At 64.6% G+C, this 43,013-nt stretch carries 42 protein-coding genes and 1 pseudogene (1 of these 43 cut by a window edge); 12 read left to right on the top strand and 31 right to left on the bottom strand.

The window, feature by feature from the left end:
• The 4 genes from B047_RS16990 to rpsL all read right to left on the bottom strand — a co-directional run.
• A partial coding sequence (locus B047_RS16990; protein WP_018467166.1) for a GTP-binding protein occupies positions 1–416 on the bottom strand: 416 nt, incomplete at its 3' end.
• 68 nt (positions 417–484) lie between these two features.
• A complete protein-coding gene (gene fusA, locus B047_RS0115130; protein WP_018467820.1) occupies positions 485–2,578 on the bottom strand; it encodes an elongation factor G in 2,094 nt (697 codons plus the stop codon).
• A gap of 2 nt (positions 2,579–2,580) precedes the next feature.
• Positions 2,581–3,051, bottom strand: coding sequence for a 30S ribosomal protein S7 (gene rpsG, locus B047_RS0115125; protein WP_018467819.1), 471 nt, complete (start codon positions 3,049–3,051; stop codon positions 2,581–2,583).
• A gap of 13 nt (positions 3,052–3,064) precedes the next feature.
• Positions 3,065–3,472, bottom strand: a complete 408-nt coding sequence (gene rpsL, locus B047_RS0115120) for a 30S ribosomal protein S12 (RefSeq protein ID WP_018467818.1) — start codon at positions 3,470–3,472, stop codon at positions 3,065–3,067.
• A 446-nt stretch (positions 3,473–3,918) separates the two neighbouring features.
• On the opposite strand from rpsL, the gene B047_RS0115115 reads away from it, so the two are divergent.
• The 6 genes from B047_RS0115115 to B047_RS0115085 all read left to right on the top strand — a co-directional run bounded on the left by B047_RS0115115 (position 3,919) and on the right by B047_RS0115085 (position 7,966).
• Entirely contained in the window at positions 3,919–4,158 is a 240-nt protein-coding gene (locus B047_RS0115115; RefSeq protein ID WP_026234953.1) for an FmdB family zinc ribbon protein, read from the top strand.
• Positions 4,159–4,232: 74 nt separating this feature from the next.
• Positions 4,233–4,853: an MBL fold metallo-hydrolase gene (locus B047_RS0115110; protein WP_018467816.1), complete on the top strand. Its 621-nt coding sequence runs from the start codon at positions 4,233–4,235 to the stop codon at positions 4,851–4,853.
• Positions 4,854–4,858: 5 nt separating this feature from the next.
• The gene (locus B047_RS0115105; RefSeq protein ID WP_018467815.1) at positions 4,859–5,701 is read left to right on the top strand and encodes a metallophosphoesterase family protein; all 843 of its coding nucleotides are present in this window, start codon (positions 4,859–4,861) and stop codon (positions 5,699–5,701) included.
• Between the two features lie 311 nt (positions 5,702–6,012).
• Positions 6,013–6,579 carry an ankyrin repeat domain-containing protein gene (locus B047_RS0115095; RefSeq protein ID WP_018467813.1) on the top strand — a complete coding sequence of 189 codons (567 nt, stop codon included), beginning with the start codon at positions 6,013–6,015 and terminating at the stop codon, positions 6,577–6,579.
• A complete protein-coding gene (locus tag B047_RS0115090; RefSeq protein WP_018467812.1) occupies positions 6,576–6,986 on the top strand; it encodes a CoA-binding protein in 411 nt (136 codons plus the stop codon). Before B047_RS0115095 ends, B047_RS0115090 begins: the two co-directional genes overlap by 4 nt.
• Complete coding sequence (locus B047_RS0115085; RefSeq protein ID WP_018467811.1) at positions 6,983–7,966, top strand: A/G-specific adenine glycosylase; 984 nt, start codon at positions 6,983–6,985, stop codon at positions 7,964–7,966. Before B047_RS0115090 ends, B047_RS0115085 begins: the two co-directional genes overlap by 4 nt.
• On the opposite strand, the gene B047_RS0115080 is transcribed toward B047_RS0115085, so the two are convergent.
• A complete protein-coding gene (locus tag B047_RS0115080) occupies positions 7,919–8,614 on the bottom strand; it encodes an FAD-dependent oxidoreductase (RefSeq protein ID WP_018467810.1) in 696 nt (231 codons plus the stop codon). The genes B047_RS0115085 and B047_RS0115080 overlap by 48 nt on opposite strands.
• 128 nt (positions 8,615–8,742) lie before the next feature.
• Here B047_RS0115080 and B047_RS0115075 point away from each other — a divergent pair, with 128 nt between their 5' ends.
• Entirely contained in the window at positions 8,743–9,912 is a 1,170-nt protein-coding gene (locus B047_RS0115075; RefSeq protein ID WP_052606171.1) for a VanW family protein, read from the top strand.
• 35 nt (positions 9,913–9,947) lie between these two features.
• On the opposite strand, the gene B047_RS16985 is transcribed toward B047_RS0115075, so the two are convergent.
• Complete coding sequence (locus B047_RS16985) at positions 9,948–11,231, bottom strand: SAM-dependent methyltransferase (RefSeq protein ID WP_018467808.1); 1,284 nt, start codon at positions 11,229–11,231, stop codon at positions 9,948–9,950.
• A gap of 185 nt (positions 11,232–11,416) precedes the next feature.
• Here B047_RS16985 and B047_RS0115065 point away from each other — a divergent pair, with 185 nt between their 5' ends.
• Positions 11,417–13,192: an ExeM/NucH family extracellular endonuclease gene (locus tag B047_RS0115065; protein ID WP_018467807.1), complete on the top strand. Its 1,776-nt coding sequence runs from the start codon at positions 11,417–11,419 to the stop codon at positions 13,190–13,192.
• Positions 13,193–13,207: 15 nt separating this feature from the next.
• On the opposite strand, the gene B047_RS0115060 is transcribed toward B047_RS0115065, so the two are convergent.
• The 15 genes from B047_RS0115060 to proS form a co-directional block, all read right to left on the bottom strand.
• Positions 13,208–14,128: a carbohydrate kinase family protein gene (locus tag B047_RS0115060; RefSeq protein ID WP_018467806.1), complete on the bottom strand. Its 921-nt coding sequence runs from the start codon at positions 14,126–14,128 to the stop codon at positions 13,208–13,210.
• Positions 14,125–14,778, bottom strand: a complete 654-nt coding sequence (locus B047_RS0115055) for a transaldolase family protein (protein ID WP_018467805.1) — start codon at positions 14,776–14,778, stop codon at positions 14,125–14,127. The genes B047_RS0115060 and B047_RS0115055 overlap by 4 nt, the downstream gene beginning before the upstream one ends.
• A 104-nt stretch (positions 14,779–14,882) precedes the next feature.
• Positions 14,883–15,740 carry an ATP-binding cassette domain-containing protein gene (locus tag B047_RS0115050; RefSeq protein WP_018467804.1) on the bottom strand — a complete coding sequence of 286 codons (858 nt, stop codon included), beginning with the start codon at positions 15,738–15,740 and terminating at the stop codon, positions 14,883–14,885.
• Between the two features lie 5 nt (positions 15,741–15,745).
• Entirely contained in the window at positions 15,746–16,738 is a 993-nt protein-coding gene (locus B047_RS0115045) for an ABC transporter permease (protein WP_018467803.1), read from the bottom strand.
• A gap of 108 nt (positions 16,739–16,846) precedes the next feature.
• Entirely contained in the window at positions 16,847–17,866 is a 1,020-nt protein-coding gene (locus B047_RS0115040) for a sugar ABC transporter substrate-binding protein (protein WP_018467802.1), read from the bottom strand.
• Between the two features lie 90 nt (positions 17,867–17,956).
• Positions 17,957–18,979: a LacI family DNA-binding transcriptional regulator gene (locus tag B047_RS0115035; protein WP_018467801.1), complete on the bottom strand. Its 1,023-nt coding sequence runs from the start codon at positions 18,977–18,979 to the stop codon at positions 17,957–17,959.
• Positions 18,980–19,631: 652 nt separating this feature from the next.
• Entirely contained in the window at positions 19,632–19,970 is a 339-nt protein-coding gene (locus tag B047_RS0115030) for a DUF4870 domain-containing protein (protein ID WP_018467800.1), read from the bottom strand.
• Between the two features lie 246 nt (positions 19,971–20,216).
• Entirely contained in the window at positions 20,217–21,326 is a 1,110-nt protein-coding gene (locus B047_RS0115025; protein ID WP_018467799.1) for a type IV pilus twitching motility protein PilT, read from the bottom strand.
• A 68-nt stretch (positions 21,327–21,394) separates the two neighbouring features.
• Positions 21,395–24,055 (bottom strand): ATPase, T2SS/T4P/T4SS family, encoded by a 2,661-nt coding sequence (locus B047_RS0115020; protein WP_018467798.1) that lies wholly within the window; start codon positions 24,053–24,055, stop codon positions 21,395–21,397.
• Positions 24,056–24,069: 14 nt separating this feature from the next.
• A complete protein-coding gene (locus B047_RS0115015) occupies positions 24,070–24,543 on the bottom strand; it encodes a YqeG family HAD IIIA-type phosphatase (RefSeq protein WP_018467797.1) in 474 nt (157 codons plus the stop codon).
• Positions 24,544–24,690: 147 nt separating this feature from the next.
• Positions 24,691–26,304 (bottom strand): long-chain fatty acid--CoA ligase, encoded by a 1,614-nt coding sequence (locus B047_RS0115010; protein WP_026234951.1) that lies wholly within the window; start codon positions 26,302–26,304, stop codon positions 24,691–24,693.
• Between the two features lie 137 nt (positions 26,305–26,441).
• A complete protein-coding gene (locus B047_RS0115005; RefSeq protein WP_026234950.1) occupies positions 26,442–27,071 on the bottom strand; it encodes a VOC family protein in 630 nt (209 codons plus the stop codon).
• On the bottom strand, positions 27,068–27,790 hold the full coding sequence (gene nth, locus B047_RS16980; RefSeq protein ID WP_157205957.1) for an endonuclease III: 723 nt from the start codon (positions 27,788–27,790) through the stop codon (positions 27,068–27,070). The genes B047_RS0115005 and nth overlap by 4 nt, the downstream gene beginning before the upstream one ends.
• Positions 27,791–27,808: 18 nt before the next feature.
• Entirely contained in the window at positions 27,809–28,801 is a 993-nt protein-coding gene (locus B047_RS0114995; protein ID WP_018467793.1) for a Gfo/Idh/MocA family protein, read from the bottom strand.
• Positions 28,802–30,235, bottom strand: coding sequence for a proline--tRNA ligase (gene proS, locus B047_RS0114990; protein ID WP_018467792.1), 1,434 nt, complete (start codon positions 30,233–30,235; stop codon positions 28,802–28,804).
• A gap of 318 nt (positions 30,236–30,553) precedes the next feature.
• Between proS and B047_RS18030 the strand changes: the two genes are divergently transcribed.
• Positions 30,554–30,727, top strand: coding sequence for a hypothetical protein (locus B047_RS18030; RefSeq protein WP_018467791.1), 174 nt, complete (start codon positions 30,554–30,556; stop codon positions 30,725–30,727).
• 279 nt (positions 30,728–31,006) lie between these two features.
• The gene (locus tag B047_RS0114980; RefSeq protein ID WP_018467790.1) at positions 31,007–32,236 is read left to right on the top strand and encodes a 2,3-bisphosphoglycerate-independent phosphoglycerate mutase; all 1,230 of its coding nucleotides are present in this window, start codon (positions 31,007–31,009) and stop codon (positions 32,234–32,236) included.
• A gap of 167 nt (positions 32,237–32,403) precedes the next feature.
• Here B047_RS0114980 and B047_RS0114975 read toward each other — a convergent pair whose 3' ends face one another.
• Positions 32,404–32,850 (bottom strand): ferritin-like domain-containing protein, encoded by a 447-nt coding sequence (locus tag B047_RS0114975; RefSeq protein WP_018467789.1) that lies wholly within the window; start codon positions 32,848–32,850, stop codon positions 32,404–32,406.
• Between the two features lie 143 nt (positions 32,851–32,993).
• Here B047_RS0114975 and B047_RS0114970 point away from each other — a divergent pair, with 143 nt between their 5' ends.
• Complete coding sequence (locus tag B047_RS0114970) at positions 32,994–33,341, top strand: hypothetical protein (protein WP_018467788.1); 348 nt, start codon at positions 32,994–32,996, stop codon at positions 33,339–33,341.
• A 59-nt stretch (positions 33,342–33,400) separates the two neighbouring features.
• Here B047_RS0114970 and B047_RS0114965 read toward each other — a convergent pair whose 3' ends face one another.
• From B047_RS0114965 to B047_RS0114955, 3 genes are all read right to left on the bottom strand, one after another.
• Complete coding sequence (locus B047_RS0114965) at positions 33,401–34,702, bottom strand: S-layer homology domain-containing protein (RefSeq protein ID WP_169336608.1); 1,302 nt, start codon at positions 34,700–34,702, stop codon at positions 33,401–33,403.
• Between the two features lie 304 nt (positions 34,703–35,006).
• Positions 35,007–35,222: a hypothetical protein gene (locus B047_RS0114960; protein ID WP_157205956.1), complete on the bottom strand. Its 216-nt coding sequence runs from the start codon at positions 35,220–35,222 to the stop codon at positions 35,007–35,009.
• 107 nt (positions 35,223–35,329) lie between these two features.
• Entirely contained in the window at positions 35,330–36,517 is a 1,188-nt protein-coding gene (locus B047_RS0114955; protein ID WP_018467785.1) for an acyl-CoA dehydrogenase family protein, read from the bottom strand.
• Positions 36,518–36,808: 291 nt separating this feature from the next.
• On the opposite strand from B047_RS0114955, the gene B047_RS0114950 reads away from it, so the two are divergent.
• On the top strand, positions 36,809–37,201 hold the full coding sequence (locus B047_RS0114950; protein ID WP_018467784.1) for a S1 RNA-binding domain-containing protein: 393 nt from the start codon (positions 36,809–36,811) through the stop codon (positions 37,199–37,201).
• A gap of 199 nt (positions 37,202–37,400) precedes the next feature.
• On the opposite strand, the pseudogene B047_RS0114945 reads toward B047_RS0114950, so the two are convergent.
• From B047_RS0114945 to narH, 6 genes and pseudogenes are all read right to left on the bottom strand, one after another.
• Positions 37,401–37,676 (bottom strand): annotated as a pseudogene (locus B047_RS0114945) (PHP domain-containing protein); the annotation flags it as partial.
• Positions 37,677–37,688: 12 nt separating this feature from the next.
• Complete coding sequence (locus B047_RS0114940) at positions 37,689–39,044, bottom strand: MFS transporter (RefSeq protein ID WP_018467782.1); 1,356 nt, start codon at positions 39,042–39,044, stop codon at positions 37,689–37,691.
• Complete coding sequence (locus tag B047_RS0114935; RefSeq protein WP_018467781.1) at positions 39,044–40,387, bottom strand: MFS transporter; 1,344 nt, start codon at positions 40,385–40,387, stop codon at positions 39,044–39,046. The genes B047_RS0114940 and B047_RS0114935 overlap by 1 nt, the downstream gene beginning before the upstream one ends.
• Entirely contained in the window at positions 40,374–41,144 is a 771-nt protein-coding gene (gene narI / locus B047_RS0114930; protein ID WP_018467780.1) for a respiratory nitrate reductase subunit gamma, read from the bottom strand. The genes B047_RS0114935 and narI overlap by 14 nt, the downstream gene beginning before the upstream one ends.
• On the bottom strand, positions 41,141–41,725 hold the full coding sequence (locus B047_RS0114925; RefSeq protein WP_018467779.1) for a nitrate reductase molybdenum cofactor assembly chaperone: 585 nt from the start codon (positions 41,723–41,725) through the stop codon (positions 41,141–41,143). The genes narI and B047_RS0114925 overlap by 4 nt, the downstream gene beginning before the upstream one ends.
• A gap of 9 nt (positions 41,726–41,734) precedes the next feature.
• Positions 41,735–43,013: the 3' portion of a nitrate reductase subunit beta gene (gene narH / locus B047_RS0114920; RefSeq protein ID WP_026234948.1), read on the bottom strand. Its footprint extends 230 nt past the window's final position; 1,279 of the gene's 1,509 nt are visible here — the last part of the coding sequence; its start codon lies beyond the right edge, outside the window — the gene reads right to left on this strand; it ends in the stop codon at positions 41,735–41,737.

Raw genomic sequence — 43,013 nt, 5'->3', positions numbered from 1 at the left:
ACTTTGTTCAAAAACACCACGATGTACGGCACCCCTACCTGCCGAGCCAGCAGGATGTGTTCGCGCGTCTGCGGCATCGGTCCATCGGTCCCAGACACCACCAAGATCGCCCCGTCCATCTGTGCCGCTCCCGTGATCATGTTCTTCACGTAGTCCGCGTGCCCCGGGCANTCNACGTGGCTGTAGTGCCGCTGGGCCGTCTCGTACTCCACGTGCGCCGTGTTGATCGTGATCCCACGCGCCTTCTCCTCCGGCGCCTTGTCGATCTGGTCGTAGTCCTGCACCTCGATGCTCGGGTTCGCCGCCGCCGCTACAAACGTGATCGCCGCCGTCAGCGTCGTCTTCCCGTGGTCTACGTGCCCGATCGTCCCCACGTTTACGTGCGGTTTCGTCCTCTCGAATACACCTTTCGCCATGGTTATTCTTCTCCTTCAAGATGAAGAGGTGGGCGCTCCGATCTCAGGGCGAAGCACCCACCCGCTTGTTATTGCCCTTTTACCAGCTTCTCCTGGATGTTCTTGGGGACTTCGGCGTAGTGATCGAAGAACATCACGAACGAGGCCCGGCCCTGGGTCATGGAGCGCATGTCGTTGGCGTAGCCGAACATCTCGGCCAGCGGCACGTGGGCCCGCACGATACGGGCGTTGCCCCGGTCGTCCATGCCCTGGATCTGTCCCCGGCGGCTATTGAGGTCGCCGATGATGTCGCCCAGGAACTGTTCGGGGGTGGTGACTTCGACGCGCATGATGGGCTCGAGCACCACCGGATTACCCTGCTGGATGGCTTCCTTGATCGCCATGGAGCCTGCGATCTTGAAGGCCATTTCGTTGGAGTCAACCTCGTGGTAAGAGCCGTCGTAGAGGGTGACCTTGAGGTCGACGATGGGGAAGCCGGTGAGGGGACCGGACTGCATGGCCTCCTCGATGCCCTTCTGCACGGCGGGGATGTACTCCTTGGGCACCACGCCGCCCACGATGGCGTTGATGAACTCGAAACCCGAGCCCCGGCCCAGCGGCTCGGCCTTGATCTTGACGTGGCCGTACTGGCCGCGACCGCCCGACTGGCGTACGAACTTGCCCTCGACGTCCACCGCGCGGGTGATGGTCTCGCGGTAGGCCACCTGGGGCTTGCCCACGTTGGCATCGACCTTGAACTCGCGCTTGAGGCGGTCGACGATGATCTCCAGGTGCAGCTCGCCCATGCCGGAGATGATGGTCTGGCCGGTTTCCTGGTCGGTGGAGACCCGGAAGGTGGGGTCCTCCTCGCTCAGGCGGGAGAGGGCCACGGCCAGCTTGTCCTGGTCAGCCTTGGTCTTGGGCTCGATGGCCAGGTCGATCACGGGCTCGGGGATCTCGATGGACTCCAAAATCACCGGCTCGTCGCCCTCGCCCACCAGGCTATCGCCGGTGATGGTCTCCTTCAGGCCCACCACCGCGCCCAGCTCGCCCGCCCGCAACTCCTCGACCTCCTGGCGGTTGTTGGCGTGCATCTGCAGCAAGCGGGCCACGCGCTCCTTGCGACCTTTGGTGGTGTTGACCACGTAGGAGCCCGACTTGAGCGTGCCGGAATAGACGCGGATGAAGGTCAGGCGGCCTACGTAAGGATCGGCCATGATCTTGAAGGCCAGCGCCGCCAGCGGCCCGTTGGGATCGGCGGGGCGCTCGACCTCCTCCCCGTTTTCGCTCCGGCCCTTGATGGGGGGGATGTCCAGCGGCGAGGGGAGGTAGTCTACCACCGCGTCCAACAGGAGCTGCACGCCCTTGTTCTTGAGCGCGGAGCCGAGGAAGACCGGGAAGATCTTCTGGGCGATGGTGCCTGCGCGGATGGCAGCGATGAGCTCAGCCTCGCTCACCGCCTCGCCCTCGAGGAACTTCATCATCACGCCCTCGTCGAAGTCGGCAGCGGTCTCGACGAGCTTCTCGTAGTACTCCTTGGCCTGCTCGGCGTACTCGGCAGGGATCTCGATCTCGCGGATATCGGTGCCGATGTCGTTGCCGTAGGTGTAGGCCTTCTGGCGCAGCACATCGATGATGCCGCTGAAGGTGTCCTCGCGCCCGATGGGAAGCTGCATCACCACCGGGCGAGCCCCCAGGCGCTCCTTCATGGTGTTAATCACCAGCCACAAGTCGGCCCCGGTCTTGTCCATCTTGTTGGCAAAGGCAATGCGCGGCACGCCGTACTTATCGGCCTGGCGCCACACCGTCTCGGACTGAGGCTCCACACCCTGCGAGGCGTCGAAGACTGCCACCGCCCCGTCGAGTACGCGCATGGAGCGCTCAACCTCGATGGTGAAGTCCACGTGGCCGGGGGTGTCGATGATGTTGATGCGGTGCTCGATACCGGTCTTCTGGTGCTTCCAGTTGGCAGTGGTGACCGCGGCAGTGATGGTGATGCCGCGCTCCTTTTCCTGCTCCATCCAGTCCATCGTGGCCGCACCCTCGTGTACCTCGCCGATCTTGTGGATACGGCCGGTGTAGTAGAGGATGCGCTCGGTGGTGGTGGTCTTGCCGGCGTCGATGTGCGCGGCGATCCCGATGTTGCGGGTTAGCTTGAGGGCGCTCTCAACCTTAGTGGACATAGTTACCACCGGTAATGGGCGTAAGCGCGGTTGGCCTCGGCCATGCGCTCGACGTCTTCCTTCTTCTTGATGGCCCCGCCCTTGTTCTCAGCCGCTTCCAGCAGCTCGGCCGCGAAGCGGGCGGCGGCGGTGCGCTCACTGCGGCCTTCGGCGGCGGCGGCGATCCAGCGCAGGGCCAGGGTCTGTTGGCGGCGCGGGGAAACCTCTACGGGAACCTGGTAGTTGGCCCCACCCACGCGGCGGCTGCGCACCTCGACTCGAGGGCGCACGTTGTCCACGGCGGCGCGGAAGACCTTGAGGGGCTCTTGGCCACTCTTTTCCTGGATGATCTTGCAAGCATCGTAGAAGATGCGGGCGGCCAGGTTCTTCTTGCCTTCACGCATGATGCGGTTGATGAAGGCTGAGACCACCACGTCGCCATAAACCAGGTCGGGCTCGAGCCGCCGTACTTCAGCTTGTCTTCTGCGGGACATCCTTCACTCCCCCTTACTTCTTGGCAGCGCCCTTGGCATCCGCCTTGGGTTTCTTGGCACCGTACTTGCTGCGACTCTTCTTACGGTCCTTGACGCCTTGGGTGTCGTAGGTGCCGCGCACGATGTGATAGCGCACGCCCGGCAGGTCCTTCACACGGCCTCCACGGATGAGCACGACGCTGTGCTCCTGCAGGTTGTGACCCTCACCGGGGATGTAGGCGGTGACCTCGTAGAGGCTGCTCAGGCGCACCTTGGCCACCTTGCGCAGCGCCGAGTTGGGCTTCTTGGGGGTGACGGTGCGCACCACGGTGCAGACGCCGCGGCGGAAGGGGCTACCCTTCAAAGCGGGCACCTTGCTCTTCTTGACCACAGGAGCACGGCCCTTGCGAAGCAGTTGGTTGATCGTTGGCAGTGTAACCACTCCTTTCTAAGTGCAGGCCGCAAGCGGCCCAAAGCTGAACCCCGCACCTTGGCGCTGGGGCTTCTGCGTCTTGACGCAGGTTGCGCTCGGTGCGGGGTTCTCAGGCGAGAGGCGATTCAGAGCCGCTGAGCCCTGGTTTCGCCCCTGGATTCTCAAGAATCGCTGTGGCCAAGCTTCCGCCCGGCGCAACCGATGTGACCTCGAGGCTAGGGGCTAGTCTCGAGGCAACGCAACCTCGTGAGTATACAGGGCTTTCATGACTTATGCAAGAGGGTGAAATCATAGTCCTGCGGCCCAAAACACCCGCCAAGCGCCGGGGTGGCTGGCCCCCAGAAACCCCACCCTTTGCTGCCCACAAGGGCCTCAGCAAGGCGGAGCACCCCGTCCAAACCCGGATTGACAGTTTGAGTGTCCTTCTGTCAATATGCTCGATGGAGGGAATGTCCATGCCCGTGTACGTCTATCAGGGTCTGGAAACCGGAAACCGCTACGAGTTCGAGCAGCGCTTCAGCGAAGCCGCCTACACCCATCATCCCGAAACGGGTGAACCCCTCAAGCGGCTCATCAGTGCGCCGGCGGTGATCTTCAAGGGCTCGGGTTGGTACATCAAGGACAGCAAGAGCCCGTCTTCGACCACCGGCAAGAGCGAGAACAAGTCCGAATCCAGCTCCCAGGCGGCAGACTGAGGCCTGCGGTTCATAAGGTCGAAGGCCAAACGCGAAAAGCGTCTGGCCTCTCGCTTTGCGTTAGGCTATAGCCGATGGAGGTCTATAGCCTAAGCGTTGGTCCACTCCAGGAAAACACCTACCTGCTCGTAGGCGAGGGCGGGCGGGGAGTGATCGTCGATCCCGGCGATGAGGCCGGGCGCATCCTGGCCGAAGTGGAGCGGGTGGGGCTGAAGCCCGAAGCCATCCTGCTGACCCACGCCCATTTCGACCACGTCGGAGCGGTCGCCCCCCTGGTCGAAGCCCTGGGGTTGCCAGTGTACCTGCACCCTGCCGACTTGCCCCTGTACCAGCGCACCCGCGAGAGCGGGCTGCGCTGGGGGATAGACCTGCCCCAACCGCCCGAGCCCTCGGGGTGGCTCGAGGAAGGCCAGCAGCTCAACTTCGGCCTGGGCCTGAAGGTGCTGCACCTGCCCGGACATGCCCCCGGCCACGTGGGCTTTTACGCGGACGGCAAGTTGGTCAGCGGCGACGTGCTGTTCAGGGGTGGCATCGGGCGCTACGACCTGCCCTTGGCCAACCCCCAGGCCCTCTTCGCTTCACTCAAGCGGCTGTTGGGCCTGCCCCCGCAAACCGTGGTCTTCCCCGGCCACGGACCCAGCACCACCCTGGAAACCGAAGCCCGCTCCAACCCCTACCTGCAAGCGCAGGACTGAAGCCCATGCGAATCGCCGTATTCTCCGACATCCACGGCAACCTGGCTGCGCTCGAGGCCGTGCTAGCCGACCTCGAGGACGTCAGGCCGGACATCGTGGTGGTCAACGGCGACCTCGTCAACCGGGGACCGCAGAACCGGGAGGTCCTCGAGCGGCTGTGGGAAATGCCCTACCGCTTCACCCTGGGCAACCACGACGACCTGGTGGTGAAGTGGCGCTCTCAGCACGAGTCGCTCCGGGAGCTCTTCGACGACCCCTTCTTCAGGGCGACGGGCTGGTCGGCGGCAAGGCTGGACAAGTCCCACCTCGACTGGCTGGCCGCCCTTCCCCACGAGGTATACCTGGAGGAGCTGGCCCTCAGGATCACCCACGGCTCGCCCCGCCACTACCGCGAAGGCTACGACGAACGGCTGAGCGAGGCGGCGCTCGAGCAGATCATCGGCGCATACCCCGCCCGTTACCTCGTCGGCTCGCACACCCACCGGCCCTACGCGCGCCAGCACAACGGGGTCATGGTGTGGAACACCGGCGCGGTAGGAGCCCCCTTTAACGGGGATGTCCGCGCTCAGTACCTGGTACTCGAGGTCGGCGACGAGACCCTCGTGGCCCACTTCCGCCAGGTGGAGTACGACCTGGGGGCCACGCTCAAAGCCTTCCGGGACTCGGGGATGCTCGAGGAAGGTGGGCTTTCAGCCGAGATCTTCTACTATGAAACCCAGAACGCCCGCTCGATGCTGGTCCCTTTCTGGCTGTGGGCCCAGGCCCAGAAGCGCCCACTGGACAAAGCTTCGTGGGAAGCCTTCCGCAAGGCCAATCCCGAGCGCGCCGCCGGGGGTAGCCTTTGCTAGGCTGGAGCCGTGATTGGGCAGGTCTTGCCCCGCACGGTTTCCTTTCCAATTCTCCTCGTAGCCTGGGGGATCTGGCTGACGGGATTGGCCATTTTGCACGCCCTCTTACCGCTGGGGGTGGTCATCGCCAACCTCCTGGCCGCTCAGGGCCTCTACGGCACCTCCCTGAAACTGCCCAGCGGGCCCTCCGCAGCCCTGCAAGTGCTGGGAGCCTCCTGGTTGGTGCTGACGCGCTGCGAGGCTTCGCGAACGAGAAGGGTATTCGCGCAAAGCACAATGAAAGAGCACCCCAGAAGGCGTAAAGTGGAGCCATGCTAACCCCCGAGCTGGTGCGTGAGTTCGTGATCGCCGGGCACAGCGACCTGGAGAAGGTTCGGCGGATGCTGGCCGAGCACCCCGAGCTGCTCAACCAGGCCCACCCCTGGCGCCCTGACGACACCGAGACGGCCATACAGGGCGCGGCTCACGTGGGCAACGCGGCCATCGCCGAGTACCTGCTCGAGCAGGGCACCCCCCTCGACATCTGCACCGCGGCCATGCTGGGCCGGCTCGAGACGGTGCGGGCGATGCTCAAGGCTAATCCCCGCCTGGCTCACAGCCACGGAGCCCACCGCATCCCCCTGCTACCCCACGCTGCCCACAGCGGCAGCGTCGAGCTGGTCCGGCTGCTCTTCGAAGCCGGGGCCACCGAAGGCAGCAGCATGGCCCTAGTCCACGCCGTGCAGCGCGGCCACTACCGACTGGCAAGCTGGCTGCTGGAGTTCGCCCGGCCCGACCTGGGATGGAAGAATTTCCAGGGCAAGACCGCGCACGACCTGGCCCTCGAGCGCGGCGACGGAGAGCTGGTGGCGCTGCTCGAAGGCCACATCCGGCGATGAACCTCGAACAATACCTGCGCCAGGCCCGTACCATCGCCGTGCTGGGAGCCCATCCCGACCCGGCCAGGGCCGCCTATTTTGTACCGGAGTACCTGCGCCGGGTGGGTTATCGCATCCTGCCGGTCAACCCCTACTTCGCCGGTCAGGAGCTATTTGGGGAAAGCGTGGTCGCAGGGCTCGAGGAGATCAGCGTCCCGGTGGACATTCTCGATATCTTCCGCCCTAGCAGCGCCCTAATGGAGCACCTCGAGGCCATCCTCAAGCTCCGGCCTGGGCTGGTCTGGCTACAGTCGGGCATCCGCAACGATGCCTTCGCCCAGCAACTCGAGCAGGCCGGCATCGCGGTGGTACAGGACCGCTGCTTGATGGTGATGCACCGCAGTTTGCGCTCAAAGGGGGCGATTTGACCCCTTTACAGCACAGCCTGCTCGAGTGGTACCGCACCCACCACCGCGCCCTCCCCTGGCGCATGGAGCGCGACCCCTACCGGATCTTGCTGTCCGAGGTGCTGCTGCAGCAGACCCGGGTGGATCAGGCCATTCCCTACTACCATCGCTTCTTGGAGCGTTTCCCCGACCTTTGCTCATTGGGGAAAGCTGAGCTCGAGGAGGTGCTGCGGGTGTGGCAGGGAGCCGGGTACTATGCCCGCGCCCGCAATTTGCACAAACTGGCTCAAGTCATATCGGCGGGGACAGCCCCCGAGCCCCTCTTACCCAGCGACTATGCCCGGCTGCGTAAGCTGCCCGGCCTGGGCCCCTACACCGCCGCCGCCGTGGCCTCGATCGCTTTCGGCGAGCCGGTGGCGGCAGTGGATGGCAACGTGCGCCGGGTCATCAGCCGGCTGATGGCCTGGGAGACCCCCACCCCCACGGAGCTTCAGGCCAAGGCCGAGGGGCTGCTGGCAACGGAGAGCCCCGGCGAGTGGAACCAGGCCATGATGGAGCTGGGAGCCACCCTCTGCACGCCCCAAAAGCCCGCCTGTACCTCGTGTCCCTTGGCCCGGTGGTGTGCGGGCCAGGCCAGCCCAGAGCGCTACCCCGCGCCCAGAGCCCGCCCGCAGAAAGCGGTGGAGGCGGTGGCGCTGGTGCTTCAGGGGCCCTACGGGGTCTTGCTCGAGCCCCGCCAGGGGCGAAGCCTGGGGGGCTTGTGGGGGGTGCCGATGGCCGAGGGTCACTCCCTAGAACCCCTGCTGGGGCGCCTGGCGGCAGAGCACGGCACGGCCATCCCAACCCCCGAGCACGCGGGCAGGGTGCAACACGCCTTTACCCACCGCAGGCTTACGGTGCAGGTTTATAAAAGCCGCTGGGAGGGCCCGGCCCAAGACCCTAGGGGCAAGCCCCTATCCCAGCTCGACCGCAAAATTCTCCGCCAGGCGCAGGCCCTCTGAGGCCATGCGGGCGTAGGTGCCCTGCCCCAGCACGCACAGGCCCAGGCCGTAGAGCCCCTCGAGCCGCCTTAGCCTGAAGCTTTCTACTTCCCACTCCGCAGGAGCAAAGCTCTTGTAGCGCACGCTGTAGCCCGGCGTTCCGTCTTGGGCCGCGACCTCGGCGTGCTGATCGATGAACGAAAAGCCCAGGGTCAGCAGGTTCTCGTAGAGGTCGGGGTAGGCGGCTTCGGAGAGTCTCCCGGCCTCCTCCACCACCTCGCCGATGGCGAGTTGGGGCATGAGGAAACTCCCCAGTGCCAGCACCACTCGAGAGGCCGTGCGCCTGGGACCTTCCCAGGTTTCCACCCCCACCACCCGCCGACCCTCGAGGACGAGCCGGGTGGCCGAGGATTGGAAGAGGTGGAGCTGAGGCTGGGCCTCGAGGCGGTACTTGGCCTTTGCGTGCAGTTCCCAGCCCTTCATGCCCACCGCCCCAACCTCGGCCATGAGGCTTCCCGCAGGACCGGGTTCAGAGAGGGGGGTGAAGGGCAGATAGACCGTGTCCAGGCTCTGGGTTAGCAGGCCCACCCGCACCCCCCGGCGAGCCAGGGCGTAAGCAGCTTCCGAGCCGGAGAAACCCCCTCCGACGATGAGTACCTGATAATCCATGGGCAATACGATACACAAGGGATCGATAGCTAAGAAGCAAGACGCAAGGACGCGAGATGCCTTGGCCTTCACGACTTTTTGGTCATTTACATGGCTTTCGTCTCACCTGCTACGGCTAGACTGAAGTTATGCGATGGACATTGCTTAGTGCATTGTTCTCTCTGAGCCCGGTAGCCCTGGCCGGGCCGGATGCGCTATTGGTGACGCAGGAGTGGACCATTGAGCAGGGGCAGCTCAAGACCTACACAGGCGTGCAGCGTTACAAGGTGGGCGGGGTGGGCGAGATCGAAACCCTGATCCGCAAGCTCGGCCGCCCCCCTACTCCGGCCAAATGGGTCTTCACCAAGGACCGGGGCTGGGTGGCCATCGAGCGGCCCGGCTATGCCTTTGGGCCGCAGAACGCCAAGAACGCCTACCTCAGGGCGCTCAAGGAGGGCAAGAAGGAGTTTCGCCTGCCCGTAGCCTATCAGCGCTCGAGCCGCAGCGTGGACTACTGGTATGCCCTGGGCGTGCGGGAGCTGATCTCCGAGGCCACCACCACCTTCTACGGCTCGATCCCCGCGAGGATTTACAACATCGCCCACGCTTCGGCCAAGCTCGACGGTGTGCTGATACCCCCGAACACCACCTTCTCCTTTCTTCAGACCATAGGGGAAATCTCGGTCCGCACGGGCTTCCGTGAGGCCTACGTGATCGTGGGCGACAAGACCGAAATCGGCGTGGGCGGCGGGGTGTGCCAGACCTCAACCACGCTGTTCCGGGCGGCCTATTTCGCCGGGCTACCCATCCTCGAGCGCCGCCCCCACAGCTACCAGGTCGGCTACTACAGCCCCACCGGGCTCGACGCGGCGGTGTACTCCCCTACCCAAGACCTCAAGTTCAAGAACGACACCCCCGGCCACATCCTCATCCAGACCCAGGTTCGGGGCTACCGCGTCACCTACCGCTTCTTCGGCACCAAGGACCGCAGCACCACCTGGAGCGCTCCCGTGGTGCGCGACGTCATCCCGGCCCCACCCACCCGCTTCATCGTCGATCCCTCGCTGCGCTATGGCCAGCGCAAGCAGATCGACTTCGCGGCTCCCGGAGCCCAGGTGACGGTCTACCGCACCATCCAATTCGACGACGGGCGGGTCGTCAGGGACTCGCTGTTCAGCAAGTACCGCCCCTGGGCTGCCGTCTACCTGGTGGGCCCCACCGAGCCAGCTCCCCCAGCCCCCGACCCTACCCCGCCCCTCACGCCCGAGCCGCTGCCTCAAGAGTCCTTGGGTTCGCAAGAGCCTGTCGGAAACCCATAACCCAACTAAGGACCCATACGGCTATAGGGTAGCCTTCAAAGGGCCTTCGGCGTACCCTGGCCTGGCCATCGACCATCGAGCGCCGACCCATCGCGGTAGAGGTCAGCCCGGCTCGAGGGGAGGTTTACGCGCCCCTGGGGGCTGGGCTTGGCCAGCAAGGTCTGGTGCACGGCCAGGTGGCCGAAGGCGAACTGGTGGGCCGAGGCCGCCAGGTAGAGCCGGTAGAGGCGGGCGCGCTCCGGCCCGACCAGGGATATCGCCTCGGGGAAGCGGGTCTCCAGACCATGGCGCCACAGCTCGAGGGTGCGGGTGTAGTGCTCGCGCAAATCCTCTATGTCGCGCACCTCGAAGCCCGTGGCTTCGGCTTCGCGCAACATCTCCCACAGCGGCAGGATTTCGCCGTCGGGGAAGATGTAGCGTCGCATAAACTCCCCGGAGGCGGCCCAGGTGGGCGGCTTAGAGCGCACGGGGCCCTGGGCGATGGCGTGGTGCAGGAAGAGGCCGCCGGGTTCTAAACAGGCGAAGGCCGCCTGAAAGTAGCGCGGAAGGTTAGCCCGGCCCACATGCTCGGCCATACCAACGCTGGCGACCTTGTCAAAGCGCCCATGCACTTCGCGGTAATCGAGCTCCTCGATTCGTACCCTTCCCTCGAGGCCGCTTCGGCGCACCCGTGCGCGGGCTTCCTCGAGCTGGGCGCTCGAGAGGGTGATGCCCAGGGCCTCCACCCCGAAGCGCTGTGCCGCGTAGATCACCAGCCCACCCCAGCCACAGCCGATGTCCAGCAGGCGCTCGCCGGGCCGTAGCCTGAGCTTGCGGCAGATGAGCTCGAGCTTGGCCTCCTGGGCTTGCTCCAGGCCCTCGTCGCCGTGGGGGAAGTAGGCACAGGAGTAGACCATGCGCGGGTCCAGCCATAGCCGGTAGAAGTCGTTGGAGAGGTCGTAGTGGTGCTTTACGGCCTGGCGGTCACGGGCAGGGGAATGGGCCGCCCCGTGCAGGTGGGCGCTGAGCGCCCGGATGCCCGAAGCCCTCAGGGCTACCCCCCGCACCCACTCCAGCGGGGAGGCCGGCAATTCGAGGTGCTCCAGCGCTTCCAGCACCGCCTCCAATTCGCCCTCGACCTCGAGGTCCCCCCGCACGAAAGCCTCGCCCAGCGCTAGGTCCAGCGGCGGCGCCAGCCCCTCCAACAGGCCCCGCCCCAGCACCACGGTGGCTCTGGGTTCCGCCGTGGCCGGTAGCACCGACCCGTCCCAAAAGCGCAGCTCGAAGGGCCTGGTGGGCAGGATGCGCTCGAGCAGGTGCCGCAGTTCGCCAGCCTGCATATCACCGCCTCCTTTTCCTTAGGGTACGGGGCTCGCCGGTACGAACTCAATGGCTATGGGCGTGCACTCTGGAGAAGTAGGAGATGTTTCCCCTGGTTCGCTGCGGCTTTTCGGAGATGCAAAGAGAATCTTTACAGAAAAATGACGGAGAGGGGCATAGAGTGGATACGCTGGGAGGAATCCAGATGAGTTCAACCCGCTTCTACCTGATGGCGGCAGTGCTGGTCTTTACCGCCTTATGCGTCCAGGCTCCCGCGCTGGGCCCGCTCACGGCTCGGACCCCGCAGTGTCCGGCAGGCGCCGGCGTGGTCCGCACCTACCAGATCCAGGGCAGCGGCCCGGCCAGCCCCCTCGCAGGCCAAAGCGTGACCACCGAGGGCGTGGTGGTGGGCGATTACCAGGGCCCAAACCAGCTCGGCGGCTTCTACATCCAAGACTTCCAGGGCGACGGCGACGTAGCCACTTCCGACGGGCTATTCGTGTTCAACACCTCCTTTCCGGTGAAGGTGGGCGACTACGTGCAGCTGAGGGGGACCGTCAGGGAGTTTGCCTCCGGCAGCGGCACCCTGACCGAACTCGAGGCCCTCAGCAGCCTGACGCTCTGCGAGAGCGGGGTCTTGGTGGAGCCCACCCCCATCGACCTCCCGGTGAGCGAGGTGGGTGACCTCGAGCGCTACGAGGGCATGCTGGTGACCTTCCCCCAGACCCTCAGCGTGAGTGAGGTCTTCAACCTCGCCCGCTTTGGCGAGATCACCCTTTCTGCCGGGGGACGGCTCTACCACCCCAACAACGGCAACGGCCTGGGTGAGTCCACGGCACTCAACCCGCGCCGCCGCATCCTGCTCGACGACGCCTCCACCGTGCAGAATCCCGCCACCATCCCCTACCTAGGCCCCGGCACCGACGCCACCCGCCGGGTAGGCGACAGCGTGCGGGGCCTGACGGGCATTCTCACCTTCGGCTTCAGCGCCTATCGGGTGCAGCCGGTGGGGCCGGTGAGCTTTGAGAACACCAACCCCCGCCCGGCCTCACCCTCGGCGGTGGGGGGCTCGCTGCGGGTGGCTAGCTTCAACGTGCTCAACTACTTCACCACCCTTGGCTCGCGCGGGGCCAGCAACCAGGCCGAGCTCGAGCGCCAGAAGGCCAAGTTAGTCGCCGCCATCGCGGGGCTCAACGCCGACGTGGTGGGCCTCATCGAGGTGCAGAACAACGGCGATACCGCCCTCACGGACTTGGTGGCCGCGCTCAACGCAGCGCTGGGAGCCGGCACCTACGCCGCGATCCACAGTGGCAGCATCGGCAGTGACGAGATCAAGGTAGCCCTGATCTACAAACCCGCCAGGGTAGCACCGGAGGGGGCCTTCCGGGTGGATGGCGACCCGGTGTACTCCCGCCCCCCCCTCGCCCAGACCTTCCGCGACCTGGGCACGGGTGGGCGCTTCACGGTGGTGGTCAACCACTTCAAGTCCAAGGGCTGCGAAGGGGCTACGGGCGAGAACCTCGACGCCGGCCAGGGTTGCTGGAATGCGCTGCGCGTGCAGCAGGCCCAGAAGCTGCTGAGCTTCCTCGAGCAGCTCAAAACCACCGACCCCGACGTAATCCTGCTGGGTGATTTCAACGCCTACGCCGCCGAGGATCCCATCCGCACGCTCACCGGTGCGGGCCTGGAGAACCTGGGGCTACGCAGAAGCGCCCCTGAGCGCTACAGCTACGTCTTCAACGGCGAGAGCGGTAGCCTCGACTACGCCTTCGTGACCCCCTCGCTCAGCCCGCAGGTGACGGGCTTCACCGAGTGGCACATCAACGCCGACGAGCCGCGCGCCTTCGACTACAACACGGAGTTCAAGCCCGACGACCGCTACGCCCCCACCCCCTACCGCTCCTCCGACCACGACCCGCTGCTGTTGGGGCTCAGCCTTAGCGCCGATCCCGCCGCACCCTCTGGGCTTGGCAGGCCCTAGCCTGGCGATGCCCTCCTACCAACCTACCTCTCGCGCCCACGGCGGGTCGGCCCCCGCTCGAGTGCAGTTGATGGCCGCGACCTGGTTGGCGAAGGCCAGCAATTGCTGCAATTCCCCCTCCCCCAGCCCCTCCACCCCGCTGCGGCTTAGCCGCCCCTGCTTGTGGAGCCAGGCCAGGGCAGCCCCCATGAAGGCGTCGCCTGCGCCCACGGTGTCGGCGACTTTTACCTTGGGCACGGGAACCAGGGCGCTTCCCCCCGCGCTCAACGCCAGCGAACCCGCACCCCCCAGCGTCACCAGCACCAGGGCCGGGCCCCGACCCAGCCACTCCTGGGCGATGCTTTTGGGCGACTCGCCGGGGTAGAGCCACTCGAGGTCGGCCTGGCTGACCTTGACCAGGTCCACCAGGCTCAGCCAAGCTTCCAGACGCTCGAGGTAGGCGCTGCGGTCGGGGATGAGGCCAGGGCGCACATTGGGGTCGAGGGAGAGGAAGCGGTGGCGCGACTCCTGCTGCATGAGGTATTCCAGCGTGCTGGCGGTGGGCTCGAGCACCAGCGAGATCGAGCCAAAGTGCAGCGCGGCTGCCTTGGGCAGGGCAGGAAGTTCCTCGATCATCAGCGAGCGGTCGGCGGTGCCTCCGGCGTAGAAGGAGTACTCGGGATCGCCGCCGTCGAGGTGCACGAAGGCTAAGGTGGTGGGTTCGCGGGCTTCGACCACATATTCCAGCGAGACCTGGCTCTCGTGCATATGCTGGCGCAACAGGCGACCAAACACGTCCCGTGACACCTTGCCCAAAAAGCCGGTAGGCACCCCCAGGCGCCCTGAGGCCACGGCCACGTTCATCAGCGAGCCGCCTGGGTGGGGTCGGTAGACCGTGTGGCCTTCGTGGTGAAGGGAGGTGAAGTCGATGAGGGCTTCGCCGCAAGTGATGATCACGCTACAACCTCCTTCATGGCCTGTTCGAAGGCGATCACGGCCTCTTCGGTGAGGGGCTCTTCGAAGAACTGTCGTGCCACTGCCGGGTTGAGGGTAAAAGCCCGCACCCCCTCCTGGCTCATGGCCACCACATCGTCGAGGTGACGCAGGCTGGCCAGGAGGATCTGGGTGGGGTTGCCCAGCTCCTTCAGCAAGCGCTGCATGAGCGCCACCTCGGCCCTGGCGTTGCGCCCGGCGTCGGCGATGCGGCCCAGGTAAGGGGCGATGTACTGAACCCCCGCGGCAGCTCCCAGCAGGGCCTGAGCCGGGGTGTAGATGGCGGTGAGCAACACCGCGCAACCTTGCCGCAGCAACTCACTGGCCGCCTGGCAGCCCGCTTGGGTAACAGGCAGCTTGACCACCACCCGCTCTCCAATCGAGCGCAGCTCGAGGCCCCGTGCCACCAGGCTCTCGGCGTCAGGGCCCCAACCCTGGAAGAACACCTCCTTAGCGCCCAGATCGGTAGCCCAGGCGTAGAGCTCGGGGAGCTGCGCAGTCTTGAGCCCTACGGCCTGCAGCAGCAACGGGTTGGTGGTGACGCCCCAAAACAACCCCGTGCGCAGCAAAGGCTCGGCCAGGTGACGGTCGGCAGTATCGAGGTAGAGTCGCATTCCTCCAGCAGAGTTTGAGGCAAGTCGCCTGGCTGTGCAAGACGCTGAACGCCTTTCCTTGCCTCTCCTTAGCAAGGGGGGCTGGGGTATGGCGCTTGGCGTTTTTAATGCGCCAGCTCGTCCTCGGAGAGTTCCTCCGGGCTCATGGCTCCGGTCATGACCGCGACGGTGTGGGCCATGCTGATCTTCTTAGGGTTGACCACTGCCGCCCGCTTGCCCAGGCGCTGGATGTGGATGCGGTCGGCGATCTCGAAGACGTGCGGCATGTTGTGGCTGATGATGATCACGGGGAGGCCCCGGTCGCGCACCCGGCGGATGAGCTCGAGCACCATGTTGCCCTCCTTGACCCCCAAGGCAGCGGTGGGCTCGTCCATGATCACCACGTGCTTGGCGAAGGCCGCGCTGCGGGCGACGGCCACCCCCTGGCGCTGACCACCCGAGAGGGTCTCGACCGCCTGGCTCATCGAGCGAATGCCGATCTTGAGGTCTTTGAGGCTTTTGGTGGCCTCCTCGAGCATCTTCTTCTTGTCGATCAGCCGTAGCAGCCGCCCCAGGAAGCCCGGTCTGAGGATTTCCCGTCCCAGAAAGAGATTTTCCGCGATGGTCATGGCAGGGGCCACCGCCAAGTCTTGGTAAACGGTCTCGATACCGTGGCGCCGCGCGTCGAGGGGGCTGCGAAAGTGCACGGGCTTGCCGTCGAGGATGATCTCCCCCTGGTCGGGGATGATTGCCCCGGAGAGGGCCTTAATCAACGTGCTCTTGCCCGCGCCGTTGTCGCCGATGACGGCTAGGATTTCTCCCTCACGCAGCTCGAAGTCGGTGCCGTCGAGGGCAGTGACGTGTCCGTAGCGCTTGACCAGGCCGCGGGCTTCCAGCACGGGCCGGGGCCGGGCCGGGGCACTGACCTGCTGGCCGGGGAGGAGCAATTGGTCGGGGTTGTTGGGCAGGGGGTTAAGTTCCATAAATCTCAGCTCCTCCTCTTCGACAATTGGTCGGCCGTCACGGCCAAGATCACCAGGATGCCGGTGATAAGCACCTGGTACACCGAGGAGACCCCAATGAGGGTCAGGCCGTTGCGGAAGACGCCCACGATGATGGCCCCCAACAACGTACCCAAAATCATGCCACGCCCACCGAAAAGGCTAGTGCCACCCAGCACCACAGCGGTGATGGTCTCGAGGTTCTCGGTCTGCCCAGCGTTGGGGTCGCCTACGCTGGTGCGCGAGATGAGCAGCCACCCAGCGATGCCGTAGAAAAAACCCGCGATGGTGTAGGTCAAAAGCAGCACCCGCTGGGTGGGAATGCCCATCAGGCGGGCGGCTTCGGGGTTGTTGCCCACAGCGTAGAGGTGGCGTCCTGGCGCGGTCTCGCTCAGCAAGAACCACATCAACAGGTACAGCGCGATCATAAGCACCACGCCGTAGGTGATCACCGTCTGGCCCAACCGAAAGGTGTTGCCCCAAAACAGCAGCGCATCGGGCAGACCGGTGACGGTCTGAGCTTTGGAGTAGATTTGGGTCAGGGCGAAGGCAATGTTCATGGTGCCCAGCGTGACGATAAATGGCGGCAGCCGAATGCGGGTGATGAGCAGGCCGTTGAGAAGGCCAAACCCAGTGGTGACCACCACGCCGCAGAGGATGGCCAGCAGGGGGGGCAAGCCCAGCTCAACGGCAAACTTGCTCATGACCATGGTGCCCAAAGCCATCACGAAGCCCACCGAGAGGTCGATACCCCCGGTGAGGATCACTAGGGTCTGTCCAATGGCCAAAACCCCCACCACCAGCACCTGTTGGAGGATGAGCGAGAAGTTCTGGCCGCTGAGGAAGCGATCGGATTGGATGCTGAAGAATATCACCGCCAGCAACAGCGCAACAAATGGCCCCAGCACACTGATGCTCGGCAGCCGCTCGAGCAGCCTCCTAGGGGCTTGGGCTGCGCTGGAGGGTTGTTGTTCAGCCATAGATTCCTCACTTTAGTGTGGGAAGCCCCGCTCGAGCGGGACTTCCCATGCATGCGCTTGTCGGTTCCACCAAGCCGCCTGAGTATTGAGCTAAATACTAGGCGACTTCTAGTTGCCCCAGCAATTGGCCAAGCCGTACTTCACGTCTTTGCTGCTGACGCCCGGTACAGGCTGCTTGGCGATGAGGGTCACGCCGGTGTCCACATAGCCGCGGGCCTTGACCCCGGTCTTAGCGTACTTCACCCCAGCGGCCACGCCCAGGGCGGCCATCTTCAGGGGGTACTGCTGGGAGGTCGCCGCGATCACGCCGCGGTCGACGTTGCGCACACCTTCACAGCCGCCGTCCACCGAGACGATGATCACGCTTTTTTCCTTACCCGCAGCCTTGAGGGCCTGGTAAGCACCGGCAGCGGCGGGCTCGTTGATGGTGTAGACCAGGTTGATGTTGGGGTTCTTCTGCAGGCAGTTCTCCATAGCGGTCTGGCCCTTGGCCTGGTCGCCGTAGGTATCGGCCATGCACACGACCTCGGCAGGCTTGGCCAGCTCGTTACTGTCGGCCTCGAAGCTCTGCAGGCCGAAGCCCTGCAAGAAGCCGTTGTGGCGCTGGGCGCCCACAGGGTGGCCGGGGAAGAGGTCGAGGGTAGCGATCACCGGCTTCTTACCCTTCATCAGCGCGGCGGCGTACTCGCCGATGAGTACCCCGGCCTGGTAGTTGTTGGTAGCGAAGAGGGCGTCCACGGCATCCTCGGGATCAGTAGGACTGTCGAGGGCGATGACCTGCACGCCCGCTTCCCGCGCTTTCTTGATAGCGGGGACAATGGCCTTGGCGTCGCTGGGAGTGATCAAGATGGTGTTGACCCCAGCGGCAACCATGTTTTCGATGGCCGCGACTTGCCCAGCGTTGTCGCCATCGGTCTTGCCGGCAGCGCTGATGAACTTCGCACCGAGCCTGGCTGCCTCCTTGCTGGCGCCTTCCTTCATCTTCACAAAGAAGGGGTTGGACTCGGTCTTGGTGATGAGGCCGATGAAGGGTTGCTTGTTCTGGTTCTGGGCCACGACGGAACTGAGGGCGGTGAGGGCCAGGCCCGCGAGGGCGAGGGCTGCAACGATACCGGTGCTTTTGCGCATGAGGACTCCTTGAATTGAAACTCTGAGGACTCGAGGACTTGGGGCCAAAGGGCTGCGGATAGTGCTTTTCTTGCTGGGCTTCCTCCTCCTTCAGGGTGGTCTCGAGGCGTACCCCGGTGGGGCCGTGGAATCACGAATGATGAGGGTAGTGGCCAGGCGAGTACAGATGGGCTGCACCGCCTTGCCATGACGCAACAAGCTCAGCAGCGTCTCGCAAGCCAGAAAACCGATGTCGTATTCGGGCTGGGCAACGACGGTGAGGGCGGGTTGCATGGTGCGCGCCCAACGCGAGTCGTCGAAGCCAACAATGGAAAGGTCTTCAGGGATACGCAAGCCCAGCTCGCGGGCAGCGAGCACCGCGCCAACGGTCATCTCGTTGTTGCCCACGAACAACGCGGTGGGGCGCTCATCGGGTGGGCGGGAGAGCAGGGCGTGGGCCGCGACGCGTCCGCCCTCTTCGCGGTGATTGCCGGGTAGGACCAGCTCCTCGCGATAGGGAAGACCGGCAGCAGCTAGGGCCTCGCGGTACCCCTGGTGGCGCTCGACGGCAGTGGTGATGTCGAGCCGCCCCACGATCATGCCGATGCGGCGGTGACCCAGCGCGGTGAGGTGCTCGACCGCTGAGCGGGCCCCACCGACGTTGTCCACCATGACGCTGTGCGCGCCGGCGGTACCGCTTTGGCGGTCGAGCTCGATGGTGGGAAGGTTGGCGACAAGCTTGAGGTTCTCTCGCGTTTTGGGAGTGGGAACGATCAGCAGGCCCTGCGGCAGGTGACCGCGCAGGGCGTTGAGCGCGCGACGCTCCTTCTCAGGGTCCTCATCGGTGTTGAAGAGGAAGACGGTGTAGTCGTGCTTTTCGGCGGCATCCTGCACCCCCTTAGCCACGGTGGCATGAAAGGGGTTGAGGATATCGGTGATGATGAGGCCTAAGCTGCGGCTGCTGCGCCGACGCAAGCTGCGGGCGAGCTGGTTGGGTTGGTAACCGAGTTGCCGAGCAGCCTCGAGCACCCGCTCGCGCGTCTCCTTGGCGACCATGTCGGGCCGGGAAAGGGCTCGCGAGGCGGTAGCAGGGGAAACCTGGGCAAGTTTGGCGACTTCCTCGAGGCTGACCATATGCAATCGATTTCAGTTATCTGGCAGAAGACAAGCCATACTTGTAAAGCCTTATTACCAAGAAGACGGTGGGTTTGCAGTAAGGAAACTGCAAACGTTTGCAGTAGCTGATAAGGGAATCATACCCGGAAGCAGGCAAATGTCAAGGGGGTTGCAGAATGAGGTAAAAGCTCTTGGGATAGGGAAAAATCTCAGTAAACTGCCCGAGATTGGCGGTGAGCAAGACTTTGTTAGCCACTGAGCGCGGGGATGGCCTGGCTGAAGGCTGGAATCGCGCGCGATACTGAACCAAGTTCACGAAGGGTGGAAGCTCCAGGCATAGCACCTCTGCAACGCCTCCCCTTCTAGATTGGGGGGCTATAGGGCAACCCAGCTTCCCAGTTCCGGACAACTGCCGTCGAAGGAGACTAGGGGCTACCTCGAGGCCACCCTGATGCCCGTGCACCCTCCCCGACGTGGTCAAGGACAGCCACCTGGAAAGGGCCACTCCCCTGGTAGACGCAGACGGCCAACCGGCGCAGCTTAGCAGCTGCCCCAACAGCAACTAGCTAACCTAGCGGAATTCAACCTCCCGGTAAACGGCACCAACGCTGCCACCGGCAGCTACAGTGTCCTTAAAGAACCGCCGTGGAGGTATTCGTGGGAGCTGCCCTCAAGCCAGCAGGCGGAAGATGCCCGGGTAGCGGTAAGCCTCGCCCCTCGAGACCGCTAGGCACGCTGCGACCATGGTCCAGATGATGTAAATCGCCAGCACTGGGATCAGGAAAAAGCCAATGAGAACGAAACACAGCACGCCCACCACTACGGCATAGACGGTGAAGCTAATCTGCGCATTGAGCGCCTCCTTGGCCTGCGCCCTGACGAAGGGCTGCGAGCTGAGCAGATAAATCACCAAGGGGATGAGGATCTGCCCGATCGCTACGAAGTAGCCTACCAGCGGAGCCAAGTGAGCGATGATCGCCAAATTACGCTCGTCTTGGGTAGCCTGCATACAATGCAGTGTAGCACGGGGGTTGTGGCGCTAGGGTTCATCAGACACTTGGGTCTCGAAGTAGCTACCGCAGGCGCTCGATACCGAATTCAAATTGAATGCTAGAGCACCCCCTGCACTCGACGAAGAAAGCCCATCCCTTCCAAAACGTGCCAGCACCCCCTGCCACGCGAATAACTTCGATCGGGTCAGTTTGTGGCACCGGACTGACTGAACTTTGGTATCTATATCGACCACGATCCCGCTTCACGTGCGCGTAGGCCGCGCTCCGGGCTGGGTCTGCGGTTGCCCCATGCCCGCCAGACGGGCGAACTCCTTGGGATCTACGGCGCGGGCCAGGCCCGTGTCGTAGGTGATCAGCTTGCGGCGGTAGAGGTCGGCGAGGTGGGCGTCCATGGTAATCATGCCGTACTGGCCGCCGGTCTGGATCACCGAGACCAATTGATGGGTCTTGCCCTCGCGCACCAGCGCCCGCACGGCGGGGGTGGCGATCATGAGCTCGTAGGCCAGAACCCGGCCACCGCCAAAGGCTTTGACCAGGAGCTGCTGGGTCATGACGGCTACCAGGTTGTTGGCGAGTTGAACGCGAATTTGCTCCTGCTGGGCTTCAGGGAAGACGTCCACGATGCGGTCTATGGTCTCGGGAGCGGAGTTGGTGTGCAGGGTACCCATCACCAGGTGGCCGGTTTCGGCGGCAGTGATGGCGGCGGAGATCGTCTCGTAGTCGCGCATCTCGCCCACCAGGATCACGTCGGGGGCCTGGCGCAGCACCGAGCGCAGCGCCCGGTGGAAATCGTGGGTGTCGGAGCCGATCTCGCGCTGGTTGATGATGGCGTTCTTGTGACGGTGGAAGAACTCGATGGGATCTTCGATGGTGACGATGTGGCAGCGGCGACGCTCGTTGATGTAGTCGATCATCGAGGCCAGCGTCGTGGACTTGCCCGAGCCGGTAGGCCCGGTGATGAGCACCAGCCCGCGCGGTGACATGGCGATCTCGGCGATATTCTTGGGCAGCCCCAGCTCCTCGAAGCTCTTGACCACCGTGGGCACCACGCGCAGCACCCCACCTACGCTGCCGCGCTGCAAGAACACGTTCACGCGGTAACGGCCCTTATTGGGCAGGCTGAAGGAGAAGTCGAGCTCCTTTTCCTCCTCGAAGGAGCGCTGTTGCTTCTCGTCCATCAGCGCGTACATCAGGCGGCGGGTGTCCTGGGGGGTGAGGGGTTCGTGTTCGGAAGGGTGAAATTCGCCGTCCACCTTGATCATGGGCGGTAAACCCACGGTGATCACCAGGTCACTCGCGCCCCGGTCCACCGCCAGGGTCAAGAGATCTACAATATCGGGCGCTTTGAGCATTGTGTCCTCCGCTAGTCCTGTTCTACCAGCACGCCGGGACTTTGGGTGTTCAAGATCGGCATCTGCCACTACTCGTTGGTCTTGGCCATCACTTCCTCGAGCGTGGTGATGCCCTGGAAGGCCTTGGTGATGCCGTCCTCGCGCAGGGTGGCCATACCGCCTTTGCGGGCGATCTCCTTGATCTCGGTGGCGGTCTTGCCGGCCACAATGGCGTGGCGCACGTCGTCGTCAACGACCATCAGCTCGTGGATGGCAGCGCGACCCTTGTAGCCCGTGCCGTTGCAGCGCTCGCAGCCGGTGCCCTTGTAGAGCACCTTGCCCTTGATGTCGCTCTCGCGCAGCTCGAGGCGCCGCAGCACGTCGGGGTCGGGCACAACCTCCTGCTTGCAGTTTTCGCAGATCCGCCGCACCAGACGCTGGGCCAGTACCCCGATCAGCGAAGCCGAGATGTTGAAGGCCTCCACCCCCATCTCGTCCAGACGGGTCACCGCGCCCGCAGCGTCGTTGGTGTGCAGCGTGGCGATGACCAGGTGGCCGGTGAGGGCGGCCTCGGTGGCGATCTTGGCCGTCTCGGAGTCGCGAATCTCACCGACCATGATGATGTCGGGGTCCTGGCGTAAGAAAGAGCGCAGGGCTCTGGCGAAGGTCAGGCCCGCCACCGGGTTGACCTGGGTCTGGTTGATGCCGGGGATCTCGTACTCGACGGGGTCTTCAATGGTGGTGGTGTTTTTGTCGGGGGTAGCGATGCGCTTGAGGATGGAGAAGGTGGTGAAGGACTTGCCCGAGCCCGTAGGCCCGGTGATGAGGAAGATGCCGTAGGGCTTGGCGATGACGTCGGTGAAGCGCTGGAAGACCCCGGTGGCGAAGCCCAACCCCTCGATCTCGGGGATCTCGGAGGCCCGGCGCAACAGGCGCATGACGATCTTCTCGCCGTAGACGGTGGGCAGCGTGGACAGACGCAGGTCGAGGTCGATGCTGCGGTCCTTGTAGCGCACGCGCCCGTCCTGCGGCAGACGCCGCTCGGCGATGTCGAGGTTGGCCATGATCTTCACGCGGCTCGCCAATGCCGGCCCGGCCCCCTTGGGCAGCTTCATGTACTCGCGCAACACCCCATCTACGCGGATGCGCACGACGAGGTCGGTCTGGCGCGGCTCGATGTGGATGTCGGAGGCGTCTTGCAAGAAGGCTTCGCGGATGATGGTGTTGACCAGCTTGACGACCGCGTTGTCGTCGAGGGCGCTGGTATCGACCGTCTCTTCGCGGGCCTGCCGCTTCTTCTCGAACTCCTTGGCCAGCTCGTCGATCTCACCCGACCCGCCGTAGAAGCGCTCGATCAGCTTGGTGATGGCGGCTTCGGTGGAGACGGCGGGGAGGATCTCCTTGCGGGTGATCATCTTGAGGTCGTCGACGGCCAGGATGTTGCGGGGGTCTTTCATCAGCACCACCAAGGTGCTGCCGTTCTCGAGGTGGTGGGGGAAGATGGTGTAGCGCCGCACGGTGGACTCGGGCACCAGCGTGATGACCGAGGGGTCCGGCGGGGTCTCCACGGGGTCGATGTAGGGGTAGCCGAGCTGGGCCGAGAGGCTCTTGGCCAGCATCTCCGGCTTGATCTTGCCCGACTGCACCAGGGTGTCCTCGAGCTTCTTACCTCCCTGGCGCTGCTTGTTGAGCGCGTCCTCGACGTCCTCCTGGGTGATGTAACCCAGCTCGACGAGCACCTCGCCCAGCGGGCGGATCTTGCCCATGCGCCGCTGCACGCTCAGCGCCTCCTGCAACGCCTCGCGCCCGATCTTGCCCTCCTGCACCAGGGCCTCGCCCAAGCGCGACTTCTCGGGATAGGCCTTGGCGAAGAGGGCTTCCCAGGACTTCGGCAGCGTCAGCACGAAGCGCACCGGGCGGGCGATGGCCGCGCGAATGGCCTCGATGTGGCGGACGTCGGAGAGCACGACCAGCACCTGGGTACCGTCCTGTCGCACCGGCACCGCCTGGTAACGCAGGGCGTCGGCCCGCAGCAGCAACGCGGCGACCTCCATCTGCAGCTCGAGGTCGTCGACGCGTTCGCGGAACTCAATACCCGCGCGCTCGGCCAGGACCTGGAAGAGCTGAGACTCGCTGATGGCGCCGCTTTGCAGCAGGATGCGGCCCAACAGCTCGCCAGTCTTCTCCTGCTGCACCAGAGCCTGCTCGAGGGTATCGCGGTCGACGAAGCCCTTTTCCACGAGCAGGTCGCCCAGTCGCATCTCGCTCTCGCTGCTGGGCTTGGGGGCCTCGGGCACGGTCAGGCCGAGTTCGGGGTAGTTCTTGGCCAGGGCGTAGTTGAAGGAGGAACGCGTCGTCTGGTAGGGCTCGATGATCTGCCCGGTGATGTCCTCGAGCTCTTCGAGCACCAGGTTGTCGAGGGGGTTCATCAGCGCCACCCGCAGGCTGCCCCCCTCCAGTGCGAAGGGGATGGCCTCGAGGGTCTTGGCCTTCTCGGCGGGCACCAAGGCCTTGATCTCGGGGGGAATCTCCAGGTTGGCCAGCTCGACCAGGGGCACCCCAAAGGTCTCCTCGATGGCCTGGGCGATGCGGCGCTCGGAGAGCAGGCCCAGCTCGACGATCACGTCGCTGAGGGTACCGCCGACCTCACGGTGCTGTTCCAATGCGCGCTGGAGTTCTTCATCCTCGAGGAGGCCCATGTCCAGCAAAGCCGCCCCGAGTCGCTTGTCACCAATGGTCAGTACGTTCATCCACCCACCTACCCCTATAGTTTGAGAATCAGACGTTCTAAACGCCGTATCAGCTTGGTGTAGCCTAGCTCCTTCTGAGAAATGGGCGTCACCAGAATGGTATAGACCCCGGCCAGGTTGCCCCCCAGCACGTCGGTGAAGACCTGGTCGCCCACCATCGCCACCTGAGAGGGGGACAGCCCTAAGCGTTTGAGCCCCTTGCGAATGCCAAACCAGGGCTTGCCAGCCAGCCCGATGCCCTCTACCCCCAGCTTGGCCGACCAGGCCCTCAGGCGCTTGTGCTGGGCGTTGGACACCAGAAACACCCGGATCCCGGCAGCCTCGAGCGACTTCACCCAGGCGACGAGTTCCTCAGGAGGCTCGCCCTTGAATTTGTAGGGCACTAGGGTGTTGTCCAGATCGAGCAACAAGCCCTTGATCCCCCGCGTTTTTAGCCATTGCGGGGTGATCTCGAGCACCGACGACAGTTGGGCCTTGGGCCTAAGCATCCACCAGTAGTCTAGCGTTACTTCCCCCCAATAGGGGGTCATGCGTCACGCGAGGACACGGGGATGGGACCCACAGCTGCCATACGTCGTACGCATTACGCACCAACGCCTTGTGTACGACTTAAGACGTAATGCGCAAGGCGGCACTCAGTCCCACCGCCAGTTCTTGTACTGCTCACGAAGCTGGGCCTTGAGGAATTTACCCGTGCTGGTGCGGGGAATTTCGCTCACGAAGACGAAGGCGTCGGGGATCCACCACTTGGCGACTTTGGGCTCGAGGAAAGCCCGCAACTCCTCGGGCGTGGCGCTCATGCCCTCCTTCAGCACCACCGCCGCCAGCGGGCGCTCGGCCCACTTAGGGTGGGGAACGGCGATGACGGCGGCCTCCTTCACCGCGGGATGACCCATGAGGGCGTTCTCGAGGTCGAGGCTGGAGATCCACTCCCCGCCCGACTTGATGAGGTCCTTGGTGCGGTCGGTGATCTTGACGTAGCCCTCGGGGTCGATGGTCACCACGTCGCCGGTGCGGAACCAGCCGTCGGGGCTCCACTTGTCACGCTCGCTCTCGAGGCGGAAGTAGCTCTGGGCCACCCAGGGGCCGCGCACCTCGAGCTCGCCCATGCTCTTGCCGTCCCAGGGCACCACGCCGCTCTCGCCCACGGCCCGCACCTCGACCAGCGGGGTGGGGATGCCCTGGGTGGCGCGGTAGGCGTACTGCTCGTCGGAGGAGAGGCGCTTGAGGTGGGGCTTGAGGCGGCTCGTCGTGCCCAGGGGGCTGGTCTCGGTCATACCCCAGGCGTGCAGCACCTTGAGGTTGAAGTGGTCGAAGCCCCGGATCATCGCCTCGGGGGCCGCCGAGCCACCCACCACCATCTCCATGCCGGGCACCAGCTTGAAGCGGGCGGGGTCTTTTTGCAGGGTCTGCAGCACACCCAGCCAGATGGTGGGCACCCCGGCGGTTTTGGTCACGGCCTCGCCTTCGTAGAGCTCGAGCAGGCTCACCGGGTCGAGGTGCGGCCCCGGCAGCACCAGCTTGGACCCCATCATCACCCCGGTGAAGGGCAGGCCCCAGGCCATGACGTGGAACATCGGCACCACCGGGCACAGCACGTCCTGCGCCGAGAGGTTGAGCGCGTCGGGGAGGGCGGAGGCCAGGCTGTGCAACACGGTAGAGCGGTGGGAGTAGACCACGCCCTTGGGTTTGCCGGTGGTACCGGAGGTGTAGCACATCCCCAGCGCCTCGCGCTCCTCGAGCCGGGGGTACTCGAAGTCGCCGCCCGCCCCCGCGATGAACGCCTCGTAGTCGGTGAGCCCCTCGGGCACGGGTTGGCCGCTGAGGGGCACCACGATGACCTTCTCGAGCTTCACCTGATCCTTGATGGCCTCGTAGAGCTTTAAAAGCACGTCGTCGACGATCAAGAAGCGGTCTTCGGCGTGGTTGATGATGTAGGCGATGTCGGAGGGGTGCAACCGCAGGTTGAGGGTGTGCAGCACGCCCCCGGCTGCCGGGATGCCGAAGTAGGCCTCGAGGTGAGCGTAGGTGTTCCACGACAGCGTGGCCACCCGGTCGCCCTTGCGTAAGCCCGCTTTCTGCAGTGCCTCGGCCAGCGCCCGGCTACGCCGGTAGAAGTCGGCGTAGCTGTAGCGGTGCAGGCTCCTGTCGGGCAGACGGGTGACGATCTCCTGCCGACCGAAGAGCTGTCCGGCTCGCTCGAGCAAATGGGGCAGGGTGAGGGGGAAATCCATCATCGTTGACTGCATAGGGCTCTCCTTTGCGAGAAGGCTCCCGCTTTTGGCGTGGACCAAGTGTAAAAAGCCCAAGCCTCGCTGCCAGGGCATTACCTCGCTATTTGGACTCAGGGGTACAAGGGACCAAGCCCACCACCTTATCGCGGTTCTTAGCGCAACAGACGCAGCCCGGCGGGGGTTTGCACCTGGGCGAGGAGTCCGGGAGCAGGGGAAGCCTCGAGTCCCAGTTCCAGCCCCAGCGCTTTCAGCCGGGCCTCGACCCGCTCGGGGTGTGGGTGAAGACCCCTCAGGCCCATCAAGCGGCAAGCGGACTCCGGTAGCCGGGTGGTGGGGTGTGGCGCGTCGCCCCAAGAAATCACGGTGGGGATCAGGCCGTGCTCGAGCAACTGTCCATCGTCGGGGATGGCGATGTCCCACTCGAGGTCGCCCCGGCCCATGCGATGGACTTTGCCCAGCTCGGGAAGTGCTGCGACCACCGCGCGGATGTCGTCGGTGCGGACGACCCAGTGCAGCAGCCGGGGGGACCGCTTCAGCTCGGCCTGAAGCCGGGGATTGTCTAAGCCGAACCAGCGCGGGCGGCCTGGATCGGTACCCTCGGGGTCGATGGCGATGACCTCGAGGTAAACCCCCTCCCCCAGGTTCAGTAGGCTGTTGTGGGTACCCATCTTGAGGTGCCGCCCACCGGGCACGGGTCGCACTCCCAGGGCCCGCTCCACGTAATCGCAGCCCTGCTCGAGGCTGTGGGCGGCAACCACGATGTGGTCGAGACTGAGCTTCACCAGGCCCCCCGGCTGAGGCAGAGCTCCCACAACAAGCAGCCCTCGCACTGCGGCCTGCGGGCGGTGCAGCGGTAACGTCCGAAGAGGATGAGGGCGTGGTGGACGAAAACCCATTTCTCGCGGGGAAACAGGCGCTCGAGGTCGCGGCCTATTTTCTCGGGGTCGCTCTCGCCGGAGAAGCCCAAGCGATGGGCCAGCCGCGTGAGGTGGGTGTCCACCGCGATGCCCGGAACCTTGAAGGCCGCTCCCAGCACAACCGTGGCGGTCTTCCAGCCCACGCCGGGTAGCTGCTGCAGCTTGGCCTTATCCACCGGGACTTCCCCGCCGTGCTCCTCGACCAGCTTGCGCGCCAGCAGCACGAGATTGCGGGCCTTGGCTCGGTAGAGCCCGATGTTCTTGATGAAGGGCTCGACCTCCTCGGGCGTAGCCCGGGCCAGACTGGCGGCGTCGGGGAAGCGGGCGAAGAGCGCAGGCGTGGCCTTGTTCACCGAAGCATCGGTGGCCCTGGCCGAGAGCACGGTGGCGACGAGCAGCTCGAAGGGGTTGCGGTGCTCGAGTTCGGTGGTGGCGTTGGGGTAAAGCCGCTCGAGCACCTCCAGCACCCGCGCGGCTCGAGCCCGTCTGGCCTCGAGCGTTTCCTGGGGAAGAGCCCGAGCCCGCGAGGCTCTGTGGGCGCTGGCCCGACCCGGCTTTGGCTGGGTTGCACTTTTCCCTGTCACGTTCTGAAGTCTATCGCCTTATCCCCCACCCGCCAGCTCCCCCGGATAGCGCAGTCCCCACTGTGCCCGGAAGGCGTCCATGACCTCCATGATGGCGATGGTTTCAGCCAGGGGCATGACCTGCGACTCGAGCCTTCCCGACCGGATGCAGTTCATGGCCTCGATGGCCTGAAACTGGTCGCCATGGCCTTCGTAGGGGCACTCGAGGGCTTCGACCTGCCCATCCCTGTGCAGCAGCAGTCTCTTGGCGCGGTACCAGGGGTTGGGGATCTCGACGTAGCCCTCGGTGCCGTAGAGGTAGGCCGCCATGTTGGTAGGGGTGTGGAGGCTCGAGACCAGCGCCGCCATGCGCCCGTCGCGGTAACCCAGCAGCAAGACGGCCTGCTCGTCCACGCCGGTAGGGCCCAGGTAGACCTGGCTGTCGAGGCGTTCGGGCTTTCCCCAGACCATCGAGGTGAAGGAGAGCGGGTACACGCCCACGTCGAGCAGGGCGCCCCCGGCCAGCTCGGGGTTCAGGAGCCGGTGCTCAGGTCCGACCTGGGCGCGGAAGCCCATGCTGACCTGGATCATCCGCACCTCGCCGATCACCTTCTGCGCCAGCAACTCACGCAGCCGCACCATGTGAGGCAAAAAGCGCGTCCACATGGCCTCCATCAGGAAGAGCCCCTTTTCCCTGGCCTTCTGGGCCATGCGGCGGGCCTCGAGGGCGTTGTGGGCGAAGGACTTCTCGCACAGGACGTGCTTGCCGTGCTCGAGGCACAGCAGGGTGTGGGCGTAGTGGTGGCTGTGGGGTGAAGCCACGTAGATCACGTCCACGTCGGGATCGGCGGCGAGTTCTTCGTAGCTGCCGTAGCGGCGGGGAATGCCCTTCGCTTCCCCAAAGGCGCGGGCGGCCTCGAGGCTCCTCGAGCCCACCGCCAGCAGTTCGGCGCCCTCGAGGCCGCGCAAGGTGTCGGCCAGACGGGCTGCGATGCGCCCGGTGCTCAGAATGCCCCAGCGGATCTTCTCCATTCAGTACGCCTTAGCGAACAGGATCCGCTTGCCATAAGCGCTCGGCTTGCCACAGCGGATACACTTCCCGTGGGCCTCGGGCTCGTCGAAGGGGATGCAGCGGGTAGTGGCGGTGGTCTCGGCCTTGATCTGCCTCTCACACTCCTGGTCGCCACAATGGAAAGCCTTGACGAAGCCCTGCTCGACCTTCTCCTTGAACTCCCCGTAGTCGTTCACTTCCCAAGTGTGGCTGTCGCGGAACTCCAGCGCCCGCCGGTAGAGCGCCTCCTGGAAGGCCTCCAGCCGCTGGGGTAACGTCGCGATGATCTCGCCAAGCTGCACAGTCTCCTTGCCGCCCAGGCGGCTCGCCAGCACGGCGGTGCCCGCTTCCACGTCGCGGGGGCCAATCTCCAGGCGCAGCGGCACGCCCTTGAGCTCCCACTCGTTGAACTTGAAGCCGGGGCTGTACTGGTCGCGGTCGTCAAGGTGAACCCGCACGCCCGCCGCCTTGAGCTCGGCGGCCAGCTTTTCCACCGCCGGCATCACCTGCTCGCGGGTCTCGGACTTGTAGATGGGCACGATCACCACCTGAATGGGGGCGATGCGGGGAGGCAGGATGAGGCCCTTGTCGTCGCCGTGGGTCATGATCACCGCCCCCACCATGCGGGTGGAGAGGCCCCAACTCGTGGTGTGGACGTACTTGTTCTGCTGGTCGCGGTCTTGGAACTGGATATCGAAGGCCCTGGCGAAGTTGGTACCCAAATAGTGGCTGGTGCCCGACTGCAGCGCCTTACCATCGCGCATCATGGCCTCGATGGTGGTGGTGTAGACCGCTCCGGCGAACTTCTCGCTCTCGGTCTTGACCCCCTCCCACACCGGCACCGCCGCCCACTCGCGCGACATCTTGGCGTAGATGCCCAGCATCTGCCGCACCTCGGCCTCGGCCTCCTCCTGGGTGGCGTGGGCGGTGTGGCCTTCCTGCCACAAGAACTCGCTGGTGCGCAAAAAGGGCTTGGTGCGTAGCTCCCAGCGCACCACGTTGCCCCACTGGTTGAGGAGCTGGGGCAGGTCGCGGTAGGTGCGAATCCACTTGCCCCACATGTAGCCGATGATGGTCTCCGAGGTCGGGCGCACGGCCAGGGGTTCCTCGAGCTCCTCCCCGCCCGCATGGGTCACCACCGCCAGCTCGGGCGAGAACCCCTCGACGTGCTCGGCTTCCTTCTGGAAGAAGCTCATGGGGATGAAGAGGGGAAAGTACGCGTTGGCGTGCCCGGTAGCTTTGAACATGTCGTCTAGGACGCGTTGAATATTTTCCCACAGGCCAAAGCCATAAGGCCTGATGACCATCGTGCCGCGCACCGGGCCATAGTCCACCAGTTCGGCTCGCAGGATGACTTCGTTGTACCACTCGTTGAAATCTTGGCTTTGCGGGGTCAGGCCTTTTTCCTTCGCCATACCGCAACATGATAGCCCACTAGCGGGTAGCTTACGGCGGTATTAGGGCTGCGTCGCGACCGGCTGTTACTTTGAGCAACGCACCGCTTCATGTCGCTCCATCCCGACCCCGATGCGAAAAGCCCATTACCGAGGCCATTCCCGAGGCGCACCCGGTAAGTAACCCCGATCTGGCCACCGCCATCACCCAAACTGGAGCTGACGTAGCCCAGAATGAGCTGGGCTTGCATGGGGAGGGGATAAAGGGTCACGGCACCCACGTCGCGGGCATTGTGGGGGCCAATGGCGCGGTCAAGGGTGTAGCTCCCGCGATCAGCTTTGGGTAGCCATATCATCAAGCGCCGGTACTTCAACAAGGTTACCGAAACCCGTGAAGTACTCGATGGGCAATACATCCTTAAGATCAAAGTACTCAAGGCTCTAGGCTACGAAACCGTAGATGCCCACTGGGAGACCTGGACCTCGCCGGTCATCACCATCGACCGACCCTGAAGCCTGTCTTTTTCGGCCCCCCGGTCCTGGGGGGCTATTCTTTTTAGCTCTGCGCGGCGCGCAGGGCCTCGAGGGCTACGTGGGGAAAGGCGGCGGGCCGGAGGCGGAGTGGCAAAACCAGATGCTGGTCTATGGCTTTGGCTAAACTCCAGCGCATCGAGTCCATCGCCCATAAGGCCCCAAAGGGGTGGTGGCGGCAGCAGGGCCCGTGCGTTCTGACGCCGCCAGTGAGCAAAAGCGTGGCACACGCTTCCCGATCGCCTCGTTAGAATAGGCCGCATGAGCCTGTTCCCGATCCTCGAGGAGATCTCCCAGTCCACCCCTAGCAAGATCCTCTTCGTCGTGCTCGACGGGGTGGGTGGCCTGCCTCGGCAGCCGGGCGGCCCCACCGAGCTCGCCGCCGCCAGCACCCCCAACCTCGATGCCCTGGCAAAGCAGTCCATGCTGGGCCTGCAATACCCTGTGGCTCCGGGCATCGCGCCCGGCTCCGGTCCCGGCCACCTCTCGCTCTTCGGCTACGACCCCATCCGCTACCAGGTGGGCCGGGGGGCGCTCTCGGCCATCGGCATCGGGGCCGAGTTCCGCGACGGCGACGTGGGGGTGCGCGGGAACTTCGCCACCCTCGACGCCTCGGGCCGCATCACCGACCGCCGCGCGGGGCGGCCTAGCAACGAGGAGAACGCGCGGGTGGTGGCCAAGCTCCAGGCCGCCATCCAGGAGATCGATGGGGTCAGGGTACGCTTCTACACCGAAAGCGAGCACCGCTTCGTGGTGATCCTCTCGGGGGCCGAGCTGGGCGAGAGGGTCTCCGACACCGACCCTCAGAAAACCGGCGTGCCCCCCCTGGAGTCCCGCGTCCACCACCCTGGCGACGCGGCCAGCGCCCGCACCGCCACCGTGCTCAACGCCCTCAGCGCCCGCATCCGCGAGGTGCTCAAGGACGAGCCCACCATCAACGCAGCCCTCTTCCGCGGCATCTCCGAGCGGCCCAAGTTCCCCTCGATGCAGCAAATCTACAAGCTCAATCCCGCCTGCGTGGCCTCCTACCCCATGTACAAGGGCGTAGCCAGCTTGGTGGGGATGAAGGTGCTCGAGGTCGTGGGTGAGGAGGATGCCCTCCAGGGCAAGGTGAAGGCCCTGCAGACCCACTGGTCCGAGCACGACTTCTTCTACCTGCACTTCAAGAAGACCGACTCCACCGGTGAGGACGGCGACTTCGAGGAGAAGGTGCACAAGGTCGAACTTTTCGACCACCTGCTGCCCGAATTGCTGGCCCTCAAGCCCGACGTACTGGTGATCACCGGCGACCACTCCACCCCCAGCGTGCTCAGGGCCCACTCCTGGCACCCGGTCCCGGTGCTGCTATACGGCCCTTACCTGCGCAACGACCCCGCCCAGCGCTTCACCGAGGACGAGGCCGCCCGGGGCACCTTAGGCACCCTGCGCGGCACCGACCTGATGCCCCTGATGCTGGCCCACGCGGGCAAGTTGCAGAAGTTCGGAGCCTGAGCTCACTCCCATCTGGCCTTTTGCCTTTCACCGATAGCCAGCAACCGATTGCACTGCCCACATTTACGCTGCACCGCGTACAGCGCCAATTGCCGCCTACAACCGCATGTGGCTGTAGGCGGTATTCGTGTGAGTCTCTCCGGGGTGACTTTGTCACCCCGGCTGCTTCAGGCTTGCCAGTCCCCCGCCAGCAGCAGCTCGACTTCCTCCTTGTGGCCGGTCTCGTCGGCGATGAAGCCCTGCAGGTCGTTGGCCAGGCCATAATCACCCAGGGCCTCGGCCTGCTTCATGCGCTCGACGTAGCGGGCGATGGTATCCTCCTCAGCGCGCAGCACGTTCTGCAACATTTCGCGGATGCTGGAGGCAGCAGGCACCTCCGCCGGGCGGGTGGTGGGTTTACCTCCCAGGGCCACGATCTTGCGGGCCAGATAGCGGGCGTGCTTGGTTTCGTCGGCGATCTCGCCCTCGAAGAACTCGTGCAGGTGAGCGCGGTGGATGCCTTTGACCTGGGCAGAGTACGTCAGGTACATGATGACGGCCTGCAATTCACCGGCCAAGTCGGTATTGAGGCCCTCCAGTAGAGCCGCCTTCGCCTGCTCAATCTTGGTTTGCATACTGCCCCCCTTTCACACACAATCATACTCGCTCTCACCGGAAGAAGAGCCCGGCACACCCCGGCTGGGCCATAGTACATAAATCCGAGTGATTTACTTGATTTTTGGTCGGCTTCGAGGTAGGCTCGTAGGCGAGTCTGGCTATGAGACTGCATCCTCCTTCCAGCGAAATCGGGCCCTCCGACGTCCTGGCCGAGGCCCAGCGGCTCATGGCCTGCATCCGCGAGAGCTCCTTGTGGAGCGCCGAGCTCCCCTGTTCCCAGGCCCGCCAGAACCGCTTCTTTCTGCGCAACCAGGTCCAGGTGCGCCTGGCCGATGCAGGCAAAGCCCTCGAGATCATCCGACAGAGCCTGGAGGGGCACAAGTGCAGCCCCCAGGCAGCGGTGGAGGCAGCCTACCAGGTTCTGATTCGCCTGGCCCGGCTGTGGCGCGAGTTGGAAGAGGCCAAAGGCCACGGGCAAAAAACGGCAAGCAAGGCCTTCGGCCCTTGACCCCCGACGCCAAGTTCAACCCCCGGATATATCCGGGGGTTGAACAAAACGAGGAGGCTTCAGAAAGAGAGCTTCAGGCCAGCGCGCACCCCGAAGCGGAGGCTGAGGTTGTCGCCGAGGCCGGGATTGCCCTCGAGGTAGAGCCCAAAGTTGCGCGAGAAGTTGAAGCCCGCGCCCAGCAGCGCGTCACCGTAGACCGGCACGATATTGGGGTTGGTCGAGGAGGCGTCGTAGCGCACGCCCAGACCCAGGTAGGGGTCGAAGAAGCCGCCACGGTTGAAGTTGCGCACCAGGTAGGCATTGACGTTGATGGCGCCGTTTCCGAGGTTGTAGTCCGCACCCACGCGAGGGCCAAAGCCCAGGATCACGTCGTGTACGCCGATGAAGCCGCCGACGCTGATCACCTGCTCGATGGGACCACTGACCATGGGCTCGACGGGGTAGGAAGCCCCCAGGCCGAAGTACATGCGGGGCAAGGGGGCGGGGGCGGGAGCCGGGGGTGTGGCTTCAGGCTGAGCAGGCTGGGGAGCAGGCACGGGTTGGGGCGGGGGAACGGGCTGGACGGCAGCGGCCTTGAGGGTATCCACCTCACCCTTGAGGGTATTGACCTGATCGTTGAGCGCCTTGATCTGGTTGTTGAGCTCCTTGGCCAGGCTTTCCAGCGCCTCCAGACGAGCCTGCTGGCTGGATTCCTGCTCAGCGGTGGTGGGCGCCGGCGCAGGGGTGGGGGCGGGCTGGGCCTGGGCCGCGGCGACCTTCTTGAGCTCTTCCTCCAAAGCGGCGATGCGGGCCTCCAAGGCGCTGGTATCGACGGTGGGAGCCGGGGCGGGCTGGGCCTGGGCCGCGGCGACCTTCTTGAGCTCTTCCTCCAGAGCGGCGATGCGGGCCTCCAAGGCGCTGGTATCGACGGTGGGGGCCGGGGCGGGCTGGGCCTGGGCCGCAGCCAGTTGCTGAAGTTGGGTCTCGAGGGCCTGGAGCTTGGCGTCTTGGGCAGTGTTGGCCTCGGTGATGCCGGCGATCTGCGCCTTGAGGTCGGAGAGTTCCTTGCTCACCTCCTCCATGGCCTTGTCGATCATGGCCTGGTCCTGTGGCGTGGTGGGCTGGTTGGGGCAGCGCCCGCCCAGCTGGATAAAGCGGTAGAAGATCAAGGCCGCCTGGTAGCGGGTCAGGTTCTGGTTACCCCGAAAAGTCCCGTCCTCGAAGCCCTGGATCAGCCCGCACTGGGTGATGAAGTCCACGGCCTCCTTGGCCCAGTGACCCGCCGGAACGTCGCGGAAACTGGGAGTCGATTGCTGCACTGCAAGAATCATGCCCAGGCCGAATGCGCCCATAACCGCGGCGCGAACCAATGGTTTGTGCATATCGTTCCTCCTAGAGCGCGTCATAGCCAAGCCCGAAGGCAGCTCGCTGCTGACGCAATCGCTCTAAGTCAAGGTGTACTCGTGGGGACTGAAAGGAATTAGAGGACTATCTGATGGTGGAATTGGGCAAACTCTGCAATGCGCCTCATATATGAGAGAATTGCCCGACCCGGCGATCTGCGCGACTTCGATGCTCTCGGTGTTGGCGAAGAGGAAAATGGCTATAAACCGGGTATATCTTTTGATTAAGGCGACTCCCTTGCCCTAAACGGAGCATTAAGAAGCAATCCCCGCCGAAGCAGGGTTAGCGCCAAAGCTGCGGAGGCCTGCGGCGTTTCCAGCGGCGGGGAAGCAGTCGCTGCCAGGCGTAGCCGAGCGCCGCGAGGGCTGCCCCGATCAAACCCAGCACCCAGATCGTGGTAAAGATCCAGACCGCCAGAAACAAACCGATGATCAAGGCCAATCCAATACCCGCCCAGACCAGGGGGCCGCGGGGCATGCCAGACCAGTAGGCTTTCACGCTCTTCAGGGTAGGCAATAACCAGGGGCGCGAATGCTAGGCCGCTCTCATTTGGGCCTCGTGCACGCGCTCGAGTTGCCACCATCGAGCGTTTAGTGTCTTGCGCTTCACCTGAACTTCGCCAGCAGGTTGCGCGCGATGATGACCTTGAGCACCTCGGTGGTGCCCTCACCGATGCGCATGAGGCGGGCGTCGCGCCAGTAGCGCTCGACGGGATACTCCTTGATGTAGCCGTAGCCGCCGAGCACCTGGATGGCCTCGTCGCAGGCCTTCACCGCGACCTCGGAGGCGAACATCTTGGCCTGCGCGGCCTCCGTGCCGAAGGGACGGCCCGCGTCGCGCAGCTCGGCGGCGCGCAGGTAGAGCAGGCGGGCGGCCTCGAGGTCGGTCGCCATCTCGGCGAGCTTGAAGCTCACGCCCTGGAACTCGGCGATGGGCTTGCCGAATTGCTCGCGCTCGAGCGCATACTTCGCGGCGAACTCGAGCGCGGCCCGTCCCAACCCCACTGAAAGCGCGGCGATGCCAATGCGACCGCCCTCGAGCACCTTCATCACGTCGTAGAAGCCCTTACCCCGCTCACCTATGAGCGCATCCTTACCCACACGCAAATCCTCGAAGATGAGCTGGGCGGTGTCGGAGGAGTACAGGCCGAGCTTCTCTTCCTTGCGGCCTATCCGCAAGCCCTCCGCCGGGCGGTAGAACACGAAGGCCGAAAGCCCCAGGTGTTTCTTGTCGGGGGCAGGCGCGGGGTCGGTGCGGGCGTTGATCACGTAGACCCCGGCCACCGACCCCTGGGTGATGAACTGCTTGGAGCCGTTGATCACGAAGCCTTCAGGGGTCTCCTCAGCCCGCGTGCGCAGCGCAGCCGCGTCCGAGCCTGAGCCCGGCTCGGTCAGGCCCCACGCCCCCAGCACCTCGGCCATAGCCAACCTGGGCAGGAATTCCCGCTTCTGGGCCTCACTCCCAGCGGTCAGGATGTGGCCGATGCACAGCGAGTTGTGCGAAGCCACGGTAAGCCCTAGTGAGCCGTCCACCGCGCCAATCTCTTCGATGATGCGGGTGAACATGCGGGTCGTGAGCCCGGCACCACCGTACTGCTCGGGCACGTTGGCCCCCATCACCCCCAGCTCGCCCAGCTTCTTGACGATCGCCAGTGGGAACTCCCCCGTGCGGTCACGCTCGGCGGCCCCGGGAGCCACCTCGGCCTGCAAGAAGTCACGCAGCGCGCCGATGATCTGGCGCTCCTCGGGGCCTAGTTCAAACCACAGATCGCGGGATTTTTCGGTGAGCAGCATCCTGACCTCCAAAAAACATAACGCTTTACAAACATCATAACGTAAAAACGTCATATATCAATGACCGGGGTAGGCCGTACGCAAATGGCTTCTCGCCCACACCCCCTGCGCAAAGCACCTCGAGCCGACCACGTCCCCGACGAAATTCGCTCCGTAGTTGTGGCGCTTGGTGATTGGGCAAATCCCCTTGTCATCCCCTCGTGCTATAGTGAGGACGCCGTGAGACATCCCCAAGAGCCAAGGCTTTCCCCATTGGGGAAGGAAGCTCACGCCCCATGGAGGAATAGCTGAATGCAGATCGAAGCTGGTGCCATCGTTGAAGGCCGCGTGACGCGGATCATGGATTTTGGGGCTTTCGTGGAGTTGCCCAACGGTGAGTCGGGGTTGGTCCACATCTCGCAGATCGCCCACGAGTTCGTCAAGAACGTGCGCGACCACCTCTCCGAAGGCGAGGTGGTGCAGGTGTTGGTGCTGGGCCGCGACGAGAAGGGCCGTCTGGATCTCTCCATCAAAGAACTCACCCCCGCGCCCGTCGAACCCCCGCGTCCCAAGCGCCTGCCGCGCCAGGCCCCCGAGTTCGAGAACAAGCTCAAGAGCTTCTTGCGCGGTTCGGGCGGAGGCGGCTTCGGCGGCGGAGGCAGCAAGAAGCCCGGCAAGGGTAAAGGTGGCCGCGGACGGCGCTAACGACACCTGTCGAATTCCTGCCCGCCCTACGGGGCGGGTTTGGTGTTTGGGAAAGCGGAAAGCGATGAGCCGTCATACCAGATTCGGTTAGTTCGTCACCGAATGGTGACGAACTAACCCGACCGAAGGGAGTGCTCTAGGATTCAAAAAGATAGCCCCTGGGTTTTTGGTTTTGAAGAGTATCTTTTTGAATCCGGTATCAGCTCTGCCGGACCCCCTCGAGCCACCCCAGCAACTTTGCGAGCGGCTTGGTGTTGAGGACCTGCGCGGGTTCCAACCAGGCACGCTGGGCGGTGCCCACCGCCAACTCCATGAAACGCAGGTGGTCGATCTGGTGGGCATCGGTAGATAGGGAGATCATCACCCCCATCTCCCCCGCCTGGCGGGCCAGCACGTCGGGCAGGTCCAGGCGGTCGTAGTAGCCGTCGATCTCTACGGCCTTGCCCAGCGATTTAGCCCGAGAAAAGACCTTCTCTCAAGAGGGCACTCAGCAGGGCTTTTCCGCCCCCTTGCGGGCGTAGAAGTGCCAGTTGAACCCAGCACACAAGGCGTAGAAGGCCGAAAGACCAAAGAGGAAGGGGGCTGGCGAGCCGGCACGGGCGAGCACCCAGGCGATCATAACCGAGAAGAGGAAAGGCCCGTAGGCAGCCACCGCCGCAGTCCAGCCGATCACTCCCCCCGCCTTGCGCGGCGGGAAAATCATGGGGATCTGCTTGAAGGTGCTGGCATTGCCAATGCCCGCGAAGAAGAAGAGGGAGAGCATCAGCCCTACGAAGAGGGGGAATTCGGCAAGCGAGTTAGGAGTGACGAAGAAGCCGAGGGCGAGCGCGCTCCCCAAAAGTCCCAAGGTGCTTATCTGGGTGAGGACAGCCCCACCCACCCGGTCGGCCACCGGACCAAAGGCAACCCGAAGAAGCGAGCCCACCAAAGGTCCGAGGAAGGCGTAGGTCAAAGGGTCGGGAGCCCCCTCGAAGCGGCCGTAGAGCTGCCGGATCAAGAGAGGAAACACTGCCGAAAGACCCGAGAAGGAGCCGAAGGTGGCGATGTACAAGAGGGTCATCACCCAAGTGTGCTTGTCGCGGAAGATGTCGAATTGCTCACGGAAGTTGGCCCGCACCGGCACGCTCTTGAGGAGGTTCCAGGCCAAGAAGGCCCCAAGCAGGAGAAAAAGCGTCCAGACCAAAGCGGCATTGTGCAGCCAGATGGGGTTGGAGGCCTCGCCCTTGATGAAGGTCTGGGGAATGCCCAGGCCCAAAAGTCCGGAGAGGAAGAGGGGGAAGCCCACCACCCAGGGGGCGATGAACTGGACGATAGAGACCCCGAAGTTGCCGAGGCCGGCTTGGAGGCCCAAGGCGGTTCCCTGAAGCCTCTTGGGGAAGAAGTAGCTGGTGGAGGGCATGAAGCCCGAGAAGTTGGCCCCGCCCAAGCCGGCTAAGAGGGCCAGGAGCAGCATGACCCAGTAGGGCGTATGAGGGTTACCGATGGCATAGCTCCAGCCCAGCACCGGGATGAGAAGGAGGAGGGTGGAGAGGGTGACCAGGTGCCGGGTACCCAAAATGGGGGGCAGGAAGGTCCAGACGATGCGAAGCGTACCTCCGGCCAGCCCCGGCATGGCAGTGAGCCAGAAGAGCTCGGTAGTACTGAAGCGAAAACCGATGCCGGGCAGACGGACCACGATGGCTGAGACCATGAACCAGACGATAAAGGAGAGCGTTAGGTTGAAGGTGGTGATCCAGAGGGTGCGCCAGGCCAAAGGCTGCCCCACCCCCTTCCAGAAGGCAGGGTCCTCCGGCTCCCAGCGCTCGAGCCAGGTGGCATTTTTTGTAGAGATACGAAAAGCCATCAGTGTTCTCCTTGGTACTCAAAGCGGTTCTTGAGCTCCGGAGCAGCCTGCTGCAACAGCGAGAGCACGGTAAGGTGCATCCAGATGGCGCTTAGGAGGGTCAGGAGGAAGAGGATGAGGAAGGTGGTCTGGGGCAGGCCGGTAAAGGCCTGGGCGTAAGCGAAGAGCGGGGGCAGAAGGAAGCCGCCCAGCGCTCCCAGCATCCCCACCAGGCCCCCTACCGCGCCCACGTCTTTGGGAAAGTACTCGGGGATGTGCTTGTAGACGGCGGCCTTGCCAATGCCCATACCCACGCCGATGAGGAAGACCGAGAAGGTGAATGGCCAGAGCGTCATCGTGTAGCGCATCACCTCGCGCAGGCCGTCGGCCTCGTACTTAGTAGGCAGGTAGAGCACGATATGTCCGTTGGGCATCATCAAGATGCCGCTGGCGAGCAGGATGATGCCGAAGGTCCAGTACATCACCCGCCGTGCGCCGAAGCGATCGGAGAAGTAGCCGCCCACAGGGCGCAAGAGCGAGGCCGGAAAGATGAAAAGCGCCGTGAGCAGCGCGGCCTGGTAAAGGGGCAGGCCAAAGACGTCTACGTAGTACTTCGGCAACCAGGCCGACAGCGCCACATAGGCCCCGAAGACCACCACGTAGTACAGGCTGAAGCGCCACACCCGCACGTACCTAAGGGGCCTCAACATCTCTGCGAGGGGGCGGCCCTGGCCGGGTTTTTTGTCCTGGCGGGGGGTGAATAGCCACATGGCCAACCCCATCAGGATCAGCAAAACGGCATAGAAGAAGGGCACAAAGCGCCAACCACCCGGCACCAGGCCGCCCAGGTATCCGGCGGCGGGTACCGAGGCGATAATGGCCGGACCGATGAACTTGGTAACGCTAGCCCCCACGTTGCCCGCGCCGAACACGCCCAAGGCAAAGCCCTGCTGTTCACGGGGAAACCAGGCCGAGTTCCAGGCGATCCCTACGCTAAAGGCGTTGCCGGCGAAACCCACCAAGAAGGCGTAGAGCAGCAGCGCCTGGTAGCTGCTGGCCTGGGAGACCAGGTAAGCGGGAATGGCGGTGAGGAAGAGCATGGTGGTGAAAACCACCTTGCCGCCGTAGCGGTCCGTCAAGATTCCGGCCACAAGACGCCAGATAGAACCGTTGAGGATGGCCACCGCCGACAGCCAGCTAAGCTGCACGTCACTGAGCCCAAACTCCTTGCGAATGGGGATGCCCAGTACCCCGAACATCAGCCACACCGCGAACATCAGCGTGAAACCGAGGGTGGAGAGGGTGAGGACCTCGAGCCGGGCCCTGCGCTCGGAGGGAGCTGCAGGAGCGCTAGTCTGCACCATACGAACCTCCTTTGTCCTGCATGATGGGCTGTGGCTTAGAGGCGGGCACGGGTTGGGCCACCGCGGGCGGGGTAGCCCGCAGGCGGCGCTTGCGTCGCAGCCAGATCACGATCTGCCAGGGCCGCCACAAATAGCCCAGTGGCACGGTGATGATGTGGATGAGCCGGGAGAAGGGAAACACCGCTACCAGCAGCCAGAAGTTGAAGACGTGAAGCCGGATCCAGAAGGGCAGGTCGGCGACGAGTTCGGGGCGCGGCTGGAGGGTAAAGATGCTCCAGAAGTAGGGGGTAAATACCGCCGGGAACCAGTAGGAGCCGAAGCGGTAGGCGCCCGCGGTGATGATGCCGGTGATGATGGAGACCAGCAACAGCAGCAACACCACGTAGTCCATGGGGGTGGAGACCACCCGCACACGGGCGTCGCCCAGGCGGCGCGCCAGCAGGATCCACACGCCCACGCCCGCCCACAGCGCCAGGGCCAGGCCGGTGATCTCCAGCAGGTACAACCGCAGGGGCACCGCGTTCCACAACAGCAGCCCCTTGGGCAGCAGCACCGCCAGCAGGTGCCCACCCAAAATCAGCACCAGCCCCCAGTGCATGGCGGTGGAGCCGAAGTAGAGCTTGCGTGCCTCGAGCAACTGGCTCGACTGGGCCGAGACCGAGAAGGGCCGCCCGCGCATGCGGATCACGCTGACCACCACCGCCAGCGCGAGCGCGACGTAGGGGAAAACCAAAAAGAGCAGGGTATTCCAGTTCATCGGATACCTCCTCCGGGGGAGGATTGAGCGCCGAGGGAGGGCCAGGAGCTGCGCTGCGCCTGGCTCTGGCCCTTGGCTCTGGGAAGCTCCCGCACCGCCTGCCGCACCGCCTCGAGCAGGTGCAGGTAGGGGTTGTCCGGCTCCAGGGTCTTGAGGGTCTTGTGCATCGCCGCGAGCGCGGGCTCGAGCAGCTCCATCAGCTCGGGTAGCGGCTCGGCGGCAATGGCCAGGTAGGAGAGCACCACCGCCAGGTGGTCGGGCAGTTCGCCGCGCAGCTCGAGGCCCAGCTCCCGCATCCCGCGGCTCAGCGCGGCCATGAAGGCCCCGCGGCGGTAGTCCTCGCCGTAGACCGCGAAGCCCACGTAGGGCGCGAAGAGCGGCGAGAGGTCGAGGGTGCGGGTGTGCAGCTCCTCGCGCTCGGAGAGCTTGAGCTCTGAAACGGCCTTGAGGAAGCGCTCGAGGTGGAGCTTGGCCGGGCTATGGGGCAGGGAGTGGGTCTGCTCCCACAGCACGCCCAGGCTGCCCTGGCGCGGGTACTCGAAGGCCAGCGCGAGGGTCTTGAGGGTGGGGTTGGGGCTCATGCCATCCCCTCACTCGCCCCGCTGGGGGGGCTGGATGTAGCCCAGGCCCACCTCGCCTTTGTGGGCCAGCGGGTCGTTGTAGAGCTCGGCGGCCGCCTCGCGGTGGTAGGGTGGGATCACGAAGCGCTCCTCGAGGGTGGGCAGGGTGGTGAGCTCGTAGATGGCCTCGGCCTCCTCCAGGCTGGTCCCGGCGGCCTCGAGCAGCGCCAGGGTCTGGGCATCGACCTCCCCGTAGACGCTTTGGCGGCGCTTGAGGATGCGCACGGCCAGCATCTTCTTGAGGATGGGCTCGATGAGTGCGACGTTTCCGGCGGCGAAGAGGTTGGCGAGGTACTCCAGCGGCAATCGGGCCTTGTCCAGGTTATCGAAAAGCTCGAAGTCCATGCGCTCGGGCGGCAGGTCGAGCTTGATCAGGCCACGCTCGAGGGTGCTGACGACGGGCGAGAGCGGGGGGATGTAGAACATCATCGCCAGCGTGCGGTACTCGGGGTGCAGCGGCAGGGCCAGCTTCCACAGCTTGACGAACTTGTAGGCCGGGGAGTTCTGGGCGGCCTTGATCCACTCGTCATCGAGGCCCCCCTCCTTGGCGGCGGCGATCACGGCGGGGTCGAAGGGGTCGAGGATGGCCTCGCGCTGGGCTTCGACCAGCCGCTCCTTTGGGGCGCTGGCGGCGGCGTAGATCTTGTCGGCGTCATAGAGCAGCACCCCCATGTAGCGGATGCGGCCCACGCAGCTATGGGCGCAGGCCGGGGCCTGGCCGGTCTCGAGGCGCGGGAAGCAGAGGATGCACTTCTCGCTCTTGCCGCTGGCCCAGTTGTAGTAGACCTTCTTGTAGGGGCAGGCCGCCACGCACATGCGCCAGGCCTTGCACTTGTTCTCGTTGACCAGCACCACCCCGTCCTCGGCGCGCTTGTAGATGGCCCCGCTGGGGCAGGCCGCCACGCAGGCGGGGTTGAGGCAGTGGTTGCAGATGCGCGGCAGGTAGTTGAAGACCACCCGCTCGATCTCGTGCATCTGGGCCTGGATGTCGGGATCCACGCCCTGCCAGTTGGGGTCGTTCTTGGCGTAGAGGTTGGAGCCTCCCAGGTCGTCGTCCCAGCTCGGGCCGGCCTCGATCTGGATGGGCTCGCCCGTGACCATCGAGATGGGGATGGCGGTGGGCTGATCGGTGCCCTCAGGGGCGCTGAAGAGGTCCTGGTAGCGGAAGGTGTAAGGCTCGTAGTAGTCGTCGAGGGTGGGCAGAGCGGGGTTGAAGAACAGCCTGGAGAGCCCCCGCGCCCTCGAGTGC

Origin of the sequence: Calidithermus timidus DSM 17022 (genome assembly GCF_000373205.1) — a bacterium.
GTDB lineage: Bacteria > Deinococcota > Deinococci > Deinococcales > Thermaceae > Calidithermus > Calidithermus timidus.
This window is presented reverse-complemented; position numbering and strand designations above follow the sequence as displayed.

What these genes read in the sequence shown, in the direction of transcription:
- fusA (WP_018467820.1), bottom strand. Translation starts at nt 2,578, where the DNA reads ATGTCCACTAAGGTTGAGAGCGCCCTCAAGCTAACCCGCAACATCGGG.
- rpsG (WP_018467819.1), bottom strand. Translation starts at nt 3,051, where the DNA reads ATGTCCCGCAGAAGACAAGCTGAAGTACGGCGGCTCGAGCCCGACCTG.
- B047_RS0115115 (WP_026234953.1), top strand. Translation starts at nt 3,919, where the DNA reads ATGCCCGTGTACGTCTATCAGGGTCTGGAAACCGGAAACCGCTACGAG.
- B047_RS0115110 (WP_018467816.1), top strand. Translation starts at nt 4,233, where the DNA reads ATGGAGGTCTATAGCCTAAGCGTTGGTCCACTCCAGGAAAACACCTAC.
- B047_RS0115105 (WP_018467815.1), top strand. Translation starts at nt 4,859, where the DNA reads ATGCGAATCGCCGTATTCTCCGACATCCACGGCAACCTGGCTGCGCTC.
- B047_RS0115095 (WP_018467813.1), top strand. Translation starts at nt 6,013, where the DNA reads ATGCTAACCCCCGAGCTGGTGCGTGAGTTCGTGATCGCCGGGCACAGC.
- B047_RS0115090 (WP_018467812.1), top strand. Translation starts at nt 6,576, where the DNA reads ATGAACCTCGAACAATACCTGCGCCAGGCCCGTACCATCGCCGTGCTG.
- B047_RS0115080 (WP_018467810.1), bottom strand. Translation starts at nt 8,614, where the DNA reads ATGGATTATCAGGTACTCATCGTCGGAGGGGGTTTCTCCGGCTCGGAA.
- B047_RS0115075 (WP_052606171.1), top strand. Translation starts at nt 8,743, where the DNA reads ATGCGATGGACATTGCTTAGTGCATTGTTCTCTCTGAGCCCGGTAGCC.
- B047_RS16985 (WP_018467808.1), bottom strand. Translation starts at nt 11,231, where the DNA reads ATGCAGGCTGGCGAACTGCGGCACCTGCTCGAGCGCATCCTGCCCACC.
- B047_RS0115065 (WP_018467807.1), top strand. Translation starts at nt 11,417, where the DNA reads ATGAGTTCAACCCGCTTCTACCTGATGGCGGCAGTGCTGGTCTTTACC.
- B047_RS0115055 (WP_018467805.1), bottom strand. Translation starts at nt 14,778, where the DNA reads ATGCGACTCTACCTCGATACTGCCGACCGTCACCTGGCCGAGCCTTTG.
- B047_RS0115050 (WP_018467804.1), bottom strand. Translation starts at nt 15,740, where the DNA reads ATGGAACTTAACCCCCTGCCCAACAACCCCGACCAATTGCTCCTCCCC.
- B047_RS0115045 (WP_018467803.1), bottom strand. Translation starts at nt 16,738, where the DNA reads ATGGCTGAACAACAACCCTCCAGCGCAGCCCAAGCCCCTAGGAGGCTG.
- B047_RS0115040 (WP_018467802.1), bottom strand. Translation starts at nt 17,866, where the DNA reads ATGCGCAAAAGCACCGGTATCGTTGCAGCCCTCGCCCTCGCGGGCCTG.
- B047_RS0115035 (WP_018467801.1), bottom strand. Translation starts at nt 18,979, where the DNA reads ATGGTCAGCCTCGAGGAAGTCGCCAAACTTGCCCAGGTTTCCCCTGCT.
- B047_RS0115030 (WP_018467800.1), bottom strand. Translation starts at nt 19,970, where the DNA reads ATGCAGGCTACCCAAGACGAGCGTAATTTGGCGATCATCGCTCACTTG.
- B047_RS0115025 (WP_018467799.1), bottom strand. Translation starts at nt 21,326, where the DNA reads ATGCTCAAAGCGCCCGATATTGTAGATCTCTTGACCCTGGCGGTGGAC.
- B047_RS0115020 (WP_018467798.1), bottom strand. Translation starts at nt 24,055, where the DNA reads ATGAACGTACTGACCATTGGTGACAAGCGACTCGGGGCGGCTTTGCTG.
- B047_RS0115015 (WP_018467797.1), bottom strand. Translation starts at nt 24,543, where the DNA reads ATGCTTAGGCCCAAGGCCCAACTGTCGTCGGTGCTCGAGATCACCCCG.
- B047_RS0115010 (WP_026234951.1), bottom strand. Translation starts at nt 26,304, where the DNA reads ATGCAGTCAACGATGATGGATTTCCCCCTCACCCTGCCCCATTTGCTC.
- B047_RS0114995 (WP_018467793.1), bottom strand. Translation starts at nt 28,801, where the DNA reads ATGGAGAAGATCCGCTGGGGCATTCTGAGCACCGGGCGCATCGCAGCC.
- proS (WP_018467792.1), bottom strand. Translation starts at nt 30,235, where the DNA reads ATGGCGAAGGAAAAAGGCCTGACCCCGCAAAGCCAAGATTTCAACGAG.
- B047_RS0114980 (WP_018467790.1), top strand. Translation starts at nt 31,007, where the DNA reads ATGAGCCTGTTCCCGATCCTCGAGGAGATCTCCCAGTCCACCCCTAGC.
- B047_RS0114975 (WP_018467789.1), bottom strand. Translation starts at nt 32,850, where the DNA reads ATGCAAACCAAGATTGAGCAGGCGAAGGCGGCTCTACTGGAGGGCCTC.
- B047_RS0114970 (WP_018467788.1), top strand. Translation starts at nt 32,994, where the DNA reads ATGAGACTGCATCCTCCTTCCAGCGAAATCGGGCCCTCCGACGTCCTG.
- B047_RS0114965 (WP_169336608.1), bottom strand. Translation starts at nt 34,702, where the DNA reads ATGCACAAACCATTGGTTCGCGCCGCGGTTATGGGCGCATTCGGCCTG.
- B047_RS0114955 (WP_018467785.1), bottom strand. Translation starts at nt 36,517, where the DNA reads ATGCTGCTCACCGAAAAATCCCGCGATCTGTGGTTTGAACTAGGCCCC.
- B047_RS0114950 (WP_018467784.1), top strand. Translation starts at nt 36,809, where the DNA reads ATGCAGATCGAAGCTGGTGCCATCGTTGAAGGCCGCGTGACGCGGATC.
- B047_RS0114940 (WP_018467782.1), bottom strand. Translation starts at nt 39,044, where the DNA reads ATGGCTTTTCGTATCTCTACAAAAAATGCCACCTGGCTCGAGCGCTGG.
- B047_RS0114935 (WP_018467781.1), bottom strand. Translation starts at nt 40,387, where the DNA reads ATGGTGCAGACTAGCGCTCCTGCAGCTCCCTCCGAGCGCAGGGCCCGG.
- narI (WP_018467780.1), bottom strand. Translation starts at nt 41,144, where the DNA reads ATGAACTGGAATACCCTGCTCTTTTTGGTTTTCCCCTACGTCGCGCTC.
- B047_RS0114925 (WP_018467779.1), bottom strand. Translation starts at nt 41,725, where the DNA reads ATGAGCCCCAACCCCACCCTCAAGACCCTCGCGCTGGCCTTCGAGTAC.